Below are 57,671 nucleotides of genomic sequence, written 5' to 3'. Positions count from 1 at the left end.
TCGTCCTTGCGCCCGGCCGCGGTGGCCGCGCCGATCTCCGGGTCGGTGTGCGAAGTGAAGAACTGGAACGGCGTGCGCGCACCCCACTCCTCCCCCATGAACAGCATGGGGGTGAACGGCGAACACAGCACGAGCGCCGCCTTGACGGCGAGCTGGCCGTCGGTCAGGTACGCGCTCGGCCGGTCGCCGAGCGCCCGGTTGCCGACCTGGTCGTGGGTGCAGGTGTAGGCGAGCAGCGCCGAACCGGGTACCACCGATCGGTCGAGCGGACGGCCGTGCACGCGGCCGCGGAAGCTGGAGTATGTGCCCGCGTGGAACCAGCCGTGCGTCAGGGTGCGCGCCAGACAGGCCATCGAGCCGAAATCGGCGTAGTAGCCCTGCCGCTCACCGGAGACCGCGGTGTGCACGGCGTGGTGCAGGTCGTCGTTCCACTGTCCGGCCAGCCCGTGGCCGCCCGCCGCGCGCGGTGTGATCAGGCGCGGATCGTTGAGATCGCTTTCCGCGATCAAGGTCAGCGGCCTGCGCACGTGCGCGGCCAGGCGTTCGGTCGCGGCGGCCAGCTCGGCCAGCAGGTGGGTGGCGGTGCGGTCGACCAGCGCGTGCACGGCGTCCAGCCGCAGTGCGTCGAGGTGGAAATCGCGCAGCCAGCGCAGCGCGTTGTCGATGATGAAGCGGCGCACCTCGTCCGAGGCGGGGCCGTCCAGGTTGAGGCTGCGGCCCCAGGTGTTGCGGCCCTCGGTCAGATAGGGACCGAAGCGGGGCAGGTAATTGCCGGACGGTCCGAGGTGGTTGTAGACGACGTCCAGGCAGACCGCCAACCCGCGCGCGTGACAGGCGTTCACGAACCGTTGCAGGCCGTCGGGACCGCCGTAGCTCTCCTGCACCGCGTACCAGAGCACGCCGTCGTAGCCCCAATTGTGGGTGCCGTCGAAGGCGTTCACCGGCATCAGCTCCACCACGGTGACGCCGAGGTCGACGAGATGATCCAGGCGTTCGATCGCCGTGTCGAAGGTGCCACCGGGGGTGAACGTTCCGAGGTGCAGCTCGTAGAAGACCGCGCCCGCCAGCGGTCGCCCGGTCCAGTCGCCGTCGGTCCACGCGCTCGGATCCAGTGCGTGCACCGCGGAGCGCCCGTGCACGCCGTCCGGCTGACGAGCCGAGCGCGGGTCGGGCAGCACGGTCGGATCGTCGTCGAGCAGGTATCCGTACCGCGCCCCGTCCGGCGCGTCCCGCTCGACGCGCCACCACCCGTCGGCCGAGCCACGCATCGGGTGCACAGTGCCGTCGAGATCGAGCCGCACCGCGCCGGCCTCGGGCGCCCACACCTCGAAGACAGTCATCGCGCCAGCATCGCACGCCCGGCCGCCGACCTCATCCCGTCGACCACCGTGGCGCGTTACGGACGGCGACCGAGCGGCACTGGCGCACCGGCACTCGGACTGCGAGAGTGAACGGGTGGGACTGTACGAGAATCAGGTCGTGCCCCGGCTCGTGGAATTCGCCTGCGGCATGCGGGTCAACGAGCCGCAGCGCTCGCGGGCCTGCGCCGGGCTGCACGGCCGGGTGGTCGAGATCGGCTTCGGCTCCGGACTGAACGTGCCGTTCTACCCGGCGGCCGTCGAATCCGTCAGCGCGGTCGAGCCCGCCGACCTCGGCTGGAAGCTGGCACGCAAGCGGCTCGACCGCGCCACCGTGCCGATCGAGCGGGCCGGTCTGGACGGGCAGTCGCTGCCGTTCGCGGACAACACCTTCGACTCCGCGCTCTCGACCTGGACGATGTGCACCATTCCGGATGTCGCGACCGCGCTGGCCGAGGTGCGCCGGGTGTTGATACCGGGCGGGACCCTGCATTTCGTCGAGCACGGCTTGGCCCCCGATCCCAAGGTCCAGGCGTGGCAGCACCGCCTGAACCCGATCGAAAAGGCGATCGCGGGCGGCTGCAATCTGGACCGTGACATCAGGGGCCTGGTGCAGGCCGCGGGGTTCGAGATCCGCGACCTCGACGTGTTCTACGGCGAGGGACCGAAGTTCCTCGCCGCATTGACGCTGGGGGTCGCTGTCTCCCCGTAGCCCCTAGTGGATTTCGACGTGCAGCGTGTAGCTGGCGTTGCCACGGGTCGGCGCGACGAGCACGCGGTACACGCCGTCGTAGGGCAGCACGATCTCGGTCCAGGTCTCCTCGACCGCGAGCACCAGTCCGTCGGGGGCGGACACGCTGAAGTTCACGTTGTCCTCCAGCGCGACGATGGCCGTCTTCAGCAGCTGTCCGCCGCGCGCCTCGAGCAAGTAGCTGTCGGCGTCGCCGCGCACGACCGCCCCGTCCAGGGTGGCCTCGCTGGTGCCCGGCGCGAATTCGATTTCCGCGTAGACCCCGGCCTGTGCGGCGCCCGCACCCGCGACGGCGAACACCAGGGTGGCCGCGAGAGCGGTGAGCGCGACGAGCGCCGCGCGGAAGGGACGGAGGATTGCTGCCATGATCGTTGTCCTGTGGTGAGAGGGGATTCGGAACGATCCGAGTCTTACCCCGGCGGCTTGTCATCGGCTGAAGACACGGTTAAAGCACCGGTCCAGCGGCCGTTTTGCCGGTGGCGAGCATCTACAACACCTTTAGTGCTGTGGTCGACCAGTTGCACCGCAAGCCGTCCCGCACTACCACCGCGCCTCCCACCGACGCCCTGGTCAGCAGCGCACACTGACGGCGCCTCGCGACGAGCGGCCGCCGAATCTCGGAGCGGATCCGGCGGCCGTCGTCGGTCAAATGGTCAGGCAGCTGGGGCCGAGGAGGGCCTTGAGGTCGCCGAAGAGAGCCGAGGACGGGGAGACTCGCAGGCTGTCGTCGAGTTTGAGCAGAGTGGTCTTGTCGCGGGCGCCGACGTGGCGGACGTGCACGTCGGAGGTGCCGGGGTGGCGGGACAGCACGCGCTTGAATTCGCCGATCTTGTCCGGGGTGCACATGCGGGTGGAGATGGTCACCGCGAGCGGCTTGGCCACGCCGATGGAGGACAGGTCGGGGACCGCGAGGTCGTTGGCGATCAACGAGATTCGGTCGTCGCGCACCGAGACGCGCGCTTTCACCAGCACCACCGCGTCCTCGACCACGTCGGCGCCGTACACCGAGTACGCCTGCGGGAAGAACAGCACCTCGATGCCACCGGTGAGGTCTTCCAGCTGGGCCGAGGCCCAGGCCAGGCCGTTCTTGTTGATGCGCCGGTTCACCGAGGCGAGGATGCCGCCGATGGTGACCTGCGCGCCGTCCTTCACGTCGCCTTCGAGAATGGTGGGGATCGGGGTGTCGGCCTGCGCGGCGAGCACGTGCTCCACGCCGTTGAGCGGATGCCCGGAGACGTAGAGGCCGAGCATCTCCCGTTCCAGCGCCAGCTTGTGCTTGGACTCCCATTCCTCGTCCGGCACCGCGACATTGAACACCGAGGCCACCGACTCGTCGGCGTCCATACCGCCGAACAGGTCGAACTGCCCGATCGCCTCGGCCTTCTTGGTGGTCATCACCGCGTCGATGGCGTCGGAGTGGATGAGCAGCAGGCCCTTGCGCGGATGCCCGAGCGAGTCGAAACCGCCCGCCTTGATGAGGGATTCGGTGACCTTCTTGGTGCAGGCGATGGCGTCGATCTTGTTCAGGTAGTCGGAGAAATCGGTGAACTTCGATTTCTCCTTGCGCGCCTGGATGATCGAGGCCACCACGTTGGCGCCGACATTGCGCACCGCGCCGAGACCGAAGCGGATGTCCTTGCCCACCGAGGCGAAGTTCTGCTCGGACTCGTTGACGTCCGGCGGCAGCACCGTGATGCCGAGCCTGCGGCAGTCCGACAGGTAGACCGCGGCCTTGTCCTTGTCGTCGCCGACGGAGGTGAGCAGGCCCGCCATGTATTCGGCCGGGTAGTTGGCCTTGAGGTAGGCGGTCCAGAAGGAGACCAGGCCGTAGCCCGCGGCGTGCGACTTGTTGAACGCGTAGCCGGCGAACGGAAGGATGGTGTCCCACAGCGCCTTCACCGCACCCTCGGAGAACCCGTTCGCGGTCATGCCCTCGTGGAAGCCCTTGTACTCGGCCTCCAGCACCTCGAGCTTTTTCTTACCCATGGCCTTGCGCAGCGCGTCGGCCTTGCCCATGGAGTAGGAGGCGACCTTCTGCGCGATGAACATGATCTGCTCTTGGTAGACGATCAGGCCGTAGGTCTCGGCCAGGATGTCCTTGAGCGGTTCCTCGAGCTCCGGGTGGATCGGCTTGATCGGCTGGCGGCCGTTCTTGCGGTCGGCGTAGTCGTTGTGCGCGTTCATGCCCATCGGGCCGGGGCGGTACAGCGCGAGCACGGCGACGATGTCGTTGAAGCCGGTGGGCTGCATGCGGCGCAGCAGGTCGCGCATCGGCCCGCCGTCGAGCTGGAAGACGCCGAGAGTGTCACCGCGAGACAGCAATTCGTAGGTGCCCGGATCGTCCAGCGGCAGGTTGTCCATGTCCAGGTCGACGCCGCGGTTGGCGCTGATGTTGTCCAGCGCGTCACCGATGACGGTGAGGTTGCGCAGACCCAGGAAGTCCATCTTCAGCAGGCCGATGGCCTCGCAGGACGGGTAGTCCCAGCCGGTGATGATCGCGCCGTCCTGCGGGCGGCGCCACACCGGGATCGCGTCCATCAGCGGCTCGGAGGACATGATCACCGCGCAGGCGTGCACGCCCGCGTTGCGAATCAGACCCTCCAGGCCGCGGGCGGTCTCGTAGATCTTGGCGACATCGGGATTGTTCCCGATGAGCTCGCGGACCTCGGCGGCTTCCTTGTACCGCTCGTGATCGGGATCCATGATGCCCGAGAGCGGGATGTCCTTGGCCATGATCGGCGGCGGCAGCGCCTTGGAGATCTGGTCGGCGATCGCGAAACCGGGCTGGCCGAACTGGACTCGCGCGGAGTCCTTGATGGCAGCCTTGGTCTTGATGGTGCCGAACGTGATCACCTGGGCGACCCGGTCGCTGCCCCACTTCTCGGTGGCGTAGCGGACCATCTCACCGCGGCGGCGATCGTCGAAGTCGATATCGATATCGGGCGCGGAGGGCCGCTCGGGGTTCAGGAACCGCTCGAACAGCAGGCCGTGCGGAATCGGGTCGATATTGGTGATGCCGAGCGCGTAGGCGACCAGCGAACCGGCCGCCGAACCACGGCCGGGGCCGACGCGGATGCCGACCTCCTTCGCGTGGGTGACGAGGTCGCCGACGACGAGGAAGTAGGCGGGGAAGCCCTTCTGCCGGATGACGTCGAGCTCGAAGTAGGCGCGGTCGTAGTACTCCTGCGGCACGCCGGAGGGGAACCGGCGATCGAGGCCACGGTCGACCTCCTTGCGCAGCCACGAGTCCTGGTCCTCGCCCTCCGGCACCGGGAACACCGGCATGCGGTCCTTGAAGTTCCACACGTCGTCGTAGGACTGCACCCGCTCGCCGATGCTCACGGTGTTGTCGCACGCGCCGGGTACCTCGGCCTCCCACAGCGCGCGCATCTCGTCGGCCGACTTCAGGTAGTAGCCGTCGCCGTCGAACTTGAAGCGGGTCGGATCGGAGAGGGTCTTGCCGGTCTGCACGCACAGCAGCGCCTCGTGGTTGGCCGACTGATCCTTCGTCACGTAGTGACAGTCGTTGGTGGCCAACGGCGGAATGTCCAGCTGCTTGCCGATGTGCAGCAGTCCTTCGCGGACCCGCCGCTCGATGGACAGGCCGTGGTCCATCACCTCGAGGAAGAAATTCTCCTTGCCGAAGATCTCCTGCCACTTGGCCGCGGCCTCCAGCGCCTCGCGGTCGTGACCGAGGCGCAGCCGGGTCTGGACCTCGCCGGACGGGCAGCCGGTGGTCGCGATGATGCCCTCGGCGTACTGCGCGATGATCTCCTCGTCCATGCGCGCCCACTTGCCGAGCTGTCCCTCGATGGAGGCCAGTGAGGAGAGCTTGAACAGATTGCGCAGGCCGGTCGCGGTCTCGGCGACCATCGTCATGTGGGTGTAGGCGCCGGAACCCGAGACGTCGTCGCCCTTCTGGCTCGGGTCGCCCCACTGCACGCGCTTGGTGTCGAACCGGGAGGCGGGCGCGATGTAGGCCTCGATGCCGATGATCGGCTTGATGTCGTGTTTCTTGGCGGAGTTGTAGAACTCGGCCGCGCCGTACATGTTGCCGTGGTCGGTCATGCCGACCGCCGTCATCCCGAGTCGCTTCGCCTCGGTGAACAGCGGAGAGATCTTGGCCGCGCCGTCGAGCATGGAGTACTCGGTGTGGTTGTGCAGGTGAACGAACGATCCGGACTCGGCCAAGACAGTCCTTCCTCCCAAGGTCTCGACGGGGGTTGGAGCAACGAGTCTATGCGCCCCCTGCGACAAGGTTTCGCACCGGCACGCGCCGCCAGGATGATCATCGGCGCGTCGTGAAGAAGATCACCGGCGCGTCGCGATCGGCCGCCCAGATCGGCCGGGAAATGCCGTCCGCGACGGCGCCGGAGACAGCGTGCGCGCGCGCTGCGAGATCGATCGAAAGCGCCCAGACGGCGCGCTCGGTATTGGTAGTGTGCCTCCGCATATGCAGGGCCGACTATCCGCGACTATCGGATCGAGGTGTCCACGTTGATCACCAAGATGACCAGCACGTTAGCCGTAATTGCTCCGGCCGCCGCCGCGCTCACCGCGGCCGCGCTCACCCTCACCGCCGCGCCCGCCGCGGCCGAGAGCAGCAAGTTCGTGACCGTCTACTCGATGACGAACGGTCTGTGCATCGCGCAGATCGACGCGTCGGTCAACGGGGACGCCTACCCGGAGTCCGCGGCGTTCACCGTGGCCTCCACCATGTGGGGCGTCGGAAATTGCAGCCTCCCGGTGACTTTGAACTGGCGCAATACCGCCACCGGCGCAACGGGTTCGGTGACGCGCACGCCCAACGGCCCCGGCTACTGGATGAACGACGGCAAGTCCGCGATCTTCAGTCCCGGCGTCGGAGACTTCACCGCCACCATCACGCTGGGCGCGGCGCACCTTCCCCAGCCGGGAACCGTCAACTTCACGGTCTCCAAGTACCAAGGCTGACCCGCACCCGTCCACCCGCACGGCCGATAATCGGATCATGATCGGTCGATTCGCTGTGGTCCGGTGACCGCGACCGCGGTCGCCGTGGTCGCGGCGGCGCTGGTGGCGGGCGGCGCTCTGCTGGTGTGGCTGCGGACGCGGCGGGTCGTCACCACGCCCGCCGAACGCGCCGTGCACTCGGCGCTGCACACCGCCTCGCTGGCGGCCGTGCCGCTGCGCCGCGGGCTCACCGACCGGTCCGCGCAGGAGGCCGCTCCGCACCTGCGTGCGCTGACCGGCGCTGCGGCCCTCGGCGTCGCCGATGCCGAGGGCGAGGTGCTGGCCTGGGACGGATCGCACGCCGATCTCGTCGAGGCCTTCGCCGACGCCGCGCGGCGGGCTGTCGCGAGCGAACGGCCGGTGCTGGTGGCCGGTCCCGGCCAGGGCGAGCACGGCGCGCGGACGCTGATCGCCCAGCCGCTGCTGATCGAGAACAGCGGCGCAGCGGGCGCGCTCGGGGTGGTCACCAGCGGCAAGCCCGGCCCCGGACTGCTCGGCGCGCTCGCCGAGGTGGCCCGCTACGCCTGCGGCCAACTGGAACTGGCCGAACTCGACGCGTCCCGAGCCCGGCTGGACCGCGCCGAGGTGCGCGCGCTGCGGGCGCAGATCAGCCCGCACTTCATCTACAACGCGCTCAACACCATTGCCTCGTTCGTGCGCACCGATCCGGCGCGGGCCAGGGAACTCATTCTCGAATTCGCCGACTTCACCCGCTACTCCTTCCGCGCCGCAGGCGAATTCACTGTGCTGTCCGACGAACTGCGCAACATCGAGCGCTACCTGGCGTTGGAGCGAGCCCGCTTCGGCGACGCACTCCAGGTGCGGCTGCGGATCGCGCCCGAGGTGCTCGGCGTCGTGCTGCCCTTCCTCGCGCTGCAACCGCTGGTCGAGAACGCGGTGCGGCACGGCATCGCGGGCAGGCAGGGCGGCGGCACCATCGCCATCGTGGCCACCGACGCGGGCACCGATTGCCTGATCAGCGTCGAGGACGACGGCGCGGGCATCGATCCGGACCTGCTGCGTTCCGGCGCACTCGACGCGATCGAATCCGGTTCCGGCCCGGCGGGTTCCGGCGAGTCCGCGCACGTCGGGCTGGCCAACGTGGACGACCGGCTGCGGGCGGCCTTCGGCAACGACTACGGGTTGGTCGTGGAGACCGCGCCCGGCGCGGGCACCAAGGTCAGCCTGCGGGTGCCGAAGTTCCGCCCCGGCGTGCGCGCCTGACGCGTACCGCGCGATATCCGCTGGTCGGGATATCCGAAACGCGTCCGATCACCATGCCTTTACCATGAAAAGGTTGTGACGCAGAACACCGAAAGGCAAGCGGGCCCGCTGCGCGTGCTCGCCGTGGATGACGAGAAGCCCGCTCTGGACGAGCTGGTGTACCTGCTGCGCACCCAGCAGGGAGTGGGCGAGATCCACACCGCGGGCGAGGCGACCGGCGCGCTGCGGGTGCTGCGTACCCATCCGGTCGACGCGGTCTTTCTCGACATCAACATGCCCGGACTCGACGGCATGGAGCTGGCGGGCATCCTCTCCGAGTTCGCCAACCCGCCCGCGGTGGTGTTCGTGACCGCGCACGACGACCGTGCGGTGAGCGCGTTCGATCTCGGCGCGGTGGACTATCTGCTGAAGCCGCTGCGCGAGGCGCGCCTTGCGGAGGCGGTGCGGCGCATCGGCCAGACGCGCGCCGCTCCCCCGCCGCCCGCGGCGCCGCGCGCCGACCCGAACGCGGTCATCCCCGTCGAACTGGGCGGCGTGACCACTCTGGTGCACCGGTCCAGCGTGAGCTGGGTGGAGGCGGACGGCGATTACGCCAGACTGCACACCAGCGCGGGCTCGCACCTGGTGCGCATCCCGCTCTCCGCCCTCGAATCCCGCTGGGAGAACGCCGGTTTCCTGCGCGTGCACCGCTCCTACCTGGTGGCGCTGCGGCTGGTCACGGGCCTGCGCACGGTGGGAAGCGGCACGGTGGTGTGCCTGCGCGCCGAGGGCAGCGCGGCGGCAGTGGAACTGCCCGTGAGCCGCCGCCAGGTGCGCGAACTCAAACAGCGGCTCGTGCACGGGCCGCGCCACACCTGGACGAACCGGTGACCGGGCCGCAGCGGCCCGCGCGGCAACGGGTGGTGCTCGCCGAGCGGCGTGGCGCGCGCCGGGTGCGCACCCGGGCGGAGGTGGCCGAGCAGACCGAGATCGGGGAAGCCTTGATCGGCGGACTCATTCGTGCCCAGCTCGGCCTCGCGTTGCGACTGGCGCTGGTCACGGTCCTGGCGCTCGGCTCGGTTCCGCTGCTGCTGAGCATCGAGGCGCTCGGCTCGGCCGTGGTCCTGGGCGTGCGGCTGCCCTGGCTGCTGCTCGGCGTCGCGGTGTTCCCGGCGCTGTACGGGGTGGGTCGCCTCTACGTCCGGCTGTCCGAGCGCAACGAGGAGGATTTCCTCGACCTGGCCGGGGACTGACGTGGGCGCGCCCGCCCTGACCGTCGCGGCCCTGCTGCTCGCGGCGCTCGCCACCGTGGCCATCGGCGCGTACGGCGTGCGGCTCTCGCGGACCACCTCCGATTTCCTTGTCGCGTCGCGCAGCGTGAGTCCCGGCTGGAACGCGGCGGCGATCTCCGGCGAATATCTCTCGGCCGCCTCATTTCTCGGTGTGGCAGGACTGATCGCGAAGTACGGCGCCGACGCGCTGTGGTATCCGGTGGGATTCACCGCGGGCTACCTGGCGCTGCTGCTGTTCGTCGCCGCCCCGCTGCGCCGCTCGGGCGCGTACACGGTGCCGGATTTCGCCGAGTTCCGGCTCGGCTCGGTACGTTTGCGCAGGCTGGCCGCGGTGGTGGTGGTGCTCGTGTGCGCGGTCTATCTGATCCCGCAGTTCCAGGGGGCCGGGCTCACCTTGCGGATTCTGCTCGGCGTGCCGAGCTGGGTCGGGGCCGTCGCGGTCGGGGCGATCGTGATCGCCAATGTCACCGGCGGCGGGATGCGGTCGATCACGCTGGTCCAGGCGTTCCAGTACTGGCTGAAGTTCACCGCCGTCGCGCTGCCCGCGCTGGTATTACTCGGCCATTTCCTGGGCCAGGACCGTGAGCTCGGCACGGCCGCGCCGCCGGTGGTCACCGAGCGCACCACGGTGGACGTCACCACCGACGTGGTGGTGCAGGTCGGTGCGGGTCAACAGGTTTCGATCGTGGGCACGGTGGACGGCCGCCGCGTCGACGGTCCGGTGGCGTTGGCGCCGGGCGAGCACGAGCTGGCCGCGGGTACCGAGCTGGTGCTCGAATCCGGTTCCGCGGTCCCGGTGGTGGCGGGCGCGCCCGCCGACGGCGTCAGCTGGTTGTCGCCGGGCGGCGGGTTCGGCGGCTCGCACCCGACCTACCAGGTGTATTCGCTGATCATCGCCACCTTCCTCGGCACGATGGGACTGCCGCACGTGCTGGTACGGTTCTACACCAATCCCGACGGCCGGGCCGCGCGGGCGACCGCGCTCGCCGTCATCGGCTTGGTCGGCATGTTCTACCTGTTCCCGATCCTGCTCGGGGTGTTCGCCCGGCTCTACGTGCCGCAGTTGCTGATCACCGGAACGTCCGACGCCGCGGTGCTGCTGCTGCCCGGCTCGGTGCTCGGCGGGTTACCCGGCAAACTGCTGGCGGCGCTGGTCGCGGCGGGCGCGATCGCCGCGTTCCTGTCCACGTCCTCCGGGTTGCTGGTCAGCATCGCCGGCGTGCTCAGCACGGACATGCTGCGCGGCCGGATCAGGGACTTCCGTATGGCGGCGCTGGCGGCGGGCGTCGTCCCGCTGGCGCTTTCGCTCACCGTGGCCTCGCTGGACCTCTCGCGTACCGTCGCGCTGGCGTTCTCGGTGGCCGCCTCGACGCTGTGCCCGCTGCTGGTGCTCGGCATCTGGTGGCGCGGGCTCACCGCGAAGGGCGCGGGGGCGGGTTTGATCGTCGGCGGCCTCGTCGCGGGCGGGGCGACGGCGGTGTCCGTGCTCGGCGGGGCGTCCGAGGCGGTCGCCGACGGCTGGCTCGCGGCGATCCTCGGTTACCCTGCGGCGATCAGCGTGCCGCTGGCCTTCCTCACGATGGTGCTGGTGAGCACCGTGACGCGCGGTCAGGGCCCGCGCGCGGTGCGGCGGATCTTCGTGCGCATGCACGCCCCCGAACGCCTCGGCATGGGCGCCGACCGCGAGCGCGTGCTGCGCGCAGGCTGACGAGATCGCCGCCGGACCGCCGACCGTTCGTCGCGCGGAGCCGACCGCTCACCGCACAGATCCCCACCTTCACAGAGTGACCTGCACCACAACGCATATCGGCGCTTCGATCGGTCTACCTTCACCGCAGTAATCCACGTCACAAGCTAGGACGCTCCGATGACCAGTACCGACCTCGACGGCACCAAGCCACCGCGCACGCCGAGCGCAGAGGACTTCGCGGCCGTACAGGCCAGCCCGCAATTCCAGGAGCTGCGAAACCGTCTGCGCCGTTTCGTGTTCCCCATGACGGCACTGTTCCTGACCTGGTACCTCGGCTACGTGCTGCTCGGCGCGTACGCGCACGACTTCATGGCGACCGAGGTCGTCGGCAACGTCAACGTCGGGCTGCTGCTCGGCCTCGGCCAATTCCTGTCCACCTTCGTGATCACCGCGTGCTACGTCCGCTTCGCCAACAAGGAACTCGATCCGCGCGCCGCGGCCATCCGCAACTACCTGGAGGGCGAGCGGGCATGACCACGCAATTCCTCGCGGCCGGAACGGTCGGCAATCCCGTCGCGAACATCGCCATCTTCGGCCTGTTCGTCGCCGTCACGATGGTGGTGGTGATCAGGGCCAGCCGCAACAACGCCAGCGCCGCGGACTACTTCACCGGCGGCCGCGGCTTCTCCGGCCCGCAGAACGGCATCGCCATCGCGGGCGACTACCTCTCGGCGGCCAGCTTTCTCGGCATCGCGGGCGCCATCGCGGTGTACGGCTACGACGGCTTCCTCTACTCCATCGGCTTCCTGGTGGCCTGGCTGGTCGCGCTGCTGATGGTCGCCGAAATGCTCAGGAACACCGGCAAATTCACCATGGCCGACGTGCTGAGCTTCCGGCTGCGGGAACGCCCCGTGCGCACCGCCGCGGCGCTGTCCACGCTCACCGTCTCGCTGTTCTACCTGCTGGCGCAGATGGCGGGCGCGGGCGGCCTGGTCGCGCTGCTGCTCGACATCGAGGACCGGGCCGGGCAGTCGGTGGTGATCGCGGTGGTCGGCGTGCTGATGATCGTCTACGTGCTGGTCGGCGGCATGAAGGGCACCACGTGGGTGCAGATCATCAAGGCGGTGCTGCTCATCACCGGCGCCGCGCTGATGACGGTGATGGTGCTGGCCAAGTTCGGGTTCAACTTCTCCGACATTCTCGGCTCGGCGCAGCAGATGGTCTCCGACTCCACCAACAAGGCCGTCGCCTCGCGTGACGTGCTCGCCCCCGGCGCGCAGTACGGCGCGACCGAGACCTCGAAGCTGAACTTCGTCTCCCTCGGCCTGGCGCTGGTGCTCGGCACCGCGGGTCTGCCGCACGTGCTGATGCGCTTCTACACCGTGCCGACCGCCAAAGAAGCTCGCCGCTCGGTGGTCTGGGCGATCGCCCTGATCGGCGCGTTCTACCTGTTCACGCTGGTGCTCGGCTACGGAGCGGCCGCCATCGTCGGCCCGGATCGCATCCTCGCCTCGGCGGGCGGCCAGAATTCGGCGGCGCCGCTGCTGGCCTTCGAACTCGGCGGTGTGCTGCTGCTCGGCATCATCTCCGCGGTCGCGTTCGCCACCATCCTCGCGGTGGTCGCCGGCCTCACCATCACCGCGGCGGCCTCGTTCGCGCACGACATCTACGGCAGCGTGCTGAAGCACGGCAACGCGGACGAGGCGGCGCAGGTGCGGGTTTCGCAGATCACCGCGGTGGTGATCGGCGCGCTCGCCATCGGCCTCGGCATCCTGGCCAACGGGCAGAACATCGCGTTCCTGGTGGCGCTGGCCTTCGCGGTCGCGGCGGCGGCGAACCTGCCGACCATCGTGTACTCGTTGTTCTGGCGGCGCTTCAACACCACCGGCGCGCTGTGGAGCATGTACGGCGGCCTGATCTCCACCATCGTGCTCATCGTGTTCTCGCCCGCGGTGTCGGGCAGCAAGAGCGCGATGCTCCCCGGCTCGGACTTCGACCTGTTCCCGCTGTCGAATCCCGGAATCGTCTCCATCCCCTTGGCTTTCGCGCTCGGCGTGATCGGCACCTTCGTCGGCGGCCGCACACCCGAGAACCCGGCCAAGGCCGCCGAGATGGAGGTTCGCTCGCTCACCGGAGTGGGCGCGGAGAAGGCGGTCGTGCACTGACCTTCCCGGTCCCGGCGCGCGCCGGGGCCACCGCAGGACTCGCCGCAACGGCGCGGCGCCCGTCGGGTCCCGGCACACGCCGGGGCCCGACCCCTGTTCCCGTTGCCGCTGAGGCTCTTTCGATTGGAGATGTGACTTGACCAGCGCCACGACCGGACCCGACACCACGGTCCCCGTGACCTACCCGCCCAGCTCGGAATTCGCCGCCGCCGCGAATGCCGATGCGGCGCTCTACGATCGGGCCGCCGCCGACCGGCTCACCTTCTGGGCCGAGCAGGCCGAGCGGCTGCACTGGCACCAGAAGTGGAACCAGGTGCTGGACTGGAGCGACGCGCCCGTCGCCAAGTGGTTCGTCGAGGGCAAGCTCAACGTCGCCTACAACTGCGTGGACCGCCACGTCCTCGACGGGCACGGCGACCAGGTCGCCATCCACTGGGAAGGCGAACCCGGCGACTCGCGCGACATCACCTACGCCGAACTGCTCGCGGACGTCTGCCGCGCGGCCAACTATCTCACCGAACTCGGTCTGCGCGCGGGTGACCGGGTGGCGATCTACATGCCGATGGTGCCCGAGGCCATCGTCTCCATGCTCGCCTGCGCGCGGCTCGGACTCACCCACTCGGTGGTGTTCGCGGGCTTCTCCCCCACCGCCTTGCGCCAGCGCGTGGACGACGCGGAGGCGCGATTGGTGATCACGACCGACGGTCAGTGGCGGCGCGGCGCCGCTGCCCCGCTCAAGGCCGCCGTCGATGAGGCGCTCGGCGACGGAAATTCCAGCGCGGAGCACGTTCTTGTGGTGCGGCGAACGGGAATCGACACGCCGTGGACCGAAGGTCGTGACCTGTGGTGGCACGAGACCGTCGAGGCCGCTTCCCCCGAGCACGAGGCGCAGCCCTTCGACGCCGAGCACCCCCTGTTCATCCTCTACACCTCCGGCACCACCGGAAAACCCAAAGGCATCCTGCACACCTCCGGCGGCTACCTCACCCAAGCCTCCTACACCCACCACAACGTCTTCGACCACAAACCCGGACAAGACGTCTACTGGTGCACCGCCGACATCGGCTGGGTCACCGGCCACAGCTACATCGTCTACGGACCCCTGTCCAACCGCACCACCCAAGTCGTCTACGAAGGCACCCCCAACTCGCCCACCGAACACCGGCACTTCGAGATCATCGAAAAGTGCGGCGTCACCATCTATTACACCGCGCCCACACTCGTGCGTACCTTCATGAAATGGGGCCGGGAGATCCCGGACGCGCACGATCTGTCGTCGCTGCGGCTGCTCGGCAGCGTCGGCGAGCCGATCAATCCCGAGGCGTGGCGGTGGTATCGCGAGGTCATCGGCGGCAACCGGACGCCCATCGTGGACACCTGGTGGCAGACCGAGACCGGCGCGATCATGATCTCCCCGCTGCCCGGCGTGACGGCGGCCACACCGGGCGCCGCCATGGCACCGCTGCCCGGCGTCTCGGCGGCAGTCGTCGACGACGACGGCGCCGTCCTCGAACACGGCGTCGCCGGGCTGCTGGTGCTCGACCAGCCGTGGCCGTCGATGCTGCGCGGCATCTGGGGCGATATGGAACGCTTCCGCGAAACCTATTGGGCGCGTTTCGCCGCCGACGGGTGGTACTTCGCCGGTGACGGCGCGAAGGTGGACGAGGACGGAGCGCTCTGGGTGCTCGGCCGGGTCGACGACGTCATGAACGTCTCCGGCCACCGCATCTCCACCGCCGAAGTCGAATCCGCCCTCGTCGGACACTCCGGCGTCGCCGAAGCCGCTGTCGTCGGCGCCAGCGACACCACCACCGGCCAAGGCATCGTCGCCTTCGTCATCCTCACCGCCGAAACCGAGGACACCGGCGACGCCCTCATCGATGAACTGAAGGCCGAAGTCGCCCGCGAAATCAGCCCCATCGCCAAACCACGCGAAATCCACGTCGTCCCCGAACTCCCCAAAACCCGCAGCGGCAAAATCATGCGCCGCCTGCTCCGCGACGTCGCCGAAGGCCGCGAACTCGGCGACACCTCCACCCTCGTCGACCCCAAGGTCTTCGAGGCCATCGCGCGCGGCTGAACCCGGCGCTGGGCGGCGTACCCGATCACATGAGGGGTTCGGGTCCGCCGCCCGCCGAATTCGGGTTCGGCGCTGCCCCGACGCTTTTGCGGTATGCACATACCAAATAAATGGTATGTTGATATCATCAAAGCGGACGAAGGGGAGGTCATGGGCAAGGTCGGAGGGTTCAGGAACGACGAGGCGCGCGAGAACTACCTGCGCGCGTACGACGCGATAGAGGCGCTGTGGCCCCTCCCCGCGACGCAGGTCGATATCCCGACGTCGTTCGGGCCAACGCACGTGCGCCGGTCCGGTTCCGGGGCAGGGACGCCGATCGTGCTGTTGCACCAGTTCGGCGGCAACGGATTGGTGTGGCACAGCGTCGTCGAGGATCTCGCCGGAGACCGCGTCGTGTACGCACCGGACACGATCGGGACCGCGGGACGCAGCGTGCAGACCGCGCCGTTGACAGGCGAGGCCGACTTCGCGGCCTGGTTCGAGGAGGTGCTGAACGGGCTCGGCCTCGATCGCGTCCATCTGGTCGGTTATTCGCACGGCGCGTGGCATGCCGTGCTGGCCGCGTTGCACGCCTCCGGGCGGCTGGCCAGCTCGACGCTCATCGAGCCGGGCGGTGTATTCACCAAGCCGAAGCTGGGCGTGCTGGTGAAGATGATCTGGTTCGGGATGCGCGGCAAGTCCGACGAGAACATGCGCAAGACGATGGCGTGGCTGTCGCCGGGCGCTGTCGTCGGCGACCTCGAATTCGCCTGCGGCAAAGCCGCATTACACGGCTACCGCATGCGCATCGGCTGGGCGCGGGTGCTGAAGGACGCCGAGTTGCGATCCCTCACCGTGCCCACGCTGGTGATCTTCGGTGGCGACACGCTGGTCGCCGACACCGAACTGGCCGCCGAGCGCATCGCGGCCAACGTCCCGCGTGGCACGACCGAGATCTATCCCGGAACGGCGCACGGCATCCTGTACCAGATCCCCGGCCGGATCAGCCAGCGCATCAGGACCTTCGTGCAGCAGCACGACCGATCGGAGGTCCGATAGCGCCGCGCCCCGCACCGTTCGCGCCCCAGCGATTGAACCATCCGCCCGGTCGATGACGTGATCAGTGCGCAACGATGTCGGGCGGCTCGAAGCCCGGCATCGCTGCGACACCACCGAATTCGCCGCCGTCGACCGGAAGCGCGCAGCCCGCGGGGACTTGCCCGCATCCGCTTCGTCGGCCGACTGCGGCATCGTCCGAACGGAGCGCCACATGGCCAACGACGACCCGACACTAGACCGCCGCACCGTGATGGCGGGCGCCGGAGCACTGGCCGCGGCCGCCACCGCACTCGCGGCGTGCGGCGCCCGAGGCGAGAACGAATCCGCGGCGGCGCCCGCTCCCACGCCCGCCGCGCAATCCGGCGGGACGACCGTTCTCGCCAAGACCGCCGACGTGCCGGTGGGCGGCGGCGTGATCGCCGGGGACACGGTGGTCACCCAGCCGAGCGCGGGCGTCTTCGTCGGCCTGGACAGCACCTGCACGCACGCGGGCTGCCGGATCGCCGAGGTCGCGGGCGGCACCGTCAACTGCCGCTGCCACGGCAGCAAGTTCGGTCTCGACGGTTCCGTCGTCGCCGGGCCTGCCCAACGCCCGCTCACATCCAGAACGGTTCGCGTGGAGGGTGATTCGGTCGTCGCCGGATGATCTCAGGCGTCGCCGAACATCTCCGCCATCCGCCGGTCCATCTCCTCGGGCGAGATGTCCTCCACGTGGGTGGCCACCGTCCAGCGGTGTCCCCACGGGTCTTCGAACGCACCGCTGCGGTCGCCGTAGAACTGGGTGGTCATCGGGGTGAGTTCCTTGGCTCCGCCCGCGAGTGCGGCCGTGAAGGCCGCGTCGGCGTCCTCGACGTAGACGTAGATGTTGACGGGTGTGCCGCCGACCGTCTTGGGATCGAGGAAGTCCATGTCCGGCGCCGGATCGCCGAGCATGATGACCGAATCGCCGAGCGTCAGCTCGCAGTGCGCGATCTTGCCGTCGGGGCGCGGCATGCGCATCCGCTCCGTGGCGCCGAACACCTGCTTGTAGAAATCGATCGCGGCCGCGGCGCCGTCGATCGCCAGGCCGGGCGACACCGCCGGATATCCGTCTGGGATAGGTTTCACATCGGACATGGGAGACCTCCGGTCGAGGCTTTTCGTCGGACAGGGCGAGCCTATTCCCGCAAAGCCCCCGAAATCGCCCGATCGGCCGAAAGATCTTGGGTCACGGCCCGGCGACGCCGCGCAGCCTGGCCACCTGATCCGCCGTCAGATCGGTCAGCGCGGCGGGCTCGACGGATTCCGGCGCGGTAATGGTGACCTGTGCCAATACCGGACCGACCTGAACGATCGAGACGAGCGAGACCAAGGTGAACCCCGCACTGGCGGTGCGCAGTTGGAACGCCGTCGAGGCGTCGCCGACGGGTGGTTGATCCAGCGCGCCGAGCCGGTATTCGATCGCCGTTCCGTCCGCGTCGTTGCCGGAATATTCGGTGCATTCGCGCAATGTCTGCTGCACCGCGGAAAAGGCCGTCGGCAATTTCTCCGGCGAATAACTCGCGGCATCGATATCGATGCTGGAGAAGTTCGGACCGTTGTAGGCGACGGTATTCCACGTCAACGGTTCGGTGCCTTGCTCGGCCAGCGGCAGCAGCACGCGCGCGCACTGGGCGGGCCGCGTCTCGGCGGTCGGTCCGGCCTGCTCCGGCTGCCCCGGGCCGCGGGTGTCGAACACCGGCGTCATGCCGGGCAGATCGGCGGGACCGAGCAGGCGCCTGGCCAGCTCCTCCGGATCGGTTGTCGGCGAACCGGTCACCGGCGCGGCGGCCACGGCGGGACCGAGCGGTGCCAACGCGGGAAGGGACGGCTGCTCCTCTTCCGCATCGCAGCCCGCGACGACGGCCACGCTCGCCACCGCCGACAGCAGCAGCGCGCGTCTCACTCCGCCCACGAGACCTGCGTCGTGATGGTCTGCTGCAACATGCTCGCGCTGCGCGGATCCCGGTAGGCCTGATGCCCGCCGACGGTGATGGACCCGGCCACCGGCAACGGCAGACCGAGGTCGACAGTGATGGTCCCGGTGCCTTGCATCACATAGTCCTCGATGTCGAGGGTGCCCGCGTTGTTCGGTAGCGACCATTGCGCGGATTTCGGGGTCTGCGTCACGTTCAGCTGGATGGTGAGCCGGTCGCCGTCGCGCTCGGTCAGCGTCGCGGTGGTGACCTGGTCGAGCGTCACGCCGCCGGTTACCTCCTGGTGCACGGTCCACACCGCGCCCTCGCCGATCGGTTCGTCGGGGAACATGATCGAGCGGTACACAGCCTGGTAGAACGCCTGCTCCAGCGCGGCGCGAGCGGCGTTGGAGGTGTCCGGCGACGGCGCGAGCCGCAGCGCGGTGATGGCGCCGTCGTCGCTGAAGTCGAGGCCCGCGTGCGAGCCGTCGGCGGCGGTGAGTGCCTTGCTCAGCAGCGGGTCGGGGGTGGACACCGCGCCGATGACGAGGTCGACTCCCTCGGCGCTGGTCTCGGCGGTCATCGGAATGGTCAGCGCGGGCGTCGAGAAGTCGCGCTTGGGCTGGTCGTTGATCTGCTGTTCGATGCGGTGATCGGTGCGCAGGGTCACCCGCTGATCGGTACCGACGACGAAATGCGGCCGCAGCACTTCGCGCGGCTCGGCGCCGGGCTCGAGGAGCGTGGCGGCCGAGGCCGTGATGGGCACGGTCACTTCCTTGCCGATGCCGAGCGGCTCGGTGCCCTCGCCGGCAGCGGGCGCCTCGGCGTCGTCGCTGCACCCGACACCGAAGGCGGAAAGCCCCACCGCGAGCACGACGAGCAACACGCTCGAGCGCGCGAACCGGGGCAGGTGAGAAGAAGACAACACCGTCACGAGCAACAGGGTACGACCGCTTCCTGAGTGTCAGCTGGGACATTCGCCTCGCGTGCCGCCGGGCGCGTTTCGAACACGCCGCGAGGAGGCGCGGCGCGGCGCGCCAGGCGCTCGAGAGATGATGATCGGCGTGAGTGACGACCGGCCGCCCGAGGACAACACCGCCGACCCGGCGCAGCAGACGACCCAGCCGCTACGGCTGCGGACCCTGCTGATCATCGCCGCAGTGCTGTTCTGCCTCGACCTGCTCACCAAGACGATCGCGGTCGCCACCCTCGAGCCGGGCGATCCGGTGTACCTGGTCGGCGACTTCGCCCGCTTCACCCTGGTGCGCAATCCGGGCGCGGCCTTCTCCATGGCCACCGGCATGACCTGGCTGCTGACGCTGGTCGCGGCGGCCGTGGTGATCGGCGTCATCCGCATCGGCCGCACGCTGCGCTCGCTGTGGTGGGCGATCGGCCTCGGCATGGTGCTCGGCGGCGCGCTCGGCAACCTGATCGACCGGCTGTTCCGCGCGCCGGGACCGTTGCAGGGGCACGTCGTCGACTTCGTCGCGATCGGCTGGTGGCCGGTGTTCAACGTGGCGGACTCGGCGATCGTCTGCGGCGCGATCCTGCTCGTGGTGCTGACGGTCTTCGGCTTCGAGCCCGACGGCACCCGGACCGGGCGCGGCGCGGCGGACGAGGAGCGGGCCGCGACGGCGCAGGCCGATCCGCCCGCCGGGACCGAACCGAAGAACGACAAGCCGAAGAAGGACACGCCGGGCGGCGCCGAAGAGGAGAACGCGGCATGAGAGAGACCAGGACCATGCCCGTACCCGACGGGCTCGACGGCATGCGGGTCGACGCGGGCCTGTCGCGACTGCTCGGACTCTCGCGCACCGCGGTGGCGGCGCTCACCGCCGAGGGCTCGGTGCAACTGGACGGCATTCCCGCGGGCAAGTCCGACCGGCTGGTCGGTGGCGCGTGGCTGGAGGTCGAATTCCCCGAGCCCAAGCGCGAACTCACCATCGAGGCCGAGCCGGTGGAGGGCATGAAGATCCTCTACGCCGACGACGACATCGTCGCGGTGGACAAGCCGGTCGGCGTCGCCGCGCACACCGGCGTCGGCTGGACCGGCCCGACCGTGGTCGGCGGACTGGCCGCCGCGGGGTACCGGATCTCGACCTCCGGCGCGCACGAACGCCAGGGCATCGTGCACCGGCTCGACGTCGGAACGTCCGGGGTGATGGTGGTCGCCCAGTCCGAGCACGCGTACACCGTGCTCAAGCGGGCCTTCAAGCAGCGCACCGTCGACAAGCGCTATCACGCGCTGGTGCAGGGACATCCGGATCCGAGCAGCGGCACCATCGACGCCCCGATCGGCCGCGCCCGCGGCAACGACTGGAAGTTCGCGGTCACCGCCGACGGACGGCCCAGTGTCACCCACTACGACACCGTCGAGGCGTTCCAGGCCGCCAGTCTGCTCGACATCCACCTGGAAACCGGCCGCACCCACCAGATTCGCGTGCACTTCTCGGCGATCCGGCATCCCTGCTGCGGTGACCTCACCTACGGCGCCGACCCGCGCCTCGCCGAACGCCTCGGCCTGGCGCGGCAGTGGCTGCACGCCCGCTCCCTCGGCTTCGCCCATCCCGCCGATGGACGCTGGGTGGAGATCACCAGCGAGTACCCGGACGATCTGAAGAACGCGCTGGACGTCCTGCGCAATGCCTGATCGGCCCGAGTCCGGTGCGGAACGTCGCGAGGGCGACGCCGCCGACGACGGACCCGAGAACTTCGCTGCCGGGGAACACCCAGCGCGAGACACGGCCCGCGGCGGCGATGCCGACGACGGGCGACCGGAAAACCCCGGCCCGGAGAAGCATCCGGGACGCGCGGCACCAGGTCACGCGCACGACGACGTGGAGGACGGCGGACGCGGCCGGCCAGCGCGGATCGCCCGCGCGGTGCTGGCTGGTGTGCTGGCGGCCGGTGTCCTCGCATTCCTGGCCGTGCTCGGCGCACTGAACCCGCCGCGCGAACTCGGGGTCGGCACCGATCGGCTCGGTCCGGATCACGCCGAGCCCGTCGCCGAGTACCTTGTCCGAGCCCATGATTCGCTCGCCAGCGCCGACGCGGATCAGCACTGGGCGCTGGTGTCGTTCACCGAACCGGTGGCGCCCCAGTCGATTCCCGCGCACAGCGGCGGGCTGCGCATCGGGCAGGTGCTGCACCGCGTTCCGATTCCCGGCGTGCAGACGCCGCTCGTCGCGGTGCCGGTGCCCGCGGGCGACGCGGTGGCGGTGGCCTCGGCCGACGCGGCCGCGTGGCAGATACAGGACCAGCTGGAGTCCACCGTCACGAGCGACGAGCGCTACACCCGGATCATGACGGTCGCCATGTCCCGCCTGCGGGAGGGCTGCGCCTGCACCGTCGGCCTGGTCGTCCGCGGCACCCTGCCGGAACTCCGCAACCTGGCCTCGGTCGACGGCATCCGCGCGGTCGAAGCCTTGCCCGCCGACGCCGTGGCGGGCCACTTCGCGGTGAGCCCGCTGCTGCCGGAGCACACCGAGACCGTTGCCCCCGGGCCGGACGACGCCCCTGTCCCCGGCAACTGACCGGCAGTCGTCAGCCCGGCATGGCCGGAGCGAAGGCGGAGGTACGCCCCTGCGGCACGTCCGGTCAGTCGGGCAGGGTCACCACGCCGTCGAGATAGCGGCGGCAGCGCCCGAGCAGCAGGACACGATCGTCGACCAGCGCACAGCGCAGGGAGCCGCCGCGGCGCGACAGCTGACGGGCCAGCAGCTCGGTGCGACCCAGCTCGGCGGCCCACAGCGGAACCAATTGGGCGTGCGCCGATCCGGTGACCGGGTCCTCCGGCACGCCGATGCCGGGGGCGAAAACCCGTGAGACGAAATCGACTTCCGCGCCGCGGGCCGTGAGGACGGCCGCCCTGGGCAGCGGCGGAAAGGCGCTCAGCAGCGGACGGGCGCGGCGGACTTCGTCTTCGGAAGCCACCACGACGACCTCGTCGGTGCCGGAGAAGGCGCGCACCGGCGCCACCCCGAGCGCCGCCACCAGCGCCGGGTCCGGCTCGACCTCGACGGAGGCCACCGTCGGCAGGTCGAGCACGTACTCGTCGTCGTCGGTGCGATCCACGTGCAGCCAACCGCTCCTGGTGAAGAAGCTCACCCGGTCGGCGCCGGGATGCATGTCCTCGAGGACCTGGGCCGCGGCGGCGAGGGTGGCGTGCCCGCACAGGTCGACCTCCGCCGCGGGGGTGAACCAGCGCAGGTGGAATGCCGGATGATCCCCGGGCGGCCCGACCGCCTCCGGGGGTAATTGCGAGGTGTAGAAGGCGGTTTCGGCGAGGTTGTTCTCCTCGGCCAGGTTTTGCAGCAGCTCGTCCGGCAACCACGACGTCAGCGGCATCACGGCCGCCGGATTACCCGAGAACGGTGCGTCGGCGAACGCGTCGATCTGGTGCAGCAGTACCTCCATAATCGGAGAAGGTACTCCAACCCCGAATGATCGCTTCGCACAAGGCATCTCGGATCACCGCCGGGCAGGTGACGCGGGTCACGCGCTGCCGCCGGGCGAAGCGGGGATGAGCCTGCGCTGCTCGCCGTGCAGTGCGGCGCTGATCCACCAGATCGCCTCGACCAGCACGATGCCGACCGCGCCGCAGACGAACGCCGCCGTGGTCAGCGCCTCGTTGGACGGGTCGAGCTTGAAGAACTCACGGGTGAACGGCACGGTGAACAGCACGACGTAGGCCGCCATGGACGCCACGATCAACACCACCTTCCACCACACGTACGGCCGGGCCACGATGGCCAGCACCCACATCGCGATCATGATCAGAGTGATGAGCGCGGTAGTGCCCGCCTGCTCCTTCTGCGTCTCGGTGGCATCCGGCCCCGCGTAGGCGATCAGGTACGCCACGAAGGTCGCGACGCCGATCACCACGCCGGACGGAATCGCCAGACGCATGACGCGCGAGACGAATCCGGTGCGGGCGCGTTCGTTGTTGGGGGCCAGCGACAGGATGAACGCCGGAATGCCGATGGTGAACCAGGCGGCGATGGTGACGTGGCGCGGCAGGAACGGATAGCCGATCGGCTCGTAGTCGAAGATCTGCGAACCGATACCGGCCACGCCGACCAGGAACGCCAGCAGCACCGAGTACACGGTCTTGGTGAGGAACAGATTCGAGACGCGCTCGATGTTGCCGATCACCCGGCGGCCCTCGCCGACGACGTACGGCAGCGTCGCGAATTTGTTGTCCAGCAAGACGATCTGCGCCACCGCCCTGGTCGCCGGGCTGCCCGCGCCCATGGCCACGCCGATATCGGAATCCTTCAGCGCCAGCACGTCGTTCACGCCGTCGCCGGTCATCGCGACGGTGTGCCCGCGCGACTGAAGCGCGCCGACCATGGCGCGCTTCTGATCCGGACGGACCCGGCCGAAGGTGGTCTCGTGCTCGAGCACGTCGGCGAGTTGCTCAGGGTCCTCGGGCAATCGGCGCGCGTCGACGGCGTGCTCGCCGCCGGGCAGGTCGAGCGAGGAGGCCACCGCGCCCACCGAGACGGCGTTGTCGCCGGAGATCACCTTGATCGAAACGTCCTGGTCGGCAAAGTAATCGAGCGTCGCCCGCGCGTCGGGGCGGATCTTCTGCTCCAGCACCACCAGCGCGGCGGGCCGCACTGTTCCCGGCGCGTCGGACGCGTCCACCGGGCGGTCGCTCTGCGCGAGCAGCAGGACGCGCAGGCCGGAGGAGCCGAGTTCTTCGGCCATGCGCGCATCCTCGGACTCCGGGTCGAGCAGCACGTCCGGCGCGCCGAGCAGCCAGTCGCCGTGCTCGCCGTAGGAGAAGCCGCTCCACTTCTTGGCCGAGGAGAACGGCGCGACCGCGGTGTGCTGCCACTCGGGCCGGTCCGTCAGCTCTTCGGCGATGGCCTGCACACTGGCATTGGGGCGCGGGTCGTCGCCCGCCATCGCCGCCAGTGCCCGGCGGACCGCGCCGTCGTCGAAGCCGTCCAGGATCTTGATGTCCGACAGCCGCATACCGTTCTCGGTCAGGGTGCCCGTCTTGTCCGCGCACACCACGTCGACGCGGGCCAGGCCCTCGATCGCGGGCAACTCCTGGACCAGGCACTGGCGGCGGCCGAGCCGCACCACACCCACCGCGAACGCGATGGAGGTCATCAGCACCAGCCCCTCGGGCACCATCGGCACCAGCGCGGCCACCATGCCCGTCACCGCGGGCCGCCAGCTCTCGCCGCTGGAGAACAGCTGGTTGTAGATGCTGAGCAGACCGGCGGGGATCAGCAGGTAGGTGATGAATTTCAGGATCTTGTCGATGCCGCTGCGCAGCTCGGAGTGCACCAGGGTGAATTTGCTGGCCTCCTCGGCCAGCTTCGCGGCGTAGGCGTCGCGGCCCACCTTGGTGGCCCGGTACGCACCGGAGCCGGACACCACGTAACTACCCGACATCACCTCCGCGCCGACGGCCTTGTCGATCGGGTCGGCCTCGCCGGTGAGCAGCGACTCGTCGATCTCCAGCAGGGCGGACTCCTCGACGACGCCGTCCACCACGATCTGGTCGCCCGGACCGAGCTCGATGAGGTCGTCGAGCACCACGTCCTTCGGCGCCACCTCCTGCGCGACGCCCTCGCGGCGCACCGTCGGCCTGGCCTGGCTGACGATGGCCAGCTGGTCCAGCGTCCGTTTGGCCCGGATCTCCTGGATGATGCCGACCGCGCTGTTGGCCACGATCAGCAGACCGAACATGCCGTCGATGATCGAACCGGTCGAAAGCACCAGGACGAACAGCACACCGAGGATCGCGTTGATCCTGGTGAAGACATTGGCGCGAACGATCTCGCGGACCGAGCGGCTGGCCCGGTCCGGCACGTCGTTGGTGAGCCCGTCGCGGCGACGTTGCTCGACCTCCGCCGCGGTGAGTCCGGTCGCGCCCGATGCCTGAACGGTTATCGACATGACCGCCAGCCTAATAGGGCGCTGCCGGGCGCAGTCCGTCCGCAAACCGCGGATGGCCGAAGCGAAGACGGAGGTTCGCCGGGCATTCATCCCATGAACAGCGGCCGCCCATTAGCCTGGCACGGGTGCGGCGAAACAGATCCATCCCCGGTGTTGCCTTCGGCACCAGTGCCTATCTGATCTGGGGGTTGTTTCCCGCGTTCTTCGGTCTGCTCGCCTTCGCCAGTGCGGTGGAGGTGCTCGCGCAGCGGATCCTGTGGACGCTGGCGGTGGTGCTCCTCGTGCTGGTGGTTACCGGACGCTTGCGCGAGATGGCCGGCATCGGCGCGCGGACCTGGCGGTTGGCCGCGCTGGCCTCGGTGGCGATCTCGATCAACTGGGGCGTCTACGTCTACGGCGTCACCTCGGGGCACGTGGTGGAGTGCGCGCTCGGGTACTTCGTCAACCCGCTGGTGACCGTCGGATTCGGCGTGGTCATCTTCCGCGAGCGTCTGCGGCCCCCGCAGTGGGCGGCGCTGGGGCTCGGCGCGGCCGCGGTCGCGGTGCTCACCGTCGACTACGGCAGGCCGCCGGTGATCGCGCTCGCGCTGGCCTGCTCGTTCGCGCTGTACGGACTGGTGAAGAAGGTCATCCCGCTCGACGCGCTGCGCGGCATCGCCGCCGAGGGCATCGTCGCCGCGCCGTTCGCGCTCGCCTTCGTCGTGGTGCTGCTCGCCACCGGTCGCAGCGCGTTCACCTCCGGCGCGGCACACGCCGGGCTGCTGATGTCGACCGGACCGGTCACGATGGTGCCGCTGCTGCTGTTCGCCGTTGCGGCGCAGCGGGTTCCGCTGTCCACCATGGGTCTGCTGCAATACCTCACGCCCGCGCTCCAGATGGCGTGGGGCGTCGCCGTGGTGCACGAGCCGATGCCCGCGTCCCGCTGGGCCGGCTTCGGGCTCATCTGGGCGGCGCTGGCGATCTTCACCACCGACGCCCTGCTGCGCGCCAGGCACGGTCGGCGCACCCGGACTCTGATCACGCCCAGTGACGTCTCCGCCCCCTGAGCACGTCTGCACCGCTGGGTCTTTCGTCGCGAATCGGCGTACGTCGCGACGGCTCCAGCTCCGTGTTCATAGGTCGACCCCACCGGAGCGTTTTCGTCGCATCGGCACAGTGAACAGTGCCGACTGTTGTCCGGATCGACAGGGGGCCGAGGCGGGGCGCTCCGGTACATTGACCGCGATCGACGCTGGACCGGAGGGTTTCACGATGCTGGACGACGGGCGACTCGACAGGGCGGCCGGTGTGCTGCTCGGTACCGCGGCGGGCGACGCGCTCGGCGCCGGATACGAATTCACCCGGCCGGGTCCCGAGCGGGAGATCGATATGATCGGCGGCGGGGCGTTCGACTGGGCGCCCGGCGAATGGACCGACGACACCTCGATGGCGCTGGCGATCGCACAGGCAGCCGACGACGGCCCCGGACTCGAACTCGACGCGGTGGCAGCCGGATTCGTGCGGTGGTTCGACTCCGATCCACCGGATATCGGCGTGCAGACCAACCGGGTGCTCGCCGCGCGACCGGCCTCGGCGCGAGCCATGCAGCAGCAGGCCATGTCCTTGGACGGGCTGACCGGCGGCAACGGTTCGCTGATGCGCACGGCCCCGGTCGCATTGGTCTATCTGGACGACGCCGCGGAATGCGTGCGGATGGCGGGCGCGATCGGCCTGCTCACCCACCACGACCAGCAAGCCGTCGAGGCGTGCAAGATCTGGACCTACGCCATCCGGCACGCGGTGCTGACCGGGAACTTCAACGGCGTGCGGGAGTACATCGCGAGCACCGACAGCGCCGACTACTGGAATCGCCTGCTCGATCAGGCCGAAACCGGTGCGCCCGCCCACTTCCCGAACAACGGCTGGGTCGTGCACGCGCTACAGACCGCATGGTGGGCCATCACGACCGCCGACGCCTCCGGCCCCCAGCATCTTCCGCTCGCACTGGAACTCTGCGTCCGCGCGGGCGGCGACACCGATACCACCGCCGCCATCGCGGGCGGCCTGCTCGGCGCCCGCTGGGGCGCCTCCGCCGTCCCCGCCCGCTGGCGTTCCATACTGCACGGCTACCCCGGCCTCACCGGCGACGACTTGGTCGCCCTGGCCGCGCGCATCGTCCGAGCGAACGCCACCGCTTGAGCGACAGGCCCGGCCGCGCGGGGCATCCGTGCGGCCGGGCCGAAGCCGAATCAGTACGCGGTGTTGATCGGGCCTGGGCTCCACAGCCCGGAGTGGTCACGCCTGGCGATCGCGGGCTCGGCGGGAACGGCGCTGTCATCGATGCGCGTGAACGCCTGGAGATCACCCCAGTCGCGGTCCCAGTCCTCGTTCAGGTAGGTGGCCAATGTCCTGGCGCGCAACAGCATTCCGGTCCAGCCGAGCGGCCCGCCGCCGTCGTGGCTCTGCCACAGATTGGTGACGGCGGCGCCGGGACGGTCCGGCAGGATGCGGTAGCCGGGGATCTCCGCGATGCCGTCCCGGTGATCGAACGGGCGCTGGTTCGGGAATTGCAGGCTGACCATCCAATCCACCAGGGCGGGCGTGGCGCCCACCACCTCGTTCAGCGTCCTGGTCTGCGGCACCCGCGGCGGCGTCACGGCCAGCCACTGCTTCGGGTTGCGGTCACGATCGACCGCGACCACTCGGATCACGTCGGCCTGCGCGGGAATCTCGGCGAACGGCACCCGCAGGTTGCGCCACGACGGCGCCGGACCGATGTCGATCGGCACGACCCGGCCCATCGGCTGCGCGGTGGACGCGGAATCCGTCGCGCCGTACTCGATCTGCACCGACTGACCGGGCGTCACGACACCGTCGGCGTCCACCGACCAGATCCGGCCCGCGGCGCTGAGCGCGATGATCCCGGCCCGGTCGCGCGGGTCGGGCAGCCGGTACCAGCCGGTGGTCAGCTCGGCGGGGCCCGCGTCGCCGGAGCGGTAGCTGCCCAGCACCGGCACCCGGGCCGGGTCGAGACCGAACGGCAGTGCGGCGGTGGCGGTTCCGGCCTCGTCCTCCGAGGAGGACTTGGCGCTCAGCGCGTCGGCGATGCTGCCGGTCGAGTTGCTGCCTTCGTCGTCCGGTCGCAAGTCCTCGGCCACACCGGCGGGCGTGAAACCCTTCGCGTCCGCCGAGAACGTGCTGTGCGCGTCCCCGGTGAGCGGCGCGAGCATGCCCTCGTTCGGATCGGTCTCGACCAGGACGTGACCGGCCAGTCCGTACGGCTTGCCCGTCACCGCTTCGATGTTCGAGCGCGCCAGCGAGAACGACTCGCCCTGCGCCACCGCGGCCTTGGCGAAGGACCCGATGTCCCACACCACCAGCAGCGCCAGCGCGATGGTCAACGGCGGCAGCAGCGACACCCGCCACCCGAAGCGCGAAACACGATGCGGAGTACCGGGTTTCGGCGCGCGTACATGCCACCAGGCGGCGACCGCCAACAGCGCGAAGGCGACGAACCGGAACACTTGGTTCAGCATCACCCCGGCGATCGTCGGCGCTTTGTCCCACCAGGGCATGCCCCAGGCGGAGACGTACCACCACCCGTTGGGCCCGGAGAACACCAGCGCCAACAGGAACGCGATCACCGCGGCGAACAGCGCGCGATTGCGCGGCGACCGCAGCACCGTGGGGCCGACCGCCATCGCGGTCAGCACCGCGACGCACCCCGCGACGCCGGCGTACACACCGAAGTGGTGGGTCCACTTGGTCGGCGTGACCATGATCATCAGCAGCGCGCCGATCGTGGTGCCGAGGATGCGCCGGGACGGACCCGTGGCGGTCAGCGGGATGCGGCCGCCCTTGCGCAGCAGCACGGTCACGCACACCAGGATGCCGACCAGCATCGCGAAGATGCCGATCCGGCGGCCGACCGAGCCGTCGATCTCACCCTGGAACAGGTACTGGTAGCGCAGGTACTCCTGGAACCACGGCACATCGGGGCCGATGGCGTGGTGCACCCGCTGCATCTCGAAGGCGGCGGTGAGCGGCTGGTCGGCGAACGCGATCGCCAGCACGACCACACCGGCCGCGCCGAGCGGGGCCAGCAGCGTCGCGTAGCCGGGCAGGCGCTGCCGCACGCTCCGCGGCGCGCCCACCTTGTCCATCACGATGTGGGCCACCGGGCGCAGGCCGGACAGCAGCGCGGCGACGCAGATGAGGCCGGACGGACCCGCCGTCACGGTGAACGCCGCGATCAGAATCGCCAGCGCGGCGGGCAGCAGCCGCCGGGTGGCGATCGCCCGTTCCACCGAACACCAGGTGAGCAGCAGTCCCAGCGCGACAGGAGGTTCGGGTCGCAGGCCGTTGTCGTACGGCAGCCACACCGCGAGGAAGCCGAGCGCGCCGGTCCACAGCGCGACCTTGTTGTGCCGCACCGCGACCCCGAGCCGCGGCACCACCTCGCGGCTGAGCAGCAGCCACAGCAGCACGCCCGCCGCCAACGCGGGCAGCCGCACCCACGGGCTGGCGGTCGTCACCTCGGCCATGATCCGGATCAGGTCGTAATACGGTGTGCCGATGGGGTTTTCGGGCACCCCGAAATAGGCGAAGTAGTTGGCCATGTACCCCGCCGTGCCGGACGCGCGCGCCATGCCGAACTGATAACCGTCGTCGGAGGTGGTGGCGCCGATGAAATGCCAGAGCGCCAGCACGCCGAGCACCACGCCGTCCAGCACCGAGAACGTCCACCAGCGTTGCGGCAACAGACGCCGGGTGCGCCTACCGTCCTCGCGGTCGATCCGGTAGAGGGCGACGAGGCCGACGAGGGTGGCCAGCACCGCGAGCCAGATGGCGGCCCGCTTGACGGGGGTCGGGCTGGAGGAGAAGCGGGTGTCCAGCTCCGCCGTGACCGTCGCGCCGTCGGCGGCGGCCAGGTCGCTGTAGATGCCGACCAGCTGCGGGCGGTAGTCACCGTCGAGCGTGGCGGGGAAGCCGGGCGCCTCGAATCCGACCATCGTCGCCGTGGCCTTCGCGGTGTCGGCGTGCACGGTGAGCTCGCAGCCCGGCGGCAGCTGGTCGACCGGCGTGCTGAGCAGCGCCTGGTTGCGCAGGATGACGTCGAGCCGGGCGGGCGCATCGGCGGTGGGCGTGGTCACCCGGGCGAGAAAGCCGTAGCGCTCACGATCCGGAGCGCCGTTGGGCGCGGTGGCGGCGAGGGTGCCGCCCTTGACGGCGAGCTGGCCGATGGCCGCGCACGGCAGGGTCGCGTCGAAGGTCAACGGCGCGTAGGCCACCAGCGGCGCCTCCACGCTGCGCGCCGAGCCCGCCTGCGGCCACGAGAGTGTCGCCGCGTCCACCCGAACCGGGAGCAGGGGCACCGCAACCGCGCACAGGGCGCCGATCAACGCCGCGATCAACGCGACGGGTCGCGCCCATCGTCCATTCGTATTCCGTTGTGCCGTCCCGGGTCTGGAATCCTCGACGGACGGCTGCCCCGCCCACACCATCGTGTCAGCCACGACGCCAGATAGTAACGATCGAATCTGAGAACGAAACCCATTGCCCGGGCGGCGGTACCGGAATCACCTCGAAAAACACCGCCGACCTGGGGATTCTCGCCTGCGGAACGGCACGCCGGGCCGGGAGGCACCTGGTGGTCGCGGCCCGGATCCGGCCCGGGCCGCGACGGCGCGCATCAGGCGCAGGCGGGCGACTGCTGGCCCAGCGCGGTCAGCATCTGGCAGGCCCACGCCTTCTGGACCTTCCACTTGCCGTTCTCGGCGACGAACGGCACGTCCGCGATGTTCTCCTGGTTGTTCAGCACGATCGTGGCCTTGGCGTTGATGGTGTCGCCGAAGGCGGTCACCTCGGTCACCGTGACGCTGGCGCCGGTCTGCTTGTACGCCTCGGCCAGTCGGCTCGGCAGCTCGGGGTCGGCCTCGGCGCCCTGAATCATCTCCAGCTTCTCCGAGTTCGGCACCGCCGGGTCGAGCGCCTTCTGCAGCTGTGCGTTCAGCTCCGCCACGGTCGGGACCGCGGGCTGGTCCGCCGCGGCGGTGGCCTTGGCGCTGGTCGTCGTCTTGGTCGTCTTGGCGGGTTCGTTCGAGTCGTCGCCACCGCAGGCGGTCATGCCCAGGCTGGCGACGATGGCGAGGCCAGCGATCGCGATGCGTCCAGTCGTACGAAGCTTCAACTGCTCGTCCTTTGCGTTCGAGGAGGGTCCGTGTCGTCACCGCGGCAGCGTCCACCGAGCGCCGGCGGCACTGCCCGAGGCATCAGGCTACCGGTCAGTGCAGACTGCCGAGCGGATCAGCCCGGGACAGACTGATGTCGTCGGCGCTGAAGGTACGCGCCGGGCCCGGCCCTGTCGAGCTGGTCTCGAACCGCACGGTGACCACGCCGTGGCCCGCCCCTTGCACCCATCCGTGCCCGTAATCCGGGTGTGAGACATCCATTCCCGGATACCAGAGGCGCGCCGACGGGCTCGGGTCGGCGGCGGTCGCAGCGGGTGCGACAGGCTCGCTCGATTCCCACTCGGTTTCGAGCGTGTCGTCGGCCGGACTCCGATCCAGCTCGGGGAACAGCGACTCCTGACGCACCGTCGACAGCCCGCCGAAGCCCACCCCCACCAAGCGGATCGGGCCGAGTTCTTCCGGATCGATCGCGGACCGCTGAGCGGCCGTGGTGAGCGTGGCCAGGTCGGTCGTCGCGTAGGGCAGGGTGAACGAGCGGGTCACCACGCTCATATCCGACTTCTTGAGTTTGAGCACCACGGTGCGCGCGGCCCTGCCGTCCTTGCCGAGCCTGGCGTGCGCGGCCGCCGCCATGGTCTCGATCGCGGGCCGCAGCTGGGCCAGGGTGACGATGTCGGTCTCGTAGGTGTTCTCGGCGCTGATCTGCTTGGCCTCGGCGCGCTCGGCGACCGGCCGGTCATCGATGCCACGGGCCAGCCGGTGCAGCGCGGCCCCGACGCTGCCGCCGAGCAGCGAGACGGCCTCCGATTCGGGCAGCGCGGCGAAAGCGCCGACGGTCTCGATGCCGACCGAGCGCAGCCTGCCCTCGGCCACCGGCCCGATCCCCCACAGCTTGCGGACCGGAAGAGCGGCGAGCAGGCTCTGCTGTTCGCCCGGCGAGACGACACGGATGCCGTCGGGTTTGGCCAGGCCGGAGGCGATCTTGGCGAGCTGTTTGCCGCTGCCCGCGCCGACCGAGGCGACCAAGCCGGTGCGTTCGCGCACCAGCGCGCGCAGCTCGGCGCAGAATTCGTAGACCTGATCGGCGTCGGCACCGGCCAGTTCCTCCGGTTCGCCGAACGCCTCGTCGAAGGAGAGCGTCTCCAGCACCGGGATGCGGCTGCGCAGCGCCTCGAACACCCGCCCGCTGACCACCGCGTAGACCGCGCCGCGCGGCGGCACCACCACGGCCGTCACCCCGACCAGGCGTTTGGCCTGGTGCATCGGCATCGCCGAGCGCGCGCCGAAGACCCTGGCCTCGTAACTCGCGCCCGCGACCACGCCGCGCCCGCCGGTGCCGCCGACGAGCACCGGACGGCCGCGCAGGGTCGGACGGGTCAACTGCTCGACCGAGGCGAAGAACGCGTCCATATCAATGTGCAGCACCCAGCGCCGGGAGGTGCGGCCGATCGCCGCCTGCTCCGTTGCTCGATCGGTTCGCACGACCGGGAATCTACGGCACCCCTCCGACAGGTCCGCCGCGGCGGCAACCGTGCGGTGGCTCCCGGATTGCTGTCGATCTGCTGTGTGACCGCACCGCTGGGCAGGCCGGGCGATCGAACCGCTTCAGCGGCCGTGACCAGGGCCGATACCTAGCGCACCAGCTATTTCCGACACGATGCCGAAGAGCGGGGATGGCGCGTTGGCCGCCGGTTCGTATGTGATGATCGGACACATGAAGATCCGCAAGGCAGTCATCCCGGCGGCCGGTATCGGCTCCCGGTTGCTCCCGCTGACCAAGGCCATCCCGAAGGAGATGCTGCCGGTCGGCGACAAGCCGGTCATCGAGCACACAGTCCGTGAGCTGGTCGCCTCGGGCATCACCGACATCACCATCGTCGTCAGCGGCGGAAAGTCGTTGATCCAGGACCACTTCCGGCCCAACCCCGCGCTTGTCGCGCAGTTGCGCGCAGACGGAAAGACCGCCTACGCCGACGCCGTCGCCGAGGTCGGGGAGCTGTCCCGCCTCGGCCACATCACCTACCTCGATCAGCACGGCCCCTACGGCAACGGCACCCCGGTCCTCAACGCCGCCCGCAACGCGGGTGACGAGCCGATGCTCGTGCTCTGGCCCGACGACGTGTTCGTCGCCGAGGTGCCGCGCGCCCAGCAGCTCATCGACGCCTACGAGGCCACCGCCGCGCCGGTGCTCGCGCTGATGCCGATGAACCCGGCCGAGTCCAAGCGCTACGGCGTCCCGGTCGTCGCCGACGACCAGGGCAACGGCCTGCTGCGCATCACTGGGCTCATGGAGAAGCCCAAACCCGAGGACGCGCCGTCGGCCTACGCCGCCATCGGCGGCTACGTCGTGACCCCGGGGATCATCGACGAACTGCGCCGCCAGACCGCGGCCTGGTACGAGCACCGCACCGGCGAGGTCTACCTGACCGACGCCATCAACGTGCACGCGTCGGACAATCCGGTGTTCGGCCAGGTGATCCGCGGCCGCTGGTACGACACCGGCAACCCGGGCGACTACCTGGTCGCGCAGTTCGCCTCGGCGTTGGCGCATCCGGAGTACGGTCCGCTGCTTCGCGGGCTGGCCACCGACCATCTCGCCTGACCCGCACCGGTTTTCACGCCGTCAGAAGCGCCGGACGGCGTAGATCGCGAACTGCCGGATCGGCGAGAGGCCGACCGGCACCCCGCGTCCGTAGGCGTTGAAGACGTTCCCGAATCCGGCGTAGATGCCGACGTGCGAGCCGTCCTTGTTCAGCACGACGACGTCGCCCGGCGCCATCTGACTGACCGGCACCGGAGCGCCTGCGGTCGCCTGCTGCCAGGTCGTCCTCGGCATGTTCACGCCGACCATCCGGAACGCCCACTGCACAAGCCCGGAGCAGTCCCAGCTGTTCGGACCGGTGCCGCCCCATTCGTAGGGCTTGCCGGTCTGGGTCATGGCGATGGCGAGCGCGGCGAGGCCGCGCGGACTCGGCACGCCGAGCGCCACCGAGCCACTGGCGCTGCCCGTTCCCGAGCCGGACGCCGAACCCGAACTCCCCACGAAGTTGCGGTCGTCGGACCAGGCAGGCCCGGCGAGCAGCAAGGTGGCGAAGGTAGCGACGACGAACCCGACGACTGTCCGGCATAACGGTTTTCTGTTCATGAACGCACCCCTCCTGTCGGTCCGGCAAACAGGCCGCATCGAGCGGCCCTGCTAAGCCGCGGCGCCGGCCTCGTCATCGGGGGTGGAGCCGCAGACCACCGCGCATGCCCGGCCACGCAACGGGGCCGACCAGCGCGCATCAGGTAGAACATGCCTCACGGAAAATTACTGCTGCACCAATGCTCAATCAGCGCACCAACAGCAACAGGCCTCGATTCTGCCCCGCCGTCCTCGAAGCAGGACAGGTTTCCAGCAAATTCTCAGCGTGTGATCTATGTCACTCTTGCGGAATACCGGCAGCATGCGTCGGACGATCGCGAAACAGAGGACACCGAGAAAGTCGAGGCACCGGGCCCCGCGCGGAAAATGCAGGCCACCCGGCATCGAAAATCGAGGACCGAAAGGGGCGCCGCGAATATCGGCGTCGATAAGGGGAGCAGGCGTCGGGGCGGGCGGTGCCGCCCACCCCGACGATGTGCTCAGGCCTTCGTCACCGTGGCTCTCACGCCGCCGACGAGCTCGGCGGCGTCGGCGCTCGCGGCGCCGAAATCGAGTGCGGTGGCGAGGATCTCGCCCGCGATCAGATCGCGGTGGGTCTGCGCCCACGCCAGCCGCTCGATGGGGACATCGAGGACCACGGTGATCCGATCGGAGACGTCCAAGCCCAGCGACTTGCGGGTCTCCTGGAGGTCGCGGATCAGGTCGCGAGCCCAGCCCTCGGCCTCCAGCTCCTCGGTGACCACCGAGTTCAGCACCACCAGACCCGCGTTACCCGGCAGCGCCGCGGTGGACTCGGGCTCGGCGGCGACCAGCCGCTGCGTGTATTCCTCAGGGAGCAAGGCGATTCCGGCGGCGCTGACGACACCGTCGGCGCCCTCGGACCACTCCCCCGCCTTGACCGCCTTGATCACCGTCTGCACGTCCTTGCCGAGGCGCGGGCCCGCGGCACGGGCGTTCACGGCCAGCTCGAAGCGCCCGTGCACGGCGACGTCGGTGGTCAGATCGACCTTCTTGACGTTGACCTCGTCGGCGATGATGTCGGCGTACGGACGCAGCCGCTCGGCATCGCCCGCCGCGATGGTGACCTCGGCCAGCGGCAGCCGCACCCGCAGGTTCTTGGCCTTGCGCAGGCTCAGCACCGTCGAGCAGACCATGCGCACCTCGTCCATGGCGGCGACCAGCTCCGGATCCTCCGGCAGCTCGCCCTCCTTCGGCCAGTCGGCCAGGTGAACCGAGCGGTCGCCGGTGAGCCCGCGCCAGATCACCTCGGCGATCAGCGGCAGCAGCGGCGCCGCCAGCCTGGTGACCACCTCGAGCACGGTGTGCAGGGTGTCCACCGCGTCGCGTTCCTCCGACCAGAAGCGCGAACGCGACCGGCGCACATACCAATTCGTCAACGCGTCGGCGAACGAACGCAACTCCTCGCAAGCGCCCGCGATGTCGTAGACCTCCAGCGCCTCGGTCATCACGTCGCGGGTTTGCGCCAGCTTCGCCAGGATGTAGCGGTCGAGCACGTTCGACGAATCGGTGCGCCACTCGCCGGGCTTCGAGGCGTACAGCTGCAGGAAGGTCCACGCGTTCCACAGCGGACGCAGCGCGTGGCTGACGCCCTCCCTGATGCCGCGCTCGGTGACGATGAGATTGCCGCCGCGCAGGATCGGCGAGCTCATCAGGAACCAGCGCATCGCGTCGGAGCCGTCCCGGTGGAACACCTCGTTCACGTCCGGGTAGTTGCCCTTCGACTTGCTCATCTTCAGCCCGTCGTCACCGAGCACGATGCCGTGCGCGGCAACGGTTTTGAAGGCCGGGCTGTCGAACAGCGCGGTCGACAGGACGTGCAGGGTGTAGAACCAGCCGCGGGTCTGCCCGTTGTACTCGACGATGAAGTCGCCGGGGAAGTGCCCTTCGGTCGCTCCGCCGGCTCCGCTCCTGTGACCGTCGAACCAGTCCTTGTTCTCGAACGGGTAATGCACCTGCGCGTACGGCATCGAGCCGGACTCGAACCAGCAGTCCAGCACCTCCGGCACCCGGCGCATGGTCGACCTTCCGGTCGGATCATCCGGATTCGGCCTGGTCAGCTCGTCGATCATCGGCCGGTGCAGATCGGTCGGGCGCACGCCGAAGTCGCGCTCCAGCTCGTCCAGCGAGCCGTAGACGTCGACGCGCGGGTAGGCGGGATCGTCGGACACCCACACCGGGATCGGGCTGCCCCAGTAGCGGTTGCGGCTGATGTTCCAGTCGCGCGCGCCCTCCAGCCACTTGCCGAACTGGCCGTCGCGGATGTGCTCGGGCACCCAGGTGATCTGCTTGTTCAGCTCCACCATCCGGTCGCGGAACTTGGTCACGGCGACGAACCAGGACGGCACCGCCATGTAGATCAGCGGCTGCCCGGAGCGCCAGCTGTGCGGGTAGGAGTGCTCGATCGTCTCGTGCCGCAACAGCTTTCCCGCGGCCTTGAGGTCTTTGATGATCACCGGGTTGGCGTCGAAGACCATCAGGCCCTCGTACGGCGGCACCATCGAGGTGAACTTGCCGCCCGGATCCAGCGGCTGCACGATCTCGATGCCGTTGGCCGCGGCGACCTCCATGTCCTCCTCACCGAAGGCGGGGGCCAGGTGCACGATGCCGGTACCGGAATCGGTGGTCACGTAGTCGGCGTTGAGCACCCGGTGCGCGTTCGGGTGGCCGACGAAGAAGTCGAACGGCGGCGCGTAGGACAGACCGGCCAGCGCAGCGCCGTCGAACTCGCCGAGCACGGTCGGCTCCTCGCCGAACTCCCGGGCGTAGTGCGAAACCCGCTCGGCGGCAAGCAGATAGCGTTTGCCGTCGGCGGCGCTCAGGTGCACGTAACGCACGTTGGGGTGCACGGCGATGGCCAGGTTGGACGGCAGGGTCCACGGCGTGGTGGTCCAGATGAGGGCGTTGGCGCCGTCGAGGTCGCGCAGCGGGTGCTCGGCGGGCACGCGCAGCGCCATGTCGACGGTGACGGCCGGGTCCTGGCGCATCTTGTAGGCGTCGTCCAGGCGGGTCTCCTGGTTCGACAGCGGCGTCTGCTCGTACCAGCTGTAGGGCAGCACCCGGAAGCCCTGGTAGATCAGGCCCTTGTCGTAGAGCGACTTGAACGCCCACATCACCGACTCCATGAAGTCGAGATCGAGGGTCTTGTAGTCGTTGTCGAAGTCGACCCAGCGGGCCTGGCGGGTGACGTAGTCGCGCCATTCCCCGGTGTAGCGGAGCACCGAGGATTTGCAGGCGGCATTGAATTCCGCCAACCCCATGGCGTCGATCTGTGATTTGTCCGTGATACCGAGCTGCTTTTCCGCTTCGATTTCCGCGGGCAGTCCGTGACAGTCCCATCCGAAACGACGATCGACACGATTGCCGCGCATCGTCTGGAAACGTGGGATCAAATCTTTCACATAGCCGGTCAGCAAATGACCATAATGCGGCAGACCGTTGGCAAAGGGCGGACCGTCGTAGAAGACGAACTCGGCTGCACCGGAGCGGTTCTCGATGCTGGCGCGGAAGGTGTCGTCGGCCGCCCATGCGTCGAGCACGCGTTCTTCCAGCTCGGGGAAGCTCGCCCCGGAGCCTGCGCCCAGATCCACGCGGGGGTATGCGCTCTTGCTGTCGTCCGCCATCGCGGATGCGTCTCCTCGTGCCACCGCGCCGCAGGCGCGTATCAGTGGTTGGCACGGGGACGACCTCGGCGCCCGGTGCGCCGAAACCGCGGTACCACCCCGTTTGTCCTGGCCAGCCCCATCGGGACCGCCGGACCGCTCGTTGCGAGCTGTGACGGGCTCACCCGTTCGGTTCTACTGAGCGCCGCGCGCTCCCTCCGCGGGGAGGCGGGGCGACGCCGTTCTTCCGAAGGCTCCCCGGTGATGGCCGGATCGGCGCCGTTCTGTCTCGATTCTAACCAGTCCGGGCAAACGATATTCCCGCGCCCGGCCTCAGCGTTTGGCGTGCCGCCCTGGCGGCGGCGGTGCGTCGTTGTCGGGCCTGCGCATGGAAAGAGCGCTCACCAGCAGCAACACCGCGCCGATGACGCACACGACGATGCATCCCCACGCCCACAGCACCGACCCGGTGGTCAGCGCGGTGACGAGCAGGGCAAAGCCGATCGCGGCGAGAACGAGCGTCAGGACGAGCATGATGACCCCCTCGGCGTCCCTCAGCCTTCGGCCCGGCCACGCGCGGACTGTCGCTCGACTCCGTCCGGCTCGGTCCGTCAGGCATGCCAGGCGATTCGACTGTACCTCTGGCTACTCGAACAACGACTTCGGCGACCGGCCGCGGCCGGGGGCCGCGCAGGGCGGAATTACTTGCCGCCCTTGGCGAACGACGCGGGCGCGAGGTTGTTCGCGGTGTTCACGTCGGCGAAGGCCTCGCCGCCGTCCACCGGGACCGCCGAGCCGCGGTTCTCGAGCTCCTCGAGCTGCGACTCCAGGTACGACTTCAGCCGCACGCGGTACTCGCGCTCGAAGGTCTTGAGCTGCTCGATCCGGCTCTCCAGCACGCTGCGCTGCTGGGTGATGGTCGCCATGATCTCGGTGTGCTTGCGCTCGGCGTCGGCCTGCAGCGCGTCGGCCTTCTCCTTGGCCTGGCGCAGCTGGCTGTCCGAGCGGGTCTGCGCGTCCGACAGCATCGCGTCGGACTTCTGGCGCGCGTCCGTGATCATCGCCTCGGAACGGGTCCTGGCATCGCCGACCAGTCGCTCGGAGTTCGCCCGCGCGTTGGAGAGCAGATTCTCCGCCTCGGTCTTCGCGTCGCTGGTCAGCCGGTCCGCCATCTCCTGGGCGAGGCTGAGCACCTTCGCGGCCTGCAGGTTCGCGTCGGCGCCGGGGGCGTCCTTCGGTGCGGGCGCGGGCGCGGGCATCGGCGCGGGCGGGGGTGCAGGCACCGGGGGTTTGATCGGTTCCGGCGGGGGAGCCTGCTGCACCGGGGCCTTGACGGTCGCGGGGGCGGCCTGCCGGTTCTTCTTGGCGTCGGCCAGTTCCGCATCGAGTTCGCCGACCCGCTGGCGCAGATCCGCGTTCTCCTCGATCAGACGCGAGAGCTCTTGCTCCACGAGATCCAGGAAGGCATCTACTTCATCCTCGTTGTAGCCGCGCTTCCCGATCGGCGGTTTGCTGAACGCGACGTTGTGCACATCAGCTGGGGTCAGCGGCATGGAAGGATCCCTTCACGCGTCTTTTGGAGATCTAGCAGATCTAGCAAGGTATCTTGGCCCATTCTGTCATACCGGAGCTACCGGTTGACCGAGCCTGCTCACGATCGACATCAGGATGAAGACGATGAATAGCAGGACCATAATCGACAGGTCCAGGCGAATTCCCCCCAGAGACACCGGTGGTATCAACCGCCTCAGCAGTTTCACCGGAGGGTCGGTGATCGTGAAGATCACCTCCAGGATGACGACAACGACACCGGTCGGTCGCCAGTCACGGGCGAAGCTACGAACGAACTCGACGATCACCCGGCTGATCAGCAACAGCCAGAAGATGAACAGTACGAAGTACAGCACCGCGAACAAGGCCACGACTTCACTCTGCCCGAAAATCGGCGTTGCGCAAAATGACCACACCGCCCCGCGCGCGACAAGACCGACGAACCCCCCGGATCAGACCGCTATTTCTGGTTGTAGAAGCCGGTTTCGGCGATCCTGCGTCGTTCCTCGGCCGATACGTCGACATCCGCCGGTGAGAGCAGGAACACTTTGGTCGCGACCTTGTCGAACGAACCACGCAGGGCGAAGGCTAGGCCGGCCGCGAAGTCGACCAGTCGCTTGGCATCGGCATTGCTCAGATCGACCAGGTCCATGATCACCGGATTGCCCTCACGGAAGCGCTCGCCGATGATGCGGGCCTCGCTGTAATCGCGCGGACGCAGCGTCGTGATCTTGGACAAGGGACCTCCGTCCTCGAAGATCCCTGGCCGGCGAGCGGACGCGGGCTCGGGGCGCACGCGCTCCTCCAGCCGCCGCTCCTCGGCGTCGGGATCGACGGCGAGCGCACCCCTGGTGGCTCCCCGCAACATGCCTGCGCCGCCGCCCGCACGGAACCGGCCCGTCGACGGGGCCGCATCGATACGGGTAGGCCGCCGCGACGACTCGTAGCGATCGTCGCCGTAGGGCTCGTCGGCGTACTCGTCGCGGCGCGCCGCCGGGTAGCCTGCCTGGTACGGCGACTTGTAGGCGGGCTCGGGGTAGTCCACGTCCTCGTCGAAACGGTCTGCGCCGTAACGATCTTCGGCATACCGATCGGCGCCGTAGCCTGGCCGGTCGGCATAGGAACGCGCCCGTGCGCCACCGCGCTCGTTCCCGCGCGGGGCGCGATCGTCGACGTAGTCGTCTTCGTAATCCTCGAGCGGAACCATGCCGAAGTACGCCTTGAACTTGTGCAGCGTGCTCATGATTGCACCCCGCTACCGCGCGGCACCGTCATGACCACGATGGTGGCTACGTCGAGTCCTCGCTCGCTGCGCTCGCTCATTCTGGTCGACCTTCCTTCGGCCCCGGTGGCGGCCGGGTGTTGAAGTCTTGCTCAGCCCTCTTCTGTCCCAATCTTATGTGTCAAATGTGACTGATGAGGTTTCTTTGCTAGCCCGAGGTTATCGGTCGAGTGCCCATCAGGGCGGTACCGACACGCACAACGGTCGAACCGTGTTCGATCGCTGATTCCAGATCACCCGACATTCCTGCAGAAAGCTCGGTTGCGCCGGGGTGTCTGGCGAGTAGCAGCGTGTGCAAAGTCGCAAGCCGTGCGAATGCGCTATCAAGGTCGGCATCGAGTGGCGGAATCGCCATCAAACCCCCGAGCTGCAGTCCTTCGGCGGCCGCGACCTGGTCCGCGAGCCGATCGAGATCGTCGCGGGCGACGCCGCCCCGTTCCGGGTCCTCGTCCAGGCTCACTTGGAGCAGCACGCGCACCGGTTCGGCGCGCTCACCAGCATCCAGCGCGGCCAGCGCGCCATTGTCAAGAGCCGTTGCCAGCCGTTCGCTGTCCACCGAGTGCACAGTGTGCGCCCAGCGCGCGACCACCCTGGCCTTGTTGCGCTGCAGGCGACCGATCATGTGCCACCGGATGTCTTGACGTTCGTCCAGTTCCGCCACCTTCGCGGTGGCCTCCTGCTCGCGCGACTCGCCGAATTCCCGGCAGCCGAGGCCGTACAGGATCGCCACATCCGCGGCGGGAAAGAACTTCGTCACCGGCAGCAGCCGCACCGAGCCCGGCTCCCGGCCCGCCGCCAGGCAGGCGGCGTCGATCCGCCCGCGCAGCATGTCCAGATTGCCCGAAAGCTCCGCGATACGCGCGTCGACTTGTGCCACAACGGTTTCCGAGTCGGTCATCGGCCACACCCCGAACCGGGCGACGCGCCCGAACCCGGCCGCGTCATTTCGGACCCTCGATCCAAATCACTCCCGCCATGCGTCCGGTCGGCGCGCCGCGGCGATGACTGAACAGCGTCTTGTCCTCGATGGTGCAGCGCGGGTCTTCCGCGATCGCCGCGACACCCGCCTCGGTGAGCTGCCTGCGAATGCCTGCGCGCAGATCCAGTCCCGGAGTGCCACGGACGGTGGTGGTCGCACTGCCGGGAAGGTGCTTGTCGACGTCGGCACGCATGGCGGCGGGGACCTCGTACTGCCCGCCCGAGGCGGCCGGGCCGAGGAACGCACCGACGCGGTCGAGCCTGGCTCCGGCCGACACCATCGCGTCGAGCACGCGCGGAACGATGCCGATGCGCGCGCCGATCCGGCCCGCGTGCACGGCGGCGATGACGCCCGCTTCGTCGTCGGAGAGCAGGATCGGGACGCAGTCCGCGGTGAGCACGACGAGCGCCAGGTTCGGCACGGTGGTGACGAGAGCGTCGGTGGCGGGCACCGGCTCGATGCGCGGCCCGTCGACGATCTCGACGGCGCGCCCGTGGATCTGCTCCATCCACACCAGCCGGTCGGGGGTGAGGCCGATGCCCTCGGCGAGGCGGTCGCGGTTGCGGCGCACGGCCACCGGATCGTCGCCCACGTGGTCGCCGAGGTTGAACGAGTCGTAGGGCGGCGCGGAGAAGCCGCCCGCCCTGGTCGTCGTGACCCGTCGGACGGTGAGTGTGTGGGCAGCAGTCATGTCCCCGAGCCTAGTAGGCGAGCCGGGGCTCCGAAGGCCGCCGCCGCGGCTCGGACAACGAACCGCGAGCCGCACGTTCGGTGAATCATCCTGGAAGGTCGGCTGATTCGCGCCCGGGAGGACTCGCGGCACGGCACGCCGTGCGGCGAACCTCACCTCGGGCGACGGGGCTCGGCCCTCGTCCCGGCGCGATCCGGGACGATCGGGTCAGCGGCGCATGAAGGACGGCACGTCGACGTCGTCATCGTCGTCGCCGCCACCGTCCGGCGGCTGGATGTGCGACCGGCTGTTGTGCGAGACGGTCGGCTCGGAGAGGCGGGCGCGCTCGCTTTCCCGGTAGCTCGGCACGGCGCCGCGGGTCACGCTCGCGGAGGAGCCCGCCGTGGTGGACTCGGTGCTGCGCGTCGACCCGGTGATCTCGCTCGGCCTGCTCTGACTGAGTTCGCCCGCTCGCCCCGAGCCGATGGCGCCGCGCGTGGTCGCGGGGTCGAAGGTGCGCCGGGCGGGGCCGCCGCCGTCGAACCCGGCCGCGATGACGGTGACGCGCACTTCGTCACCGAGCGAATCGTCGATGACGGTACCGAAGATGATGTTGGCCTCGATGTGCGCGGCCTCCTGCACCAGCGAGGCGGCCTCGTTGATCTCGAACAGACCGAGGTCGGACCCGCCCGCGATGGAGAGCAGCACGCCGTGCGCGCCGTCCATCGACGCCTCGAGCAGCGGCGAGTTGATCGCCGCCTCGGCCGCCTTCACCGACCGGCCCTCGCCGCGCGCCGAGCCGATGCCCATGAGCGCGCTGCCCGCGCCGGACATGACGCTCTTGACGTCGGCGAAGTCGACGTTGATCAGGCCGGGGGTGGTGATCAGATCGGTGATGCCCTGGACACCGTTGAGCAGCACCTCGTCGGCGGAGCGGAAGGCGTCCATCAGGCTGACCGCCGCGTCGCCGAGTTGCAGCAGCCGGTCGTTCGGGATGACGATGAGGGTGTCGCAGGACTCGCGCAGCAGATTGATGCCCACCTCGGCCTGGTTGCCGCGGCGCTTGCCCTCGAACGAGAACGGCCGGGTGACCACGCCGATGGTCAGCGCGCCGAGCTTGCGCGCGATGCTCGCCACGACCGGCGCGCCGCCGGTGCCGGTGCCGCCACCCTCGCCCGCCGTCACGAAGACCATGTCGGCGCCCTTGAGCACCTCTTCGATCTCGTCCTTGTGATCCTCTGCGGCCTTGCGGCCGACCTCGGGGTCAGCGCCCGCGCCGAGACCGCGGGTGAGCTCACGGCCGACGTCGAGCTTGACGTCGGCATCGCTCATCAGCAGCGCCTGCGCGTCGGTGTTGACCGCGATGAACTCGACTCCCTTGAGTCCCTGTTCGATCATCCGGTTGACGGCATTCACGCCGCCGCCGCCGATACCGACGACCTTGATCACCGCAAGGTAGTTGTGCGGGGGCGTCATGGGCTCTCGCCTTCCTTCGATCTAAAGCCTGTCATTTTCGGATTCAGGACATTTCGCTATGGGACACCCTCGGTCGTTTTGCCCGGGACCGTTTCACTCCACGATCCGCGGCCGGGCAAACCCTAAACCTCAACCACAGGGTTAGCGTTATGTCAAGTATCCGACTGGTGCGGAACGCTATTCGCAGCCGCCGCGATACGGGCGCAGGCGCGCCGACACGAGTAACAGAATCTTGTGTGATCCCTCTCGTTCGCCACTCCACACACCGTATGGTTGGACGGTTGCCCCCCGAGCCCCATCCCGGCGGCGGCCCTGCGCCTTCTGGCAGAGCGCCCCCGAAAATTCGCTGGGCACAATGGGTGTCGATCACTTTACCGTGACCAGATTCGGACTCGAAACGTCGAACACCGTTCCCTCCCGCGTCAACAGCGGCAACACCACGGCCGCCTTGCGTTCGGCATCGTTCGCACTGCCCCAGAGTACCGTGCGTCCGTCGTGCAGATTCAACGAGATATCCGAAATCGACCGTGCGACAACCTCGTCCACCTGGATATTCAGGGCGGGCGGCAACACGGTCAGCACCGCGACCGCGGCGCGGGTGACCGGATCGGCGCCGCCGGGCTGTTCGGTGATCAACTCGGCCACCCCGATGGGCGCGGCTTCGATGGCGAATTCGACGCTTTCGGCGTCCACCAGATGCGCGCCTTCCGGACTCTCGAAGTACAGCACCGGCGTCCGCTCCACCACGGTCACCCGGACGGTGGACGGATACACCCGCTGTACCCGCGCGGAGCGCACTTTCGGAATACTCGCCACCCGTCGTGCCATGGCGTCGGTATCGATGCGCAGCATCGAGCGGCCCGAGGGAATTTCGAGGCGCTCGCGCACCTGCTCTTCCTGCACCGCGGACAGACCATCGATATCGACGGTGCGCACCGAGAGCACAGGCGTGAACCAGAAGATCAACAGCGCGGCGGTGAACACGCACCCGCCGAGCAACCCCCACAGCCGCACCCGGCGCAGCCGGGCCGGACCGCCGGGCCGCCGCAGCAGATCGAGTCGATCGATCCAGCCCGCGGCCCGGCGCTCGCGCCGCTCACCCCCCGGCCGCATCGCGGCTCACCGCCCGTACTGGGGACGCGCCCGTAGCCCGTCGAGAATCTGGCTGCCGAGCATGGTGACGTCGCCCGCCCCCATGGTGATCACCACGTCGCCGGGCCGCGCCAGCCCGGCCACCTGACGGCCGACCCGCGACATATCCGGTTGGTAATGCACGGGTTTGGTGACGGACTGGGCCACCAGCGCGCCGTTCACACCCGGCAGCGGCTTCTCGCGCGCGCCGTACACGTCGAGCACGACGACCTCGTCGGCCAGGCTCAGCGCCACGCCGAAGTCCTCCGCGAAGGTCGCGGTGCGGCTGTACAGGTGCGGCTGGAAGACCACGATCACCCGGCCCTGACGCGAGCGCGCTCCGTCGCGCGCCTCCTGCTGGACCAGTTCGGCCGCGGCGCCGAGCACCGCGCGCACCTCGGTGGGATGGTGCGCGTAGTCGTCGAAGACCCGCACGCCGTTCTCCCGGCCGACGAACTGGAACCGCCGGTGCACACCGCCGAAACCTTCCAGCCCCTGGACGATCTCGTCGACGTCGGCGCCCGCGGCCCGCGCGGCGAGCAGCGCGGCCAGCGCGTTGAGCGCCATATGCCTGCCCGGCACCGAGAGCCGCAGGGTGCGCGGCGCGGATTCGTCGGACAGCTGGAATTGAGCGAGCCCGCCCACGTCGCGCGGCTCCCAGCTGTGCAGCCGCACGCCGACCGGGACCAGCGCGTCGGCGAGTTCGCCGGAGCCGTAGCCGAGTACCCGGACGCCCTTGTCCGCCAAGCGGGGACCGACCCGCTCGGCCAGCGCTCGCGAGCCGGGATCGTCCAGGCACACCACCAGCAGTCCGCCCGCGCCGAGCCGGTCGGCGAAGTCGTCGAACACCTGCACGTAGGCGGCGTCGGAGCCGAAGAAGTCGAGGTGATCGGATTCGATGTTGGTGACCACCGCGACGTCGGGGTCGTATTGGAGCAGCGAGCCGTCGCTCTCGTCGGCCTCGGCCACGAAGGTGTCGCCGGTGCCGTGGTGGGCATTGGTGCCCGCCTCGTTCAGCTCACCGCCGACCGCGAAGGACGGATCGAGGCCGCAGTGCTGCAGCGAGACGATCAGCATCGAGGTCGTCGAGGTCTTGCCGTGGGTGCCCGACACGAGCAGGGTGCGGTGCCCCCGCATCAGCGAGGCCAGCACGGCGGGGCGGAGCAGCACCGGGATGTCGCGCCGATTCGCTTCCACCAGTTCGGGATTGGTCTTCGGGATGGCCGCGTAGGTGGTCACCACCGCGGTCGGGCCGCCGGGCAGCAGATCGAGCGCGCCCGCGTCGTGGCCGATGCGGACCTGCGCGCCGCGAGCCCGCAGCGCGAGCACGCCGCGGCTCTCCTTGGCGTCCGAACCCGACACCGCGCCGCCGCGGGAGAGCAGGATGCGGGCGATACCGGACATTCCGGCCCCGCCGATGCCGACCATGTGCACCCGCTCCAGTTCGGGCGGGAGCGCCGAACGCTCGTCGGTCATCGGCCGCGCCCCAATTCCACCACGATCCGCGCCACTTCGTCGGCGGCGTCGCGGTGACCGGCGCCAGACGCGGCGCGGCCCATCTCGGTCAGCCCTGCGGGGTCCATGAGCAGCGGTATCACCTCGTCGATCACGTACTTCGGGGACAGGTCGGCGTCGGGGACAATTCTGCCACCGCCCTGGGCTACCACGGGGCGGGCATTGAATTCCTGTTCGCCATTGCCGTGCGGCAGCGGCACGTAGAAGGCGGGCAGGCCGACGGCGGAGACTTCGGCGACCGTCATCGCGCCCGACCGGCACACCACCGCGTCGGCGGCGGCGTAGGCCAGATCCATCCTGGACAGATACGGCACCGCCACGTAGCGGGCCGCGCCGTCGCTCTCCGCGACCTCCACGGTGTTCTTCGGGCCGTGCGCGTGCAGCACCGAGATGCCCGCCGCCGCCAGCTGCGGCGCGGCGGCCGACACCGCCTCGTTCAGGCTGCGCGCGCCCTGCGAGCCGCCGAACACCAGCAGCACGGGTCCCTCGGCGGGCAGCCCGAAGTGCGCGCGGGCTTCGGCGCGCAGCGCGGCGCGGTCCAGCGTGGTGATGGCCGCGCGCACCGGAATGCCGACGACCTCCGCGTGCGGCAACCCGGAATCCGGCACCGCGGCGAGCACGCGCGCGGCGCGGCGGGCGCCCACCTTGTTCGCGATGCCTGCCTTGGCGTTGGCCTCGTGCACGACGACCGGCACCGCGCGCCTGCGCCGCAGCAACCCACGGCCCGCGGCCAAGTAGGCAGGCAACGCGACGTAGCCGCCGAAGCCGATGATCACGTCGGCCTGCACCGCGTCGACGACGGCCCGAGTCCTGGCCACCGCCGCGCGCACCCGGCCGGGCAGCCGCAGCAGATCCGCGGTCGGCTTGCGCGGCAACGGAACCGGCGGGATCAGCTCGAGCGGGTAACCGCGCTCGGGCACCAACCTGGTCTCCAGACCGCGTTCGGTGCCCAGCGCTGTCACCCGGATCGAATCGTCGAGGCGGCGCAGCGCATCGGCGACGGCCAGGGCCGGCTCGACGTGTCCTGCCGTGCCACCGCCCGCGACGATCACCGAGAGTCCGGATCCCTTCGCGGACCGCTGGGCTGGATTCGCAGCACGCTCGGGTCCCTCCGTGGTCACGCTGGGCTGTCTGCTCCGGGCCTGTTGCTCGCGCCGCGGTGCACTCACTTGGATCTTCCCCGTTCTCTGGCGTGTGGCATCGGATAGTTCGGCTCCCAGGCCCTGGTGGCACGCAGCGAACTGGTGCCCCTGCTCTCCGGCGAGCGGCGCCGAGCCGGTGCGCCGGATTGCCCGCGCCGCGGCTGCGCCTGGCGCGAGCGGTCGGATTGCCTGGGTCGTTCGGTTCGGGTCCGCTGCGCCGCGGCTTTGGCGGCGCTGCGCGCCCTGGCGGCCTCCGCCTTGGCGGGCGAGTAGACCTCGGGTTTGGGTAGTCGCAGCAGGCGGCTGAACCGCCCGTCCTGCCCGGCCTGCAACGCCGACACCGCCTCCGGCTCGTGCCGGGCGGCGTTGGCGATGACGCCGAACATCAACAGCGTGATGGCCAGCGAGGAGCCACCCGCCGAGACCAGCGGCAGCTGCAGACCGGTCACCGGGAGCAGGCCGACCACGTACCCGACGTTGATCAGCGCCTGCGCGGTGATCCAGGTGGTCGCCGTCGCGGTCAGCAGCCGCAGGAACGGGTCCACCGAACGGCTGGCGATGCGCAGGCCGGTGTAGACGAACAGCGCGAAAAGCCCGAGCACCAGCGCGCAACCGAGGAACCCGAGTTCCTCGCCGATGATGGCGAAGATGAAGTCGTTGTGCGAGTTCGGCAGATAGCTCCACTTGGCTCGGCTCTGCCCGAGCCCGCGGCCCCAGATGCCGCCGTCGGCCAGCGAGTACTGCGCCTGGCGCGCCTGGTAGCCGATGCCCTGCGGGTCCTCGCCGGGATTGAAGAAGGCGCGCATGCGATCCGAGCGGTAGCCCGCGGAGAGCGCGAGCACCCCCGCGGCGACGACGCCGGACACCGCGATGGTGACGAACAGCCGCACCGGCAGCCCGCCGAACCACAGCAGCGCGGCCAGCACGATGCCGAGCGCGATGGTGGTGGACAGGTTGGGCTCTAGCACCACGAGCAGACACACCAGCATGCCCGCCGGAACCAGCGGCACCAGAAGGTCTTTCAGCGTGGCCTTCTCCGAGCGGCGCGAGGCCAGCAGGTGCGCGCCCCACACCACGAACGTCACCTTGACGATCTCGGAGGGCTGCACCGACACCGGACCGAGGTCGAACCAGCGCCGCGAGCCCTGGACCTCGCTGCCGATGCCGGGAATGAGCACCAGCACCAGCGCGAGCACCGACGTCGCGAACATCGGGAACGACCACTGCCGCAGCCTGCGTATCGGAATGCGCAGCGCGAGATAGAACAGCACGCAGCCGAGCGCGGCGAACATGGCCTGCTGGACGAACAGCGAGTACGCCGAACCGCGCTCGGCATAGGCCTCGACGCTGGAGGCCGAGAGCACCATCACCAGCCCCAGCACGGTGAGCAGCGTCGCGATGGTGACGATCAGATGGAACGACGCGAGCGGGCGCGCCAGCCAGGCCACGAACCGGGCCGCGGGCGCCTGCGCGCCACGCGAGCCCTTCGGCTCGGTCTTGGCACCGCGCAGCCGCCGCGTCGTCTCCGTCATAGCTGCCGCCCGATGTCACCGTCTTCCAGCGTGTGCACCGCGGTGGCGAAACTGCGTCCGCGGTGGGTGTAGTCGGCGAACATGTCGAGGGATGCGGCCGCGGGAGCCAGCAGCACGGTGTCTCCCGCGCGGGCGAATCCGGCGGCGACGCGCACGGCCTGCGCCATGACCGCGTCGGCCTTGTCGGATCTGGACGGGTCGTCAGCCATCACAGCATCGTCCCCCGCGCGCACCTCGACGACGGGGACCTCGGGCGCGTGTCGCGCCAACGCGGCCGCGATCACCGGCGCGTCGGACCCGATCAGCACCGCCGCGACGAGCCGGTCGGCGACCTCCTCGACCAGGTCCTCCACACCCGCGCCCTTGAGCTGGCCGCCCGCGATCCAGATGACCTGCGAGTGCGCCAGGATCGAGGAGCGCGCGGCGTGCGGATTGGTGGCCTTGGAGTCGTCGACGAATTCGACGCCTGCCAGCTCGCGCACGAAGGCCGCCCGGTGCGGGCCGACCTTGTGGTCCTGCAGTCCCTCCTTGACGAACTGCGGCGCCACATCGATGGCCCTGGTCAGCGCGGCCGCGGCGAGCGCGTCGGCGATACCGGCGGGCCCCTGCGGGCTGATGTCGCCGACCTCGGCCAGGATCGCCGCCTTGGTGAACGCGCGGTCGAGCAGTTTGCCGTCCACCACGCCGAGCTCGCCGTCGGCGGGCACGCCGATGCGGAAGCCGACGGTGCGGCGGGCCTTGGAGCGACGGGCGAGCGAGGCAGCCACCGGATCGTCCAGACCGACCACGCCGACCCGGCCGACCAGCGCCCGAGCCTTGGCGGCCGCGTAGGCGTCGAGGCCGCCGTGCCAATCCAGGTGATCCTCGGCGACATTCAGCACCACACCCGCCTCCGGCCGGACCGAGGGCGCCCAATGCAGCTGGAACGAGGACAGTTCCACGGCGAGCACCTGCGGGCCGGGATTGCGGCGCAGCGCGTCCAGGATCGGGGTGCCGATATTGCCGCAGGCGACGCTGGCGATGCCCGCGGCGCGCAGGATCGAGTGGGTCATCTGGGTGGTGGTGGTCTTGCCGTTGGTGCCGGTCACCACCAGCCACTTGCGCACCGGGCCGTAGATCCTGGCCTGGTCGACCCACCAGGCGAATTCGACGTCGCCCCACACCGGGATGCCCTCGGTGACCGCGGAGACCAGCACCGGCGAGTCCGGCCGCCAGCCCGGGCTGGTGATGACCAGCGCGAAGCGGCTCAGGTCGGCGGATTCCAGATCCACGCAGGTGGCCACTTCCAGGCCGAGTTCGGCGGCCTCGGCGAGCGCCTTGGCACCCGCGTCGGTGACCACCGGATGCGCGCCGATATCGCGCAGCGGTTCCACCAGCGAGCGACCGGAGACGCCCCAGCCCGCGACGAGCACGTCACGGCCACGCAGGAATTCGAGCATGGGCCCCGGAGATCGAAGGGCCCGCGGAGAATGTTCGACCATCGCTAGTTCACCCGACCGCGGAGAGGTATTCGCTGTAGAACAGACCGAGGCCGACTGCCGAGGCCATGGCGGCCAAGAGCCAGAACCGAATGATCACAGTCGTCTCGGCCCATTTGCTGAGCTCGAAGTGGTGATGGAACGGCGCCATCTTGAACAATCGATTGCGGGTGGTGCGGAAGACCGCCACCTGCAACACCACGGACACGCCCTCGGCCACGAACAGGGCGCCCATCACGATCATGAGCAACTCGGTCCTGGTGGTGATGGAGATGCCTGCGAGCAGACCGCCGAGCGCCAGCGATCCGGTGTCGCCCATGAAGATCTTGGCGGGCGCGGCGTTCCACCACAGGAAGCCGATGCACGCCGCGGCGCCTGCCGCGCAGACCAGCGCCAGGTCCAGCGGGTCGCGCACGTTGTAGCAACCGGTCTCGGGCTTGGTCGCGCACGCGTGGTAGTACTGCCAGAACGTGATGATCACGTAGCCGCCGAGCACCAGGCTCATCGATCCCGCGGCCAGTCCGTCCAGGCCGTCGGTGAGGTTCACGACGTTGGACCACGCCACGACCACGAAGCAGACGAACGCCAGAAAGATGATCACCCCGGCCGACACCGTGTTGATGTCGCGCACATAGGACAGGTGGCGGCTGGCGGGCGTCAGGCCGTTCTCGCCGCGGAACTGGAGCGCGAGCACACCGAAGATCACCGCCGAGGTGAGCTGCCCGATGTACTTGCCCGCGGCGGTGAGGCCGAGATTGCGCTGCTTGCGCAGCTTGATGAAGTCGTCGGTGAAGCCGACCGCGCCCAGCGCCGTGGCCAATCCGAGGACGAGCATGCCCGACGCGGTCGGCCCCTCGGCGTCGTAGCCGATGCCGATCAGGTGCGAGCCGAGGTAACCGGCCCACATACCGATCAGGATGGCGACCCCGCCCATGGTCGGCGTGCCGCGCTTGGCTTGGTGGCTGGCCGGGCCGTCGACCCGGATCTCCTGACCGAAGCCCTGCTTGGCGAAGAACTGGATCAGCAGCGGAGTCAACAGAATCGACACCGCGAGGGCGATCGCCGCCGCGAACAGAATCTGCCTCACGCCAGCACCTCGCTGACGCTCGCCGCCGCCGTTCGGCCGATGGCCGCTGTGCCCATGGCTCGCTCGCTCCGCTCGCTCACGCCAGCACCTCGCTGACGCTCGCCGCCGCCGTTCGGCCGATGGCCGCTGTGCCCATGGCTCGCTCGCTCCGCTCGCTCACGCCAGCACCTCGCTGACGCTCGGCACCGTCGTACGGCCGATGGCCGTTGTCCCCATGGCTCGCTCGCTCCGCTCGCTCACTGCCCTGCCTCCGCGCTGCCGTCGCGCCCCGCGGCACGTTCCGCGCCGGTCAAGTGTTCGGCGACCGCCCAGAGGCCGACCGACTTCGACGCCTTGACCAGCACCACATCGCCCGCCTCGACCTCGTCGTCGAGCAGCGCGATGGCCGCGCCGATATCGGGCACGAGGACCGACTCCTCGCCCCATGAGCCTTCCATCACCGCTCCCTGGTGCATCGCGCGGGAGGGCCTTCCGGTGCCGACGACGATGAGGCGATCCACGTCGAGGCGCACCGCGAGCCTGCCGATGCCGTCGTGCTCGAGCACGGATTCCTCGCCGAGCTCGGCCATTTCGCCCAGCACGGCCCAGCTGCGCCGCGGCGTCTCGCCGGCGCGCGACATCGTCACCAGCGCCTTGAGCGCGGCGCGCACCGAGTCGGGGTTGGCGTTGTAGGAGTCGTTGACGACGGTGACGCCGTCGGCGGTGGTGCGCACGTCCATCCGGCGCTCCGAGACCCGCTGGGCGCCCGAGAGCGCCTGCGCGATCGTGGCCAGATCGGCGCCGCAGGCCAGTGCGACCGCGGCGGCGGAGAGCGCGTTGCCCACGTGGTGCTCGCCGTGCACGGCCAGCTGGATCGGCGTGCTGCCCGCCGGGGTGTGCAGCGTGAAGTGGGCGCGCGCCTCGGCGTCGAGGCGCACGTCGGTGGCCCTGATGTCGGCATTGCCCGCCTGGCCGACCAGCACCACCTTGGCGCGCGTGCGTGCGGCCATCGCCGCCACCTGCGGGTCGTCGGCGTTGAGCACGGCGAGACCGGTCGCGGGCAGCGCCTCGACGAGTTCGCCCTTGGTCTGCGCGATGGCCTCGCGGCTGCCGAACTCGCCGAGATGTGCCGTGCCGACATTGAGCATGACGCCGATGCTCGGCGGCGCCACCGCGGCGAGCGCCGCGATGTGGCCGGGCCCGCGCGCGGAGAGCTCCAGCACCAGGAAGCGCGTCTTCTCGTCGGCGCGCAGCGCGGTCCATGGATGACCGAGTTCGTTGTTGAACGATCCGGGCGGCGCGACGACCGGGCCGAGCGGCTCGAGCACCGCGGCCAGCAGATCCTTGGTCGAGGTCTTGCCGGAGGACCCGGTGACCCCGACGACAGTCAGGCCACCGGCCGCGGTGTCCGATTGGCGGCGCTCGCGGGCCCCTCCGTGGTCACGCTCCGCTACCGCCTCCGGGGCCGTCGCTCCCGCCGCGGTGAGCCGTTCGACGCTGGCGCGGGCCAGTGCGGCCAACGCGGCCAGCACCGCGGCGCCGGAGCCGTCCGAATCATGGATCAGCGCAACGGAAGTCGCGGGCACCGTGCCCGGGCTCGGAGTCACCACGATGGCGGGCACACCGACCGGGCGCGCGGCGAGCACCGCCGCCGCGCCCGCGGCCACCGCGGCCGCCGCGTATTCGTGTCCGTCGGCCCGCTCGCCCGGCAGGGCGAGGAACAGATCACCGGAACCGATTCGGCGCGAATCGAATTCCACCGAACCGGTCACTCGCACCTCCGGGTCGGGGACGTCGTGCAGCGTGCCGCCGACGACGTCCGCGATCTCCCGCAGTGTCATCTCGATCATGAAACCGTCAAGTCCTCCGCGTCCGTCCCGTACGGACTTCGCTGTGCTCGCTGAACATGCTGTGCCGCCTGAAAGTTCATGCCCGCGCCTCCGCGGCCACCTTGCGCGACAAGGCGTCCGCCACGACATCGCGGTCGTCGAATGGATGTTTCACGCCCTGGATCTCCTGGCCCGCTTCGTGGCCCTTGCCCGCGATCAGCACCGCGTCGCCGGGCCTGGCCCAGTCCACCGCGGCGGCGATGGCCGCGGCGCGGTCGCCTATCTCGCGGACCTCGCCGCGCTCGTCGGCGGGCACGGCCAGCGCGCCCCCGGCGATCGCCGCCCGGATCTCGGCGGGCGCCTCGGAGCGCGGGTTGTCGTCGGTGATGATCAGCAGGTCCGCTCCCCTGGCCGCGACCTCGCCCATCAACGGTCGCTTGCCCGCGTCGCGGTCGCCGCCCGCACCGACCACCACGGCCAACCGACCGGGCGCGACCGGATTGTCGGCGGCCAGGTGGACGCGCAGCGTGGCGATCACCGATTCCAGCGCGGCCGGCTTGTGGGCGTAGTCCACCACCGCGAGGAAGTCCTGACCGCGCTCGACGCGCTGCATCCGGCCCGGCACGTCGACGGAGCCCAGCGCGGGCGCGGCCACGGCGGGATCGACGCCCGCCGCGGCGCACACGGCCACCGCGAGCAGCGCGTTGGCGACGTTGTAGCGGCCGGGAAGACGCAGCCGCACATCGACATTCGCGTCCGGCCCGGCGGCGGTGAACCGCTGCTCGCCGCCGTGCGCGGCGACCGCGCCCGCCACGTGCCAGTCCGCGGGCCCGGTGGTCGCGACGGTGGTCGGCGCGGCCAAGCTCGCGGCGAGGCGGCGGCCCCAGTCGTCGTCGACGCAGATCACCGAGGTACGGGCGGAGACGGCCGACGCCGGGTCGAAAAGCCTGCGCTTGGCGCCGAAGTAGTCCTCGAAATCGGCGTGGAAGTCGAGGTGATCCTGAGACAGGTTGGTGAACGCGCCCACCGCGAAGCGCACGCCGTCGACCCGGCCGAGCGCCAGCGCGTGGCTGGACACCTCCATCACCACCGCGTCCACGCCCTGCTCGACCATGAGCGCGAACATCGCGTGCAGCTGCGGCGCCTCGGGGGTGGTCAGCGCGCTCGGCACCCGGCGGCCGCCGATCCTGGTCTCGATGGTGCCGATCAGCGCCGTCGACAGGCCGCCCGCGGCCAGCCCGGCCTCCACCAGATACGAGGTCGTGGTCTTGCCCGAGGTGCCGGTGATGCCGACGATGCGCAGCCGCTCCGACGGGTTGCCGTACAGCGCCGCGGAGAGCTCGCCGAGCACCTCGCGCGGCCGCTCGCGCACCAGTACCGGCACGCCGAGCTCCCCGGCCAGCCGCGCGCCCTCGGCGTCGGTGAACACGGCCACCGCGCCGCGGGCGACGGCATCGCCTGCGAAGCGCGCGCCGTGCGACTGCGAGCCGGGCAGCGCGGCGAACAGATCGCCGGGACGCACCGCGTTCGAACGTTGCTCGATCCCGGTGACCACCAGATCGCCGGGCACCGTCGCCGACGGGCGGGCGCCGGTCAGCTCCAGCACGGTGGTCAGCGGTGTCGACGGCGGGTCGACCGGCCGCAACACGGGCTGGCTGGACTGCGCGGGCACCTCGCTCCTCTCGGACAGGGCATGTGTGGACAGCACGGACTATGGTGACGAGTCAGGTTACCGACGCGGACTCATCGGCGAACAACGCGCCTCGGTGTTGCCGCGCCGGAGCGCGGAAATACGACGATTCGACAAGCCGGAATCACACACCAGCCTGCAGGACGAACTTCTGCGCCGGTGCGGTCGTCGGCGGTATTCGATCACGCTGCAGCGCCCACGACGCGATGTTGTGGAACAGCGGCGCGGCCGACTGGCCGCCGGTGCCGTCGGAGCTGCGCACCGGGTTGTCGAGCATCATGCCGATCACGTACCGCGGGTTGTCGGCGGGCGCCATGCCCGCGAAGGTGATCCAGTAGCTGTCGCTGGAGTAGCACTTGCAGTCCGGATCGATCTTCTGCGCGGTGCCCGTCTTGCCTGCGATCCGGTAGCCCTCGATCGCGGCGGGCCAGCCGGTGCCGTTCTGTTCGGCGTTCATCGGATCGCGCTGCACCACCGCCTGGAACATGTGGCGCAACGTCTGCGCGGTCTGCGGGCTCACCACCCGGATGCCGTCCGGCTGCGGCTCCTCGGTGCGGGTGCCGTCCGGTGCGATCTTGGCCTTCACGATGCGCGGCGGGACACGCAGGCCATCGTTGGCGATGGCCTGGTACATTCCCGTCATCTGCAAGGTGGACATCGAAAGACCCTGTCCGATGGGCAGATTGGCGAAAGTGCCGCCGGACCACTGGTCGCGCGACGGCACCTGCCCCGCGGACTCGCCCGGCAGGCCGACGCCGGTGCGCTGGCCGAGACCGAAGCGGTGCAGCATGTCCGCGTAGCGGTCCTCGCCGACGCGCTGGGCGAGCATCAGGGTGCCGACGTTGGACGACTTCGCGAAGATGCCCGTGGTCGTGTAGGGCGCGACATCGTGGTTCCACGCGTCGCCGACCGTGACGCCCGCCATCCGGATCGAGCCGGGCACCTGGTGCACCTCGTCGGGAGTGGTGAGCCCGTATTCGATGGCCGCGGCCGCGGTGACGATCTTGTTCACCGAGCCGGGTTCGAACGGGTCGCTCACCGACGGGTTGCTGGTCTTGGCCGAGCCCCAGTTCTGCGGGCCCAGCGTCGGATTGAAGGTGCTGTCGTTGGCCATGGCGAGCACTTGGCCTGTCCTGGCGTCCAGCACCACGGCCGAGGCGCCCTGCGCGCCGGACTGCTGCCTGGCCTGCTGCACCTGCTGCTGCACGTAATACTGCAGGTCGGAGTCGAGGGTGAGTTCCACGCCGTTGCCGTTCACGGCGGGCTGCTTGTCGCGCCAGCTGCCGGGAATGACGGCGCCGTCCGAACCGCGGTCGTAGGTGTGCGAGCCGTCGGTACCCGCGAGCACCGAGTCCAGCGAGGATTCCAGGCCGATCAGGCCGTGCCCGTCCCATCCGGTCGCGCCGATCATATTGGCTGCCAGCGATCCGCCCGGGTATTCGCGCACGTCCTGGCGCTCGGCGCCGACCTCGGGGAACTCCACGGTGATCTCGGCGGCGATCCGCGAGTCCACATTGCGCGCCAGATAGACGAAGGTCTCTTCGCTGCGCAGCTTGGCGAGCAGTTCCGCCTCGGTGGGCGCCTTGTTGCCGAGCTTGTCGTGGATCTTCTTCGCGATCGCCCGCAGCCGCTCGTCCGGATCGGGCGCCTTGGTGCTCTCGGCGCGGGCGGCCTCGAGAGTCTTGCGCACCTGGACGGGTTGGAAGTGCAGCGATTTCGCGGACACCGTGAAGGCCAGCGATTTGCCGTTGCGGTCGGTGATCGGGCCGCGGGTGGCCTCGTCGGTCAGCCGGACGATGCGCTGGCTGGCCGCCTGCGCGGACAGGCCCGGCGCGGAAATGCTCTGGATCCACAGCAATTGGAGCGCGACGACGGCCAGCGCGACCAGCATGACGATCCGGCCGACCCCCAGCCGCAACCGCACCGGGCGCTCGGCGGCCGTGCGCGATCTCGCGGTCCCTGATGCCACCGGCC

47 protein-coding genes (1 of these 47 running past the window's edge) are annotated in these 57,671 nt (G+C 69.7%); 17 read left to right on the top strand and 30 right to left on the bottom strand.

Going from position 1 to position 57,671, the window contains the following annotated elements; all coding sequences use genetic code 11:
* On the bottom strand, nucleotides 1-1,340 hold the 5' portion of the coding sequence (treZ, locus tag ACRWNM_RS33735; RefSeq protein WP_431972214.1) for a malto-oligosyltrehalose trehalohydrolase. 427 nt of this gene lie to the left of the window's left edge; 1,340 of the gene's 1,767 nt are visible here — the first part of the coding sequence; it begins with the start codon at nucleotides 1,338-1,340; its stop codon lies off the left edge, out of view.
* Nucleotides 1,341-1,509: 169 nt separating this feature from the next.
* On the opposite strand from treZ, the gene ACRWNM_RS33730 reads away from it, so the two are divergent.
* On the top strand, nucleotides 1,510-2,070 hold the full coding sequence (locus tag ACRWNM_RS33730) for a class I SAM-dependent methyltransferase (protein WP_431972235.1): 561 nt from the start codon (nucleotides 1,510-1,512) through the stop codon (nucleotides 2,068-2,070).
* A 3-nt stretch (nucleotides 2,071-2,073) separates the two neighbouring features.
* On the opposite strand, the gene ACRWNM_RS33725 is transcribed toward ACRWNM_RS33730, so the two are convergent.
* From ACRWNM_RS33725 to ACRWNM_RS33715, 3 genes are all read right to left on the bottom strand, one after another.
* The gene (locus ACRWNM_RS33725; RefSeq protein WP_431972213.1) at nucleotides 2,074-2,475 is read right to left on the bottom strand and encodes a hypothetical protein; all 402 of its coding nucleotides are present in this window, start codon (nucleotides 2,473-2,475) and stop codon (nucleotides 2,074-2,076) included.
* Between the two features lie 279 nt (nucleotides 2,476-2,754).
* Complete coding sequence (gene dnaE, locus ACRWNM_RS33720; protein ID WP_431972212.1) at nucleotides 2,755-6,300, bottom strand: DNA polymerase III subunit alpha; 3,546 nt, start codon at nucleotides 6,298-6,300, stop codon at nucleotides 2,755-2,757.
* Between the two features lie 97 nt (nucleotides 6,301-6,397).
* The gene (locus tag ACRWNM_RS33715; RefSeq protein ID WP_431972211.1) at nucleotides 6,398-6,562 is read right to left on the bottom strand and encodes a hypothetical protein; all 165 of its coding nucleotides are present in this window, start codon (nucleotides 6,560-6,562) and stop codon (nucleotides 6,398-6,400) included.
* 44 nt (nucleotides 6,563-6,606) lie between these two features.
* Here ACRWNM_RS33715 and ACRWNM_RS33710 point away from each other — a divergent pair, with 44 nt between their 5' ends.
* The 10 genes from ACRWNM_RS33710 to ACRWNM_RS33665 all read left to right on the top strand — a co-directional run bounded on the left by ACRWNM_RS33710 (nucleotide 6,607) and on the right by ACRWNM_RS33665 (nucleotide 17,215).
* Complete coding sequence (locus tag ACRWNM_RS33710; protein ID WP_431972210.1) at nucleotides 6,607-7,062, top strand: hypothetical protein; 456 nt, start codon at nucleotides 6,607-6,609, stop codon at nucleotides 7,060-7,062.
* Nucleotides 7,063-7,125: 63 nt separating this feature from the next.
* Nucleotides 7,126-8,325 (top strand): sensor histidine kinase, encoded by a 1,200-nt coding sequence (locus tag ACRWNM_RS33705; RefSeq protein ID WP_431972209.1) that lies wholly within the window; start codon nucleotides 7,126-7,128, stop codon nucleotides 8,323-8,325.
* Between the two features lie 75 nt (nucleotides 8,326-8,400).
* Nucleotides 8,401-9,195, top strand: coding sequence for a LytR/AlgR family response regulator transcription factor (locus tag ACRWNM_RS33700; protein WP_431972208.1), 795 nt, complete (start codon nucleotides 8,401-8,403; stop codon nucleotides 9,193-9,195).
* Complete coding sequence (locus ACRWNM_RS33695; protein ID WP_431972207.1) at nucleotides 9,192-9,557, top strand: hypothetical protein; 366 nt, start codon at nucleotides 9,192-9,194, stop codon at nucleotides 9,555-9,557. The genes ACRWNM_RS33700 and ACRWNM_RS33695 overlap by 4 nt, the downstream gene beginning before the upstream one ends.
* Nucleotide 9,558: 1 nt before the next feature.
* Nucleotides 9,559-11,304: a cation acetate symporter gene (locus ACRWNM_RS33690; RefSeq protein WP_431972206.1), complete on the top strand. Its 1,746-nt coding sequence runs from the start codon at nucleotides 9,559-9,561 to the stop codon at nucleotides 11,302-11,304.
* Between the two features lie 159 nt (nucleotides 11,305-11,463).
* Entirely contained in the window at nucleotides 11,464-11,820 is a 357-nt protein-coding gene (locus ACRWNM_RS33685) for a DUF485 domain-containing protein (protein WP_431972205.1), read from the top strand.
* On the top strand, nucleotides 11,817-13,451 hold the full coding sequence (locus ACRWNM_RS33680) for a solute symporter family protein (protein WP_431972204.1): 1,635 nt from the start codon (nucleotides 11,817-11,819) through the stop codon (nucleotides 13,449-13,451). Before ACRWNM_RS33685 ends, ACRWNM_RS33680 begins: the two co-directional genes overlap by 4 nt.
* A gap of 136 nt (nucleotides 13,452-13,587) precedes the next feature.
* Nucleotides 13,588-15,531 (top strand): acetate--CoA ligase, encoded by a 1,944-nt coding sequence (acs, locus tag ACRWNM_RS33675; RefSeq protein WP_431972203.1) that lies wholly within the window; start codon nucleotides 13,588-13,590, stop codon nucleotides 15,529-15,531.
* Nucleotides 15,532-15,681: 150 nt separating this feature from the next.
* Entirely contained in the window at nucleotides 15,682-16,569 is an 888-nt protein-coding gene (locus tag ACRWNM_RS33670) for an alpha/beta fold hydrolase (RefSeq protein WP_431972202.1), read from the top strand.
* Between the two features lie 211 nt (nucleotides 16,570-16,780).
* Complete coding sequence (locus tag ACRWNM_RS33665; RefSeq protein ID WP_431972201.1) at nucleotides 16,781-17,215, top strand: Rieske (2Fe-2S) protein; 435 nt, start codon at nucleotides 16,781-16,783, stop codon at nucleotides 17,213-17,215.
* A 2-nt stretch (nucleotides 17,216-17,217) separates the two neighbouring features.
* Here ACRWNM_RS33665 and ACRWNM_RS33660 read toward each other — a convergent pair whose 3' ends face one another.
* From ACRWNM_RS33660 to ACRWNM_RS33650, 3 genes are all read right to left on the bottom strand, one after another.
* Nucleotides 17,218-17,685, bottom strand: a complete 468-nt coding sequence (locus ACRWNM_RS33660; RefSeq protein WP_431972200.1) for a VOC family protein — start codon at nucleotides 17,683-17,685, stop codon at nucleotides 17,218-17,220.
* Nucleotides 17,686-17,776: 91 nt separating this feature from the next.
* Nucleotides 17,777-18,493, bottom strand: coding sequence for a hypothetical protein (locus ACRWNM_RS33655; RefSeq protein ID WP_431972199.1), 717 nt, complete (start codon nucleotides 18,491-18,493; stop codon nucleotides 17,777-17,779).
* Nucleotides 18,490-19,431, bottom strand: coding sequence for a hypothetical protein (locus ACRWNM_RS33650; RefSeq protein ID WP_431972234.1), 942 nt, complete (start codon nucleotides 19,429-19,431; stop codon nucleotides 18,490-18,492). The genes ACRWNM_RS33655 and ACRWNM_RS33650 overlap by 4 nt, the downstream gene beginning before the upstream one ends.
* A gap of 124 nt (nucleotides 19,432-19,555) precedes the next feature.
* On the opposite strand from ACRWNM_RS33650, the gene lspA reads away from it, so the two are divergent.
* From lspA to ACRWNM_RS33635, 3 genes are read left to right on the top strand one after another with little or no spacing between them, the layout of a single operon-like run.
* Nucleotides 19,556-20,230: a signal peptidase II gene (lspA, locus tag ACRWNM_RS33645; RefSeq protein WP_431972198.1), complete on the top strand. Its 675-nt coding sequence runs from the start codon at nucleotides 19,556-19,558 to the stop codon at nucleotides 20,228-20,230.
* Entirely contained in the window at nucleotides 20,227-21,153 is a 927-nt protein-coding gene (locus ACRWNM_RS33640; RefSeq protein WP_431972197.1) for an RluA family pseudouridine synthase, read from the top strand. Before lspA ends, ACRWNM_RS33640 begins: the two co-directional genes overlap by 4 nt.
* Nucleotides 21,146-22,036, top strand: coding sequence for a hypothetical protein (locus ACRWNM_RS33635; RefSeq protein ID WP_431972196.1), 891 nt, complete (start codon nucleotides 21,146-21,148; stop codon nucleotides 22,034-22,036). The genes ACRWNM_RS33640 and ACRWNM_RS33635 overlap by 8 nt, the downstream gene beginning before the upstream one ends.
* A gap of 64 nt (nucleotides 22,037-22,100) precedes the next feature.
* Here the strand turns inward: ACRWNM_RS33635 and ACRWNM_RS33630 are convergent, their stop codons facing one another.
* Both ACRWNM_RS33630 and ACRWNM_RS33625 read right to left on the bottom strand, forming a co-directional pair.
* Nucleotides 22,101-22,919 carry a PhzF family phenazine biosynthesis protein gene (locus tag ACRWNM_RS33630; protein WP_431972194.1) on the bottom strand — a complete coding sequence of 273 codons (819 nt, stop codon included), beginning with the start codon at nucleotides 22,917-22,919 and terminating at the stop codon, nucleotides 22,101-22,103.
* A 78-nt stretch (nucleotides 22,920-22,997) separates the two neighbouring features.
* Complete coding sequence (locus tag ACRWNM_RS33625; protein WP_431972193.1) at nucleotides 22,998-25,421, bottom strand: HAD-IC family P-type ATPase; 2,424 nt, start codon at nucleotides 25,419-25,421, stop codon at nucleotides 22,998-23,000.
* Nucleotides 25,422-25,546: 125 nt separating this feature from the next.
* Between ACRWNM_RS33625 and rarD the strand changes: the two genes are divergently transcribed.
* Nucleotides 25,547-26,467, top strand: coding sequence for an EamA family transporter RarD (gene rarD / locus ACRWNM_RS33620; protein WP_431972192.1), 921 nt, complete (start codon nucleotides 25,547-25,549; stop codon nucleotides 26,465-26,467).
* 205 nt (nucleotides 26,468-26,672) lie between these two features.
* Nucleotides 26,673-27,599, top strand: coding sequence for an ADP-ribosylglycohydrolase family protein (locus ACRWNM_RS33615; protein WP_431972191.1), 927 nt, complete (start codon nucleotides 26,673-26,675; stop codon nucleotides 27,597-27,599).
* A gap of 50 nt (nucleotides 27,600-27,649) precedes the next feature.
* Here ACRWNM_RS33615 and ACRWNM_RS33610 read toward each other — a convergent pair whose 3' ends face one another.
* The 3 genes from ACRWNM_RS33610 to ACRWNM_RS33600 all read right to left on the bottom strand — a co-directional run bounded on the left by ACRWNM_RS33610 (nucleotide 27,650) and on the right by ACRWNM_RS33600 (nucleotide 33,001).
* Nucleotides 27,650-30,916 (bottom strand): arabinosyltransferase domain-containing protein, encoded by a 3,267-nt coding sequence (locus ACRWNM_RS33610; protein WP_431972190.1) that lies wholly within the window; start codon nucleotides 30,914-30,916, stop codon nucleotides 27,650-27,652.
* Between the two features lie 176 nt (nucleotides 30,917-31,092).
* Complete coding sequence (locus ACRWNM_RS33605; RefSeq protein ID WP_431972189.1) at nucleotides 31,093-31,590, bottom strand: hypothetical protein; 498 nt, start codon at nucleotides 31,588-31,590, stop codon at nucleotides 31,093-31,095.
* A gap of 94 nt (nucleotides 31,591-31,684) precedes the next feature.
* On the bottom strand, nucleotides 31,685-33,001 hold the full coding sequence (locus tag ACRWNM_RS33600) for a DNA polymerase IV (protein WP_431972233.1): 1,317 nt from the start codon (nucleotides 32,999-33,001) through the stop codon (nucleotides 31,685-31,687).
* A gap of 304 nt (nucleotides 33,002-33,305) precedes the next feature.
* Here ACRWNM_RS33600 and ACRWNM_RS33595 point away from each other — a divergent pair, with 304 nt between their 5' ends.
* Nucleotides 33,306-34,193 carry a UTP--glucose-1-phosphate uridylyltransferase gene (locus ACRWNM_RS33595; protein WP_357453579.1) on the top strand — a complete coding sequence of 296 codons (888 nt, stop codon included), beginning with the start codon at nucleotides 33,306-33,308 and terminating at the stop codon, nucleotides 34,191-34,193.
* Between the two features lie 21 nt (nucleotides 34,194-34,214).
* Here ACRWNM_RS33595 and ACRWNM_RS33590 read toward each other — a convergent pair whose 3' ends face one another.
* The 18 genes from ACRWNM_RS33590 to ACRWNM_RS33505 form a co-directional block, all read right to left on the bottom strand.
* Nucleotides 34,215-34,736 carry an NlpC/P60 family protein gene (locus tag ACRWNM_RS33590; RefSeq protein WP_431972188.1) on the bottom strand — a complete coding sequence of 174 codons (522 nt, stop codon included), beginning with the start codon at nucleotides 34,734-34,736 and terminating at the stop codon, nucleotides 34,215-34,217.
* 479 nt (nucleotides 34,737-35,215) lie between these two features.
* The gene (gene ileS, locus ACRWNM_RS33585) at nucleotides 35,216-38,377 is read right to left on the bottom strand and encodes an isoleucine--tRNA ligase (RefSeq protein WP_431972187.1); all 3,162 of its coding nucleotides are present in this window, start codon (nucleotides 38,375-38,377) and stop codon (nucleotides 35,216-35,218) included.
* Nucleotides 38,378-38,689: 312 nt separating this feature from the next.
* Nucleotides 38,690-38,890 (bottom strand): hypothetical protein, encoded by a 201-nt coding sequence (locus ACRWNM_RS33580; RefSeq protein WP_068067639.1) that lies wholly within the window; start codon nucleotides 38,888-38,890, stop codon nucleotides 38,690-38,692.
* A 167-nt stretch (nucleotides 38,891-39,057) separates the two neighbouring features.
* Entirely contained in the window at nucleotides 39,058-39,909 is an 852-nt protein-coding gene (gene wag31, locus ACRWNM_RS33575) for a DivIVA-like cell division protein Wag31 (RefSeq protein ID WP_431972186.1), read from the bottom strand.
* Between the two features lie 66 nt (nucleotides 39,910-39,975).
* Nucleotides 39,976-40,278: a YggT family protein gene (locus ACRWNM_RS33570; protein WP_067785731.1), complete on the bottom strand. Its 303-nt coding sequence runs from the start codon at nucleotides 40,276-40,278 to the stop codon at nucleotides 39,976-39,978.
* Between the two features lie 89 nt (nucleotides 40,279-40,367).
* Nucleotides 40,368-41,150, bottom strand: a complete 783-nt coding sequence (locus ACRWNM_RS33565) for a cell division protein SepF (protein WP_431972185.1) — start codon at nucleotides 41,148-41,150, stop codon at nucleotides 40,368-40,370.
* Nucleotides 41,151-41,337: 187 nt separating this feature from the next.
* The gene (locus ACRWNM_RS33560; protein ID WP_431972232.1) at nucleotides 41,338-42,087 is read right to left on the bottom strand and encodes a YggS family pyridoxal phosphate-dependent enzyme; all 750 of its coding nucleotides are present in this window, start codon (nucleotides 42,085-42,087) and stop codon (nucleotides 41,338-41,340) included.
* Nucleotides 42,088-42,130: 43 nt separating this feature from the next.
* Nucleotides 42,131-42,859 carry a peptidoglycan editing factor PgeF gene (gene pgeF, locus ACRWNM_RS33555; RefSeq protein WP_431972184.1) on the bottom strand — a complete coding sequence of 243 codons (729 nt, stop codon included), beginning with the start codon at nucleotides 42,857-42,859 and terminating at the stop codon, nucleotides 42,131-42,133.
* Between the two features lie 207 nt (nucleotides 42,860-43,066).
* Nucleotides 43,067-44,314 (bottom strand): cell division protein FtsZ, encoded by a 1,248-nt coding sequence (ftsZ, locus tag ACRWNM_RS33550; protein WP_431972183.1) that lies wholly within the window; start codon nucleotides 44,312-44,314, stop codon nucleotides 43,067-43,069.
* Nucleotides 44,315-44,680: 366 nt separating this feature from the next.
* Nucleotides 44,681-45,427 carry a cell division protein FtsQ/DivIB gene (locus tag ACRWNM_RS33545; protein ID WP_431972182.1) on the bottom strand — a complete coding sequence of 249 codons (747 nt, stop codon included), beginning with the start codon at nucleotides 45,425-45,427 and terminating at the stop codon, nucleotides 44,681-44,683.
* A 6-nt stretch (nucleotides 45,428-45,433) separates the two neighbouring features.
* A complete protein-coding gene (murC, locus tag ACRWNM_RS33540; protein ID WP_431972181.1) occupies nucleotides 45,434-46,921 on the bottom strand; it encodes a UDP-N-acetylmuramate--L-alanine ligase in 1,488 nt (495 codons plus the stop codon).
* The gene (gene murG / locus ACRWNM_RS33535) at nucleotides 46,918-48,081 is read right to left on the bottom strand and encodes an undecaprenyldiphospho-muramoylpentapeptide beta-N-acetylglucosaminyltransferase (protein WP_431972180.1); all 1,164 of its coding nucleotides are present in this window, start codon (nucleotides 48,079-48,081) and stop codon (nucleotides 46,918-46,920) included. Before murG ends, murC begins: the two co-directional genes overlap by 4 nt.
* A gap of 44 nt (nucleotides 48,082-48,125) precedes the next feature.
* A complete protein-coding gene (ftsW, locus tag ACRWNM_RS33530) occupies nucleotides 48,126-49,634 on the bottom strand; it encodes a putative lipid II flippase FtsW (RefSeq protein WP_431972179.1) in 1,509 nt (502 codons plus the stop codon).
* Entirely contained in the window at nucleotides 49,631-51,073 is a 1,443-nt protein-coding gene (gene murD, locus ACRWNM_RS33525) for a UDP-N-acetylmuramoyl-L-alanine--D-glutamate ligase (RefSeq protein ID WP_431972178.1), read from the bottom strand. The genes ftsW and murD overlap by 4 nt, the downstream gene beginning before the upstream one ends.
* A 49-nt stretch (nucleotides 51,074-51,122) precedes the next feature.
* The gene (mraY, locus tag ACRWNM_RS33520) at nucleotides 51,123-52,199 is read right to left on the bottom strand and encodes a phospho-N-acetylmuramoyl-pentapeptide-transferase (RefSeq protein ID WP_357453617.1); all 1,077 of its coding nucleotides are present in this window, start codon (nucleotides 52,197-52,199) and stop codon (nucleotides 51,123-51,125) included.
* A gap of 236 nt (nucleotides 52,200-52,435) precedes the next feature.
* A complete protein-coding gene (locus ACRWNM_RS33515; protein WP_431972177.1) occupies nucleotides 52,436-54,028 on the bottom strand; it encodes a UDP-N-acetylmuramoyl-tripeptide--D-alanyl-D-alanine ligase in 1,593 nt (530 codons plus the stop codon).
* 76 nt (nucleotides 54,029-54,104) lie between these two features.
* Nucleotides 54,105-55,679, bottom strand: coding sequence for a UDP-N-acetylmuramoyl-L-alanyl-D-glutamate--2,6-diaminopimelate ligase (locus tag ACRWNM_RS33510; RefSeq protein WP_431972176.1), 1,575 nt, complete (start codon nucleotides 55,677-55,679; stop codon nucleotides 54,105-54,107).
* Nucleotides 55,680-55,821: 142 nt separating this feature from the next.
* Nucleotides 55,822-57,666 carry a peptidoglycan D,D-transpeptidase FtsI family protein gene (locus ACRWNM_RS33505; RefSeq protein ID WP_431972231.1) on the bottom strand — a complete coding sequence of 615 codons (1,845 nt, stop codon included), beginning with the start codon at nucleotides 57,664-57,666 and terminating at the stop codon, nucleotides 55,822-55,824.
* Nucleotides 57,667-57,671: the final 5 nt, after the last annotated feature.

The organism is Nocardia sp. bgisy134 (assembly GCF_965341865.1).
Classification (GTDB): Bacteria; Actinomycetota; Actinomycetes; order Mycobacteriales; family Mycobacteriaceae; genus Nocardia.
This window is presented reverse-complemented; position numbering and strand designations above follow the sequence as displayed.

Bases quoted from the DNA above. Each gene is read 5' to 3' on its own strand.
- ACRWNM_RS33730 (WP_431972235.1), top strand. From the start codon at position 1,510: ATGCGGGTCAACGAGCCGCAGCGCTCGCGGGCCTGCGCCGGGCTGCAC.
- ACRWNM_RS33725 (WP_431972213.1), bottom strand. From the start codon at position 2,475: ATGGCAGCAATCCTCCGTCCCTTCCGCGCGGCGCTCGTCGCGCTCACC.
- ACRWNM_RS33715 (WP_431972211.1), bottom strand. From the start codon at position 6,562: ATGCGGAGGCACACTACCAATACCGAGCGCGCCGTCTGGGCGCTTTCG.
- ACRWNM_RS33685 (WP_431972205.1), top strand. From the start codon at position 11,464: ATGACCAGTACCGACCTCGACGGCACCAAGCCACCGCGCACGCCGAGC.
- ACRWNM_RS33680 (WP_431972204.1), top strand. From the start codon at position 11,817: ATGACCACGCAATTCCTCGCGGCCGGAACGGTCGGCAATCCCGTCGCG.
- ACRWNM_RS33670 (WP_431972202.1), top strand. From the start codon at position 15,682: ATGGGCAAGGTCGGAGGGTTCAGGAACGACGAGGCGCGCGAGAACTAC.
- ACRWNM_RS33665 (WP_431972201.1), top strand. From the start codon at position 16,781: ATGGCCAACGACGACCCGACACTAGACCGCCGCACCGTGATGGCGGGC.
- ACRWNM_RS33660 (WP_431972200.1), bottom strand. From the start codon at position 17,685: ATGTCCGATGTGAAACCTATCCCAGACGGATATCCGGCGGTGTCGCCC.
- lspA (WP_431972198.1), top strand. From the start codon at position 19,556: ATGATGATCGGCGTGAGTGACGACCGGCCGCCCGAGGACAACACCGCC.
- ACRWNM_RS33640 (WP_431972197.1), top strand. From the start codon at position 20,227: ATGAGAGAGACCAGGACCATGCCCGTACCCGACGGGCTCGACGGCATG.
- ACRWNM_RS33635 (WP_431972196.1), top strand. From the start codon at position 21,146: ATGCCTGATCGGCCCGAGTCCGGTGCGGAACGTCGCGAGGGCGACGCC.
- ACRWNM_RS33630 (WP_431972194.1), bottom strand. From the start codon at position 22,919: ATGGAGGTACTGCTGCACCAGATCGACGCGTTCGCCGACGCACCGTTC.
- ACRWNM_RS33625 (WP_431972193.1), bottom strand. From the start codon at position 25,421: ATGTCGATAACCGTTCAGGCATCGGGCGCGACCGGACTCACCGCGGCG.
- ACRWNM_RS33615 (WP_431972191.1), top strand. From the start codon at position 26,673: ATGCTGGACGACGGGCGACTCGACAGGGCGGCCGGTGTGCTGCTCGGT.
- ACRWNM_RS33600 (WP_431972233.1), bottom strand. From the start codon at position 33,001: ATGGACGCGTTCTTCGCCTCGGTCGAGCAGTTGACCCGTCCGACCCTG.
- ACRWNM_RS33595 (WP_357453579.1), top strand. From the start codon at position 33,306: ATGAAGATCCGCAAGGCAGTCATCCCGGCGGCCGGTATCGGCTCCCGG.
- ACRWNM_RS33590 (WP_431972188.1), bottom strand. From the start codon at position 34,736: ATGAACAGAAAACCGTTATGCCGGACAGTCGTCGGGTTCGTCGTCGCT.
- ileS (WP_431972187.1), bottom strand. From the start codon at position 38,377: ATGGCGGACGACAGCAAGAGCGCATACCCCCGCGTGGATCTGGGCGCA.
- ACRWNM_RS33580 (WP_068067639.1), bottom strand. From the start codon at position 38,890: ATGCTCGTCCTGACGCTCGTTCTCGCCGCGATCGGCTTTGCCCTGCTC.
- wag31 (WP_431972186.1), bottom strand. From the start codon at position 39,909: ATGCCGCTGACCCCAGCTGATGTGCACAACGTCGCGTTCAGCAAACCG.
- ACRWNM_RS33565 (WP_431972185.1), bottom strand. From the start codon at position 41,150: ATGAGCACGCTGCACAAGTTCAAGGCGTACTTCGGCATGGTTCCGCTC.
- ACRWNM_RS33560 (WP_431972232.1), bottom strand. From the start codon at position 42,087: ATGACCGACTCGGAAACCGTTGTGGCACAAGTCGACGCGCGTATCGCG.
- pgeF (WP_431972184.1), bottom strand. From the start codon at position 42,859: ATGACTGCTGCCCACACACTCACCGTCCGACGGGTCACGACGACCAGG.
- ftsZ (WP_431972183.1), bottom strand. From the start codon at position 44,314: ATGACGCCCCCGCACAACTACCTTGCGGTGATCAAGGTCGTCGGTATC.
- ACRWNM_RS33545 (WP_431972182.1), bottom strand. From the start codon at position 45,427: ATGCGGCCGGGGGGTGAGCGGCGCGAGCGCCGGGCCGCGGGCTGGATC.
- murC (WP_431972181.1), bottom strand. From the start codon at position 46,921: ATGACCGACGAGCGTTCGGCGCTCCCGCCCGAACTGGAGCGGGTGCAC.
- ftsW (WP_431972179.1), bottom strand. From the start codon at position 49,634: ATGACGGAGACGACGCGGCGGCTGCGCGGTGCCAAGACCGAGCCGAAG.
- murD (WP_431972178.1), bottom strand. From the start codon at position 51,073: ATGCTCGAATTCCTGCGTGGCCGTGACGTGCTCGTCGCGGGCTGGGGC.
- ACRWNM_RS33515 (WP_431972177.1), bottom strand. From the start codon at position 54,028: ATGATCGAGATGACACTGCGGGAGATCGCGGACGTCGTCGGCGGCACG.